The sequence below is a fragment of the Streptomyces sp. NPDC007905 genome, from assembly GCF_042959345.1.
Classification (GTDB): Bacteria; Actinomycetota; Actinomycetes; order Streptomycetales; family Streptomycetaceae; genus Streptomyces.
The window spans coordinates 1-54,499 of the sequence record NZ_JBIBKS010000034.1 but is presented as its reverse complement, the minus strand read 5'-3'; the positions used below and the strand labels follow the sequence as shown (position 1 = coordinate 54,499).

At 67.2% G+C, this 54,499-nt stretch carries 55 protein-coding genes and 5 pseudogenes (1 of these 60 cut by a window edge); 29 read left to right on the top strand and 31 right to left on the bottom strand.

The features are described 5' to 3' along the window. The 3 genes and pseudogenes from ACFZDC_RS37805 to ACFZDC_RS37795 form a co-directional block, all read left to right on the top strand. Window positions 1–1,377 carry the 3' portion of a hypothetical protein gene (locus tag ACFZDC_RS37805; protein ID WP_391331070.1) on the top strand. It extends 99 nt beyond the left edge of the window, so only the last 1,377 of its 1,476 coding nucleotides appear in the window; the start codon falls outside the window, past its left edge; it ends in the stop codon at window positions 1,375–1,377. A gap of 27 nt (window positions 1,378–1,404) precedes the next feature. Beyond that, window positions 1,405–2,171: pseudogene (locus ACFZDC_RS37800) on the top strand (SDR family NAD(P)-dependent oxidoreductase). 26 nt (window positions 2,172–2,197) lie between these two features. Then, window positions 2,198–2,569, top strand: coding sequence for a MerR family transcriptional regulator (locus tag ACFZDC_RS37795; RefSeq protein ID WP_391331068.1), 372 nt, complete (start codon window positions 2,198–2,200; stop codon window positions 2,567–2,569). A gap of 469 nt (window positions 2,570–3,038) precedes the next feature. Here ACFZDC_RS37795 and ACFZDC_RS37790 read toward each other — a convergent pair whose 3' ends face one another. Beyond that, window positions 3,039–3,347, bottom strand: a complete 309-nt coding sequence (locus ACFZDC_RS37790; RefSeq protein WP_391331065.1) for a transposase — start codon at window positions 3,345–3,347, stop codon at window positions 3,039–3,041. Between the two features lie 966 nt (window positions 3,348–4,313). Further along, on the bottom strand, window positions 4,314–4,610 hold the full coding sequence (locus ACFZDC_RS37785; protein ID WP_391331063.1) for a hypothetical protein: 297 nt from the start codon (window positions 4,608–4,610) through the stop codon (window positions 4,314–4,316). Window positions 4,611–4,833: 223 nt separating this feature from the next. Here ACFZDC_RS37785 and ACFZDC_RS37780 point away from each other — a divergent pair. Next, window positions 4,834–5,060, top strand: a pseudogene (locus ACFZDC_RS37780) (AAA family ATPase); the annotation flags it as partial. 302 nt (window positions 5,061–5,362) lie between these two features. Here the strand turns inward: ACFZDC_RS37780 and ACFZDC_RS37775 are convergent. The 4 genes from ACFZDC_RS37775 to ACFZDC_RS37760 all read right to left on the bottom strand — a co-directional run bounded on the left by ACFZDC_RS37775 (window position 5,363) and on the right by ACFZDC_RS37760 (window position 11,584). Further along, window positions 5,363–5,752 carry an XRE family transcriptional regulator gene (locus tag ACFZDC_RS37775; RefSeq protein ID WP_391331061.1) on the bottom strand — a complete coding sequence of 130 codons (390 nt, stop codon included), beginning with the start codon at window positions 5,750–5,752 and terminating at the stop codon, window positions 5,363–5,365. Window positions 5,753–6,247: 495 nt separating this feature from the next. Further along, window positions 6,248–6,928: an RES domain-containing protein gene (locus tag ACFZDC_RS37770; protein WP_391331059.1), complete on the bottom strand. Its 681-nt coding sequence runs from the start codon at window positions 6,926–6,928 to the stop codon at window positions 6,248–6,250. A 269-nt stretch (window positions 6,929–7,197) separates the two neighbouring features. Then, window positions 7,198–9,477 carry a WD40 repeat domain-containing protein gene (locus ACFZDC_RS37765; protein ID WP_391331057.1) on the bottom strand — a complete coding sequence of 760 codons (2,280 nt, stop codon included), beginning with the start codon at window positions 9,475–9,477 and terminating at the stop codon, window positions 7,198–7,200. After that, window positions 9,470–11,584, bottom strand: a complete 2,115-nt coding sequence (locus tag ACFZDC_RS37760) for an AAA family ATPase (protein WP_391331055.1) — start codon at window positions 11,582–11,584, stop codon at window positions 9,470–9,472. Before ACFZDC_RS37760 ends, ACFZDC_RS37765 begins: the two co-directional genes overlap by 8 nt. Before the next feature lie 18 nt (window positions 11,585–11,602). Here ACFZDC_RS37760 and ACFZDC_RS37755 point away from each other — a divergent pair, with 18 nt between their 5' ends. Then, entirely contained in the window at window positions 11,603–13,087 is a 1,485-nt protein-coding gene (locus ACFZDC_RS37755) for an esterase/lipase family protein (RefSeq protein WP_391331053.1), read from the top strand. Between the two features lie 116 nt (window positions 13,088–13,203). Here the strand turns inward: ACFZDC_RS37755 and ACFZDC_RS37750 are convergent, their stop codons facing one another. From ACFZDC_RS37750 to ACFZDC_RS37740, 3 genes are all read right to left on the bottom strand, one after another. Beyond that, complete coding sequence (locus tag ACFZDC_RS37750) at window positions 13,204–13,581, bottom strand: hypothetical protein (protein WP_391331051.1); 378 nt, start codon at window positions 13,579–13,581, stop codon at window positions 13,204–13,206. 414 nt (window positions 13,582–13,995) lie between these two features. Further along, window positions 13,996–15,252, bottom strand: a complete 1,257-nt coding sequence (locus tag ACFZDC_RS37745; protein ID WP_391331049.1) for an MFS transporter — start codon at window positions 15,250–15,252, stop codon at window positions 13,996–13,998. After that, window positions 15,243–15,743, bottom strand: a complete 501-nt coding sequence (locus tag ACFZDC_RS37740; protein ID WP_391331047.1) for a MarR family winged helix-turn-helix transcriptional regulator — start codon at window positions 15,741–15,743, stop codon at window positions 15,243–15,245. The genes ACFZDC_RS37745 and ACFZDC_RS37740 overlap by 10 nt, the downstream gene beginning before the upstream one ends. A 332-nt stretch (window positions 15,744–16,075) precedes the next feature. On the opposite strand from ACFZDC_RS37740, the gene ACFZDC_RS37735 reads away from it, so the two are divergent. Beyond that, window positions 16,076–16,444, top strand: coding sequence for a DCC1-like thiol-disulfide oxidoreductase family protein (locus ACFZDC_RS37735; protein WP_391331045.1), 369 nt, complete (start codon window positions 16,076–16,078; stop codon window positions 16,442–16,444). Next, window positions 16,432–17,625: a peptidoglycan DD-metalloendopeptidase family protein gene (locus ACFZDC_RS37730; RefSeq protein WP_391331043.1), complete on the top strand. Its 1,194-nt coding sequence runs from the start codon at window positions 16,432–16,434 to the stop codon at window positions 17,623–17,625. The genes ACFZDC_RS37735 and ACFZDC_RS37730 overlap by 13 nt, the downstream gene beginning before the upstream one ends. A gap of 431 nt (window positions 17,626–18,056) precedes the next feature. Here ACFZDC_RS37730 and ACFZDC_RS37725 read toward each other — a convergent pair whose 3' ends face one another. From ACFZDC_RS37725 to ACFZDC_RS37715, 3 genes are all read right to left on the bottom strand, one after another. Next, window positions 18,057–18,425 (bottom strand): hypothetical protein, encoded by a 369-nt coding sequence (locus tag ACFZDC_RS37725; protein WP_391331102.1) that lies wholly within the window; start codon window positions 18,423–18,425, stop codon window positions 18,057–18,059. An 8-nt stretch (window positions 18,426–18,433) separates the two neighbouring features. Beyond that, on the bottom strand, window positions 18,434–18,691 hold the full coding sequence (locus ACFZDC_RS37720) for a hypothetical protein (RefSeq protein ID WP_391331041.1): 258 nt from the start codon (window positions 18,689–18,691) through the stop codon (window positions 18,434–18,436). Window positions 18,692–18,939: 248 nt separating this feature from the next. Beyond that, on the bottom strand, window positions 18,940–19,506 hold the full coding sequence (locus tag ACFZDC_RS37715) for a TIGR02391 family protein (protein ID WP_391331039.1): 567 nt from the start codon (window positions 19,504–19,506) through the stop codon (window positions 18,940–18,942). Here ACFZDC_RS37715 and ACFZDC_RS37710 point away from each other — a divergent pair. Next, complete coding sequence (locus ACFZDC_RS37710) at window positions 19,403–19,897, top strand: helix-turn-helix domain-containing protein (protein WP_391331037.1); 495 nt, start codon at window positions 19,403–19,405, stop codon at window positions 19,895–19,897. The genes ACFZDC_RS37715 and ACFZDC_RS37710 overlap by 104 nt on opposite strands. Here ACFZDC_RS37710 and ACFZDC_RS37705 read toward each other — a convergent pair. Further along, window positions 19,825–20,220 carry a hypothetical protein gene (locus ACFZDC_RS37705; RefSeq protein ID WP_391331108.1) on the bottom strand — a complete coding sequence of 132 codons (396 nt, stop codon included), beginning with the start codon at window positions 20,218–20,220 and terminating at the stop codon, window positions 19,825–19,827. The two genes, ACFZDC_RS37710 and ACFZDC_RS37705, sit on opposite strands and share 73 nt — an antisense overlap. Before the next feature lie 294 nt (window positions 20,221–20,514). Between ACFZDC_RS37705 and ACFZDC_RS37700 the strand changes: the two genes are divergently transcribed. Together ACFZDC_RS37700 and ACFZDC_RS37695 are read left to right on the top strand one after the other, a co-directional pair. Then, window positions 20,515–21,354, top strand: coding sequence for a hypothetical protein (locus tag ACFZDC_RS37700; protein ID WP_391331035.1), 840 nt, complete (start codon window positions 20,515–20,517; stop codon window positions 21,352–21,354). Then, on the top strand, window positions 21,333–22,694 hold the full coding sequence (locus tag ACFZDC_RS37695; RefSeq protein ID WP_391331033.1) for a hypothetical protein: 1,362 nt from the start codon (window positions 21,333–21,335) through the stop codon (window positions 22,692–22,694). Before ACFZDC_RS37700 ends, ACFZDC_RS37695 begins: the two co-directional genes overlap by 22 nt. On the opposite strand, the gene ACFZDC_RS37690 is transcribed toward ACFZDC_RS37695, so the two are convergent. The 6 genes from ACFZDC_RS37690 to ACFZDC_RS37665 all read right to left on the bottom strand — a co-directional run bounded on the left by ACFZDC_RS37690 (window position 22,611) and on the right by ACFZDC_RS37665 (window position 27,018). Further along, on the bottom strand, window positions 22,611–23,531 hold the full coding sequence (locus ACFZDC_RS37690) for an IS3 family transposase (RefSeq protein ID WP_391331031.1): 921 nt from the start codon (window positions 23,529–23,531) through the stop codon (window positions 22,611–22,613). The genes ACFZDC_RS37695 and ACFZDC_RS37690 overlap by 84 nt on opposite strands. Then, window positions 23,519–23,806 carry a transposase gene (locus ACFZDC_RS37685; protein WP_365335795.1) on the bottom strand — a complete coding sequence of 96 codons (288 nt, stop codon included), beginning with the start codon at window positions 23,804–23,806 and terminating at the stop codon, window positions 23,519–23,521. Before ACFZDC_RS37685 ends, ACFZDC_RS37690 begins: the two co-directional genes overlap by 13 nt. 189 nt (window positions 23,807–23,995) lie before the next feature. Beyond that, on the bottom strand, window positions 23,996–24,556 hold the full coding sequence (locus ACFZDC_RS37680) for a flavoprotein (RefSeq protein ID WP_391331030.1): 561 nt from the start codon (window positions 24,554–24,556) through the stop codon (window positions 23,996–23,998). Next, the gene (locus tag ACFZDC_RS37675) at window positions 24,553–25,347 is read right to left on the bottom strand and encodes a WbqC family protein (protein ID WP_391331028.1); all 795 of its coding nucleotides are present in this window, start codon (window positions 25,345–25,347) and stop codon (window positions 24,553–24,555) included. The genes ACFZDC_RS37680 and ACFZDC_RS37675 overlap by 4 nt, the downstream gene beginning before the upstream one ends. After that, window positions 25,289–25,978, bottom strand: a complete 690-nt coding sequence (locus tag ACFZDC_RS37670; RefSeq protein WP_391331026.1) for an ElyC/SanA/YdcF family protein — start codon at window positions 25,976–25,978, stop codon at window positions 25,289–25,291. The genes ACFZDC_RS37675 and ACFZDC_RS37670 overlap by 59 nt, the downstream gene beginning before the upstream one ends. Further along, the gene (locus ACFZDC_RS37665) at window positions 25,975–27,018 is read right to left on the bottom strand and encodes a helix-turn-helix domain-containing protein (RefSeq protein WP_391331024.1); all 1,044 of its coding nucleotides are present in this window, start codon (window positions 27,016–27,018) and stop codon (window positions 25,975–25,977) included. The genes ACFZDC_RS37670 and ACFZDC_RS37665 overlap by 4 nt, the downstream gene beginning before the upstream one ends. Before the next feature lie 119 nt (window positions 27,019–27,137). On the opposite strand from ACFZDC_RS37665, the gene ACFZDC_RS37660 reads away from it, so the two are divergent. The 8 genes from ACFZDC_RS37660 (at window position 27,138) to ACFZDC_RS37625 (ending at window position 31,119) form a co-directional block, all read left to right on the top strand. Then, window positions 27,138–27,554: a hypothetical protein gene (locus ACFZDC_RS37660; RefSeq protein WP_391331022.1), complete on the top strand. Its 417-nt coding sequence runs from the start codon at window positions 27,138–27,140 to the stop codon at window positions 27,552–27,554. Beyond that, on the top strand, window positions 27,551–27,982 hold the full coding sequence (locus ACFZDC_RS37655; protein WP_391331020.1) for a hypothetical protein: 432 nt from the start codon (window positions 27,551–27,553) through the stop codon (window positions 27,980–27,982). The genes ACFZDC_RS37660 and ACFZDC_RS37655 overlap by 4 nt, the downstream gene beginning before the upstream one ends. A gap of 55 nt (window positions 27,983–28,037) precedes the next feature. Continuing rightward, entirely contained in the window at window positions 28,038–29,159 is a 1,122-nt protein-coding gene (locus ACFZDC_RS37650; protein WP_391331100.1) for a hypothetical protein, read from the top strand. Continuing rightward, window positions 29,156–29,509, top strand: a complete 354-nt coding sequence (locus tag ACFZDC_RS37645) for an ASCH domain-containing protein (protein WP_391331018.1) — start codon at window positions 29,156–29,158, stop codon at window positions 29,507–29,509. Before ACFZDC_RS37650 ends, ACFZDC_RS37645 begins: the two co-directional genes overlap by 4 nt. 219 nt (window positions 29,510–29,728) lie before the next feature. Further along, window positions 29,729–29,929 (top strand): hypothetical protein, encoded by a 201-nt coding sequence (locus tag ACFZDC_RS37640; protein WP_391331016.1) that lies wholly within the window; start codon window positions 29,729–29,731, stop codon window positions 29,927–29,929. Window positions 29,930–30,111: 182 nt separating this feature from the next. Next, window positions 30,112–30,438 carry a helix-turn-helix transcriptional regulator gene (locus ACFZDC_RS37635; protein ID WP_391331014.1) on the top strand — a complete coding sequence of 109 codons (327 nt, stop codon included), beginning with the start codon at window positions 30,112–30,114 and terminating at the stop codon, window positions 30,436–30,438. Then, complete coding sequence (locus ACFZDC_RS37630; RefSeq protein WP_391331012.1) at window positions 30,435–30,791, top strand: DUF1048 domain-containing protein; 357 nt, start codon at window positions 30,435–30,437, stop codon at window positions 30,789–30,791. The genes ACFZDC_RS37635 and ACFZDC_RS37630 overlap by 4 nt, the downstream gene beginning before the upstream one ends. 1 nt (window position 30,792) lies before the next feature. Further along, window positions 30,793–31,119 (top strand): DUF1048 domain-containing protein, encoded by a 327-nt coding sequence (locus ACFZDC_RS37625; protein ID WP_391331011.1) that lies wholly within the window; start codon window positions 30,793–30,795, stop codon window positions 31,117–31,119. On the opposite strand, the gene ACFZDC_RS37620 is transcribed toward ACFZDC_RS37625, so the two are convergent. The 6 genes and pseudogenes from ACFZDC_RS37620 to ACFZDC_RS37595 all read right to left on the bottom strand — a co-directional run bounded on the left by ACFZDC_RS37620 (window position 31,088) and on the right by ACFZDC_RS37595 (window position 38,349). Continuing rightward, window positions 31,088–31,402 carry a hypothetical protein gene (locus tag ACFZDC_RS37620; protein WP_391331009.1) on the bottom strand — a complete coding sequence of 105 codons (315 nt, stop codon included), beginning with the start codon at window positions 31,400–31,402 and terminating at the stop codon, window positions 31,088–31,090. The two genes, ACFZDC_RS37625 and ACFZDC_RS37620, sit on opposite strands and share 32 nt — an antisense overlap. Window positions 31,403–31,407: 5 nt before the next feature. Continuing rightward, window positions 31,408–31,536: pseudogene (locus ACFZDC_RS37615) on the bottom strand (IS256 family transposase); the annotation flags it as partial. Window positions 31,537–32,372: 836 nt separating this feature from the next. Further along, window positions 32,373–32,654, bottom strand: coding sequence for a hypothetical protein (locus tag ACFZDC_RS37610; RefSeq protein WP_391331007.1), 282 nt, complete (start codon window positions 32,652–32,654; stop codon window positions 32,373–32,375). After that, window positions 32,654–37,363, bottom strand: coding sequence for a putative T7SS-secreted protein (locus ACFZDC_RS37605; RefSeq protein WP_391331005.1), 4,710 nt, complete (start codon window positions 37,361–37,363; stop codon window positions 32,654–32,656). Before ACFZDC_RS37605 ends, ACFZDC_RS37610 begins: the two co-directional genes overlap by 1 nt. Further along, window positions 37,363–38,040 (bottom strand): hypothetical protein, encoded by a 678-nt coding sequence (locus ACFZDC_RS37600; RefSeq protein ID WP_391331003.1) that lies wholly within the window; start codon window positions 38,038–38,040, stop codon window positions 37,363–37,365. The genes ACFZDC_RS37605 and ACFZDC_RS37600 overlap by 1 nt, the downstream gene beginning before the upstream one ends. After that, complete coding sequence (locus tag ACFZDC_RS37595) at window positions 38,041–38,349, bottom strand: hypothetical protein (RefSeq protein WP_391331001.1); 309 nt, start codon at window positions 38,347–38,349, stop codon at window positions 38,041–38,043. A gap of 1,527 nt (window positions 38,350–39,876) precedes the next feature. Between ACFZDC_RS37595 and ACFZDC_RS37590 the strand changes: the two genes are divergently transcribed. The 4 genes and pseudogenes from ACFZDC_RS37590 to ACFZDC_RS37575 all read left to right on the top strand — a co-directional run. Beyond that, the gene (locus ACFZDC_RS37590) at window positions 39,877–40,137 is read left to right on the top strand and encodes a hypothetical protein (RefSeq protein ID WP_391330999.1); all 261 of its coding nucleotides are present in this window, start codon (window positions 39,877–39,879) and stop codon (window positions 40,135–40,137) included. Between the two features lie 328 nt (window positions 40,138–40,465). Continuing rightward, entirely contained in the window at window positions 40,466–41,542 is a 1,077-nt protein-coding gene (locus tag ACFZDC_RS37585; protein ID WP_391330997.1) for a hypothetical protein, read from the top strand. A gap of 25 nt (window positions 41,543–41,567) precedes the next feature. Next, window positions 41,568–41,834 (top strand): hypothetical protein, encoded by a 267-nt coding sequence (locus ACFZDC_RS37580; RefSeq protein ID WP_391330995.1) that lies wholly within the window; start codon window positions 41,568–41,570, stop codon window positions 41,832–41,834. A gap of 323 nt (window positions 41,835–42,157) precedes the next feature. Further along, window positions 42,158–42,307 (top strand): annotated as a pseudogene (locus tag ACFZDC_RS37575) (AAA family ATPase); the annotation flags it as partial. 155 nt (window positions 42,308–42,462) lie between these two features. Here the strand turns inward: ACFZDC_RS37575 and ACFZDC_RS37570 are convergent. Next, a complete protein-coding gene (locus ACFZDC_RS37570) occupies window positions 42,463–44,067 on the bottom strand; it encodes a CocE/NonD family hydrolase (RefSeq protein ID WP_391330993.1) in 1,605 nt (534 codons plus the stop codon). A 181-nt stretch (window positions 44,068–44,248) separates the two neighbouring features. Here ACFZDC_RS37570 and ACFZDC_RS37565 point away from each other — a divergent pair, with 181 nt between their 5' ends. Beyond that, window positions 44,249–44,965: a TetR/AcrR family transcriptional regulator C-terminal domain-containing protein gene (locus ACFZDC_RS37565; protein WP_391330991.1), complete on the top strand. Its 717-nt coding sequence runs from the start codon at window positions 44,249–44,251 to the stop codon at window positions 44,963–44,965. 120 nt (window positions 44,966–45,085) lie between these two features. On the opposite strand, the gene ACFZDC_RS37560 is transcribed toward ACFZDC_RS37565, so the two are convergent. The 3 genes from ACFZDC_RS37560 to ACFZDC_RS37550 form a co-directional block, all read right to left on the bottom strand. Then, a complete protein-coding gene (locus tag ACFZDC_RS37560) occupies window positions 45,086–45,502 on the bottom strand; it encodes a hypothetical protein (protein WP_391330989.1) in 417 nt (138 codons plus the stop codon). Further along, complete coding sequence (locus tag ACFZDC_RS37555; protein WP_391330987.1) at window positions 45,499–45,777, bottom strand: hypothetical protein; 279 nt, start codon at window positions 45,775–45,777, stop codon at window positions 45,499–45,501. Before ACFZDC_RS37555 ends, ACFZDC_RS37560 begins: the two co-directional genes overlap by 4 nt. Before the next feature lie 247 nt (window positions 45,778–46,024). Further along, window positions 46,025–46,240 (bottom strand): hypothetical protein, encoded by a 216-nt coding sequence (locus ACFZDC_RS37550; protein WP_391330985.1) that lies wholly within the window; start codon window positions 46,238–46,240, stop codon window positions 46,025–46,027. Between the two features lie 107 nt (window positions 46,241–46,347). On the opposite strand from ACFZDC_RS37550, the gene ACFZDC_RS37545 reads away from it, so the two are divergent. Both ACFZDC_RS37545 and ACFZDC_RS37540 read left to right on the top strand, forming a co-directional pair. Continuing rightward, the gene (locus ACFZDC_RS37545) at window positions 46,348–46,968 is read left to right on the top strand and encodes a hypothetical protein (protein ID WP_391331097.1); all 621 of its coding nucleotides are present in this window, start codon (window positions 46,348–46,350) and stop codon (window positions 46,966–46,968) included. After that, complete coding sequence (locus tag ACFZDC_RS37540; RefSeq protein ID WP_391330983.1) at window positions 46,965–47,618, top strand: hypothetical protein; 654 nt, start codon at window positions 46,965–46,967, stop codon at window positions 47,616–47,618. The genes ACFZDC_RS37545 and ACFZDC_RS37540 overlap by 4 nt, the downstream gene beginning before the upstream one ends. 83 nt (window positions 47,619–47,701) lie before the next feature. On the opposite strand, the gene ACFZDC_RS37535 is transcribed toward ACFZDC_RS37540, so the two are convergent. Beyond that, complete coding sequence (locus tag ACFZDC_RS37535) at window positions 47,702–48,427, bottom strand: MerR family transcriptional regulator (protein WP_391330981.1); 726 nt, start codon at window positions 48,425–48,427, stop codon at window positions 47,702–47,704. Window positions 48,428–48,632: 205 nt separating this feature from the next. Between ACFZDC_RS37535 and ACFZDC_RS37530 the strand changes: the two genes are divergently transcribed. The 4 genes and pseudogenes from ACFZDC_RS37530 to ACFZDC_RS37515 all read left to right on the top strand — a co-directional run. Further along, window positions 48,633–49,430, top strand: coding sequence for a hypothetical protein (locus ACFZDC_RS37530; protein ID WP_391330979.1), 798 nt, complete (start codon window positions 48,633–48,635; stop codon window positions 49,428–49,430). A gap of 242 nt (window positions 49,431–49,672) precedes the next feature. Continuing rightward, window positions 49,673–50,182, top strand: a complete 510-nt coding sequence (locus tag ACFZDC_RS37525; RefSeq protein ID WP_391330977.1) for a hypothetical protein — start codon at window positions 49,673–49,675, stop codon at window positions 50,180–50,182. Window positions 50,183–50,952: 770 nt separating this feature from the next. Then, on the top strand, window positions 50,953–52,197 hold the full coding sequence (locus tag ACFZDC_RS37520) for an RNA-guided endonuclease TnpB family protein (RefSeq protein WP_391331095.1): 1,245 nt from the start codon (window positions 50,953–50,955) through the stop codon (window positions 52,195–52,197). Between the two features lie 30 nt (window positions 52,198–52,227). Then, window positions 52,228–52,611: pseudogene (locus ACFZDC_RS37515) on the top strand (sigma-70 family RNA polymerase sigma factor); the annotation flags it as partial. 480 nt (window positions 52,612–53,091) lie between these two features. Here ACFZDC_RS37515 and ACFZDC_RS37510 read toward each other — a convergent pair. After that, complete coding sequence (locus ACFZDC_RS37510; protein WP_391330975.1) at window positions 53,092–54,369, bottom strand: ankyrin repeat domain-containing protein; 1,278 nt, start codon at window positions 54,367–54,369, stop codon at window positions 53,092–53,094. Window positions 54,370–54,499: the final 130 nt, after the last annotated feature.

The following is a 54,499-nucleotide window of genomic DNA, read 5'->3' as shown; positions in this document are numbered from 1 at the left end:
GCAGGCTGTTTCACCCGTGCCCTGGAGACCTACGGAACTTGCACCGGCTGCGGAGTTGAGCAGCTCACCCCGGGCCTCGCGTCAGACGGCGGCAAGCTCTGCACCGACTGCGTCGGCGGCCTCGGCGACTTCACCTGCGAACGGTGCGGACGGGAAGCCAGGCGCTACCGGCGCGGGGTCTGCGGCCAGTGCGTCCTGACCGAACGCCTCCGCGAACTCCTCGACGACGGCACCGGCTCCGTCCGCACCGAACTGCTCCCGCTCTTGGACGCCCTGCGGCAGATCCGCCGCCCCTGGGGCGCCCTGACCTGGACCAGCAAGCCCCACGTCCAGTGCAACCTGCGGGCCCTGGCTCGCGGCGAAGTCCCGCTCACCCACGACGGCCTGAGCCAGCTCACCCCCTGGCGGTCGGTCGCCTACCTGCGCGACCTGCTCATCCAGGCCGGGGTCCTGCCACCCGCCGACCGGCAACTGCTGCTGTTCCAGCGATGGCTCGGCGAGAAACTGGCCGCCGCCGACGAGGCCGGGCACCGCAAGCTGCTGGAGCTCTTCGCCACGTGGCACGTCCAGCGCCGCCTGAACGCCCTTGCCGACCGCAGCCCGCTCACCAGCAAACAGATCCAGCAGGCCCGCAACGAGATCCACCTCGCGACCGCCTTCCTCGGTCACCTCGCCGAGCGCGGACGGACGCTGGCCGACTGCACCCAGGCCGATGTCGATGCCTGGTATGCAGGCGGCTACACCGCCCGGCGCCTCACCCATGCCTTCCTGCGCTGGGCGATGAGATCCAAGCACATGCCCAAGGTCACCGTCCTGCACCGCTCCACGAGCAACCCCGCCCCGCTCGCCCAGCACCAGCGGCTCACCTTGCTGCGGCAGATCGTCAACCGCGACGACATCCTGCTCCAGGACCGCGTGGTCGCCGTGCTCGTCCTCCTCCACGCGCAACCGCTCACCCGGATCGCCAGGCTCACCACCGACGATGTCCTTCAGGAGAACGGCGAGGTCCTGATCCGGCTCGGCGAGCCGCCCTCGCCCGTTCCCGAGCCCTTCGCCGGGATGCTGCTGGCCCATCTCGACCAGCGGCCGAACACCATGACCGCCACCAACCCCAAGGCTCGGTGGCTCTTCCCCGGCCGACGAGCCGGACAGCCCATTACCTCACACACCCTCGAACTCCGGCTCCGCCACCTGGGCTTCCCTACCCAGCGGGGACGCACGGCAGCAATCCGCCACCTCGTGCTCCAGGCCCCCGCACCCGTGGTCGCCCGCATGCTCGGCTACCACGACGACACCACCGCCCAGTTTGCCGCCGAGGCCGGAGGAACCTGGCGCCGCTACGCTCCCGGCGACCACCGCCCGCCAGGCGCTGCTTGACCTTGCCGCTGGCGGCAGGGTTGAACGATGACCGGCATGAACAGCACCGCACCGCAGACCAGCAGGATCGTCGCCGTCACCGGAGCCGGCACCGGGATCGGCCGGGCCACCGCCCGCGCCTTCGCCGCCGAGGGCGCCCACGTGGTCGCGATCGGGCGGCGGGCCGAGCCGCTCAAGGAGACCGCTGCCGGGCACGACCGGATATCGCCGCTGGCCGCCGACATCACCGCCGAGGGCGAGCCCGAACGGATCCTCCAGGCCGTGCTGGAGACACACAGCCGACTGGACGTGCTGGTCAACAACGCCGGCATCGTGCGCAGCGGCTCCCTCGGCACTCTGACACCGGAGGTGATCACGTCTCAGCTGGCCACCAACCTCGTCGCGCCCATCCTGCTGGCCCAAGCCGCGCTGCCACTCCTGGAGACGTCGGGCGGGGTGATCGTCAATGTCAGCACGTCGGTGGGGCAGCGGGCCTGGCCCGGCAGCTCGGTCTACGCGGCGACCAAGACCGCCCTGGAACTGCTGACCCGCAGCTGGGCGGTCGAGCTGGCACCCCGCGGGATCCGGGTGGTGGCGGTCGCCCCCGGAGCGATCGACACCCCCATCGGCGAGCACCAGGGCCTGACGCCGAAGCGCATGGCCGCAGTGCGGGAGTGGCAGCTGGCGCACACCCCGCTGGGCCGCATCGGCCGCCCCGAGGAGGTGGCCTGGGCAGTCACCCAGCTTGCGGCACCGGCCGCGCGTTCGTCACCGGAGTGGTACTCCCGGTCGACGGCGGGGCGGTCGTGGCGTGATAGGAGTGGCCCGGGAGGTGGAATGGGTGCGGATAGGTGAGCTGGCCAGGGCGACCGGGACGACTGCTCGTGCGCTGCGGCACTACGAGCAGGCCGGGCTGATCTCCTCCGAGCGGGCCCCCAACGGCTACCGCATCTATGACGAGTGGGCGGTGGTGCGGGTCCGCAACATCCGCTACATGCTGGCCGCCGGACTCACCCTGGACGACGTGCGCGTGTTCCTGCCATGCCTGGACGGCGACGTGGCTGCCGCACCTCCCTCCGGCAAGGGCCTGCGGGTCGCACTGGAGCGGCTGGCGGTCCTCAACGAACGGATCACCGTCCAGACCGAGGCCCGCGACCGGCTGGAGGCCGCGTTGCGACAGGCAACCGGTGGCCGGATCCGCCCAGTGGCCTGACCGCCCGCCTCGTCGCAGAAGCCCAGAGGTACCTGGCGTCGCTACGCTCCCCACGGCCACTCACGGTGACGACGAGCCCCCACCGGCCGGGGAATACGCGACTCATGATTACGCGAGGTTGCCAGTTCGATACCCCAAGTTGCGGCTCACGAGATCGTCGTGCACCGGCGGGCCGGCCTTCTTGCCCCGGCCACGCTTCTTCCCGAAGACACTCCACCAGCGGTTGTCCCGGCATCCGCCACGCGGTGCGCTCGGCCATGGCCGCCCCGGCACCACGCGCTTCATCGGCCAGGAACCGGTAGCCGAACTCCGGGTCGTCGCGGTGGGCGTCGGACAACGCGTTCGCGCGATACGCCTCCTCGCACAGCGTCGGCCACCGGCTTGCCCAGCCAGCGGTAGTAGGGCTGTCTGGCGAGCTTGAGCACCCGGCACGTCACCGTGACGGGCACCCCGTCCGCGGCCAGCTCCTTCACGAGCGGGTAGATCCTTTTCCCGGCAGATGCGCCTGCGACAGATAGGCCGCGGCCCGGCGCAGGACCTCGTTCTCCTGCCCCAGCAGCTTGATCCGCCGACGCGCTTCCCGCAGTTCCGCGCTCTCCTGGCTGGTCACCCCGGGCTTGGACCCGTCGTCGACATCCGCCCGGCGCATCCACTTCCACAACGTCATCGGGTGGACCCCGAAGTCGGTGGTCACCTGCTCCACCGTGACACCCGGGCCGCGGTTCCTCGCGACCCGCACGACATCCTGGCGGAACTCTTCCGGATAAGGCTTGGGCACAGCGACATCCTTCCCACCCGCCCCACAGGGCGAGCCAGTTCAGATGTCACCCGATCGTGCAGCAGACCCGATCCGCCGCTTTAGGGTGGGAAGCTGACGCCATCGGCGTTGGGGGGTAGTTCCCCTTGAGGGACGTCCCTGATCACGCGGTGAGTCAGCGGTGCAAGACTTCCTGTGCTGCTCGTCCGCAGCGGACGTCCCTGAACAGGACGTGGCCCGAGCCCGCTGGCTCCGAGCAGTGCGGACCGTGTAGGTCGAGGTCCTCAAGTTCCGTGGGGAGAACGAAGCGCGGCCCGACATATGCCGGGTCGAAGGTGAAGCTCACCCTCGTGCCGCCGCCTTGTGGTGGAAGAAACGCTTGGGGGGTGATGCGAGGCCGGATGCCGGTGTGGACTTGGCGCAACCCGCGCCCTGCGCACCACATCTCAACAGTCACCCGCCCGGAAAGCGCGGCAGCAGCGGCCAACAGCCACCACTCGGGCCCAAGGAGGGAGCCGCAGTATCCGAGGACGGGAGCACCGGGGTCATGCCAGGCGTGAGGCTGATCCATGGATATCGTGAAGCTGTTGTCGCTGGTGATCTCGAGGAGACCATGCAGTGTGTGCTCCTCGGCAACGCTTGTCGCTGGATGAAGCACATGACGGCCCACCGCGCATAGTTGGCCGGCAGCTTCGGATTTCCAGATCCCACCCCGAAGTACATACCCGGCCTTCTGTGCACGGCGACATCGAAGTCGATCACCTCGATGTCGGCCGCGTCATACGAATGGTCCGTCACGGCCACACGCTATCGCCCTGGCAGGTCCATCTGAAGGTGCACTTGAAGGTGGAAGTGCCTCGGGAGACCTGCAGGTGGGACAGGAGCATCGGCTACTTTGGCGGGTCGGTCCGTTCGCTACACAGACCCCGGCACGGCGACCGCAGTAGCCCTCGCGATTTGGCTCCGTACATGACCGCGCTTTAGGCGTCAGCTCACCGACGCGCCGGGAGCCAGCGCCAAGCCAGAGGCCGCGAGGAAGGCTTCAAGGCTGATGACTCCGCTGCCGGTGCCGTCGTCCCATTCGACCAGGAGTTGCGAGAGGCCCTCGTTCCAGGAGTCTGGTGTGTCGATGTCAGGGCCAGGGTGCCGCTCGACGCAGCCTTCGCCGTGCCGGTACCGGAGGTACAAGTACTGGCCCTCCGCCGTCCAGGCATCCCACTGGGACGGGTGGGCGGAACACGTCTGCACAACCCGCACCGGCATCAGACCCTCAACTTCATCCATTCGGTGATGGTCGCGCGGCAAACGGAATTTTGGCAATCGACTTCAGAGAGGCCGACAGCGACCATGATCGCCCGGACAGCTCCTCGTCGTCGGCGACCATCACGTCGTTGCATGAGTGGCGGCTCACACATCTTCCGCTGGACACCAGGCCCCTGCGGTCGGTGACACCAGTTGCTCCGCTGGCACCCGCCAGTGGTAGCACCCACCGTGGGGGTGAAGCCGAGTGACCCTGCCACGCCAAAGGAACATGACCGAGCAGGCCGCCGACGCCGCCATCGACACCGCCTGTCGTATGCTGCGGTTGGCGACGATCCGGGCTGAGTTGCCCGACATCGCACCTCGGCTGCCAAGGACCAGATGGCCTACCGCGGCTTCCTCGCCGAGCTGCTGATGGCTGAGTGCGACGACCGGGCATGGCGCCGCACCGAATGTGCGTTTTGGGCCGCCGGTGCGGCCTGGGACACGGGGGCTTTCAGGCTGTCCATCGTGCGCTCCGACATCAGGGCCCGCTCGCGTCGGCGTCGAGCATGACCTGTGACTGCCACCCGTATCGCCTTCCGTGGCGATGCGATAGCGGTGGCTCCGGTCAGCTGGAACGATGAAGCGGCGTACGTCCCGCACGGCCCGGCATCTTGGCACCTGGAAGCCACCTTGCACCCTGGTGACGGCTTGACGGGGCGTTCCAGTGAGTGGAGCCGGAGGATGCGGACTCCTGTCAGTGTCGCGCACGCCGCTTGTGAGCAGTATGGAAGCTACAAATCGCCGCGTCGGAAGGAGCGTGCTGCAGCCATGACTTCCTTCAGGTGGCCGCCGGCGATGGCTTCGATGGGCGAGTCGTCGTCGAGTTGAGGGTTCATGCCCATCATCCAGGCCCTGGCGATGTGCTGGTTCTCGTACTCCGCGATGAGGGTGAAGACGTTGAAGGCGGTCCGCAGGCGGAACTCCGAGTCGAACCGTGGGGCGTTCTGGCCCTTGGCCCAGCGGCCGACCTGCTTGGGGTCTTCGACACCGGCGATGAAGGCCGCGACCCGCTGGCTGAACGTGTCCTGCAGGAAGCGGGCGATCTCAGCAATGGTCTGCTCGGCGGTGCTGCGGTGTGCGCGCGCCTCGGCTTCCGCGATGGTCTCTCGCTGGATCTGCATGGTCTCCTCGAATCCTCGCTGGCCGGTCAGACGGCGGCGAAGGGCGGGCGCGTTCAACGCGCTAAGGCTTGGGGTGTGTTCAGGCTCGGCCGGAGGCTTTCGCGGTTGCGATGGGCAGTGCCGCGTTTGCTCGTGTCCGGCTGGCTGCTGGGGGCTGCAGCACACCGCCTCGGCCTTGAGGAGGCGTTCACGGTCGGGGACGTGCTCGTTGCGCCTGGCTGGTATCGCGGTGTCGTTCCGGGTAACCGGCGGCCTGTGAAGGTAGTGGTCAACATGCTTGCTCCTCAATGGTGTTGGCTCCAGGGTACCCGTTTAGGGTCTGCTTACTCCACAGTTTTCCCCCTAAAAAACACCCTGAAATCCCACCGGCTGGTACTGCTATGGGGCTGTGAGCTGCGAGTTCGAAAATGTGCACCAAGTTGCAGAAGCGTGACGTCGGCCGCACGCAACGACCTGATCGGGCGACAGTACGTACGGCTAGACGACCTAATTGGCTCACCTGATGGTCAGGCCGTACTCGAGGGCAACCTCCCGCAGCGCGGGATCTTCCACCTGGATGGGGCGCCATTCGACTTCCTTGAGCTCGGTGTCGCGCAGAATCGCCCAGCATCGGCGGCCGCCGTAGCTGGAGCGGTAGGTGATGCCCTGGACGAGCTGATGGCCGGCTTCGTTGCGCTGGGCGACAGCCCATGCAGCGATCTGCCGTGTGATCCGCCGGTCTTTGCCACGAATGTGTTCGTCCGTCAGCGGGCCCTCGACACCGAAGGCGCGCAGCTCCCCGCGGAGATCCCTGGCCAGTTCGGCGCGGGTCTCCTCGGTTTCGACATCGAGGAAGAGCGCCTCGTACCTCGGAACGAGGCGGACCAGGATCCGCCTGTCGCGCCAGCTGGAGGCGATGTCCCGCAGCGCCATCTGCCCCGGCCCGGATGGGGCGCCGGCCATGAGTTCGCGCACCTTGTCGGAAAGCCGGAAGGGCGCCAGTGCCTCGGCGTAGCACCCGGCGGGGGCGGAGGCGCAGTAGAGCATGCCGTAGGAAAACAGACTGAAGCGCCCTGCCGATGAGCCGTCAAAGGTCTCCGGCTCCAGCTGGTTGTACATGATGGGATCATCCGCCCACCCCAGACGCCACACGCCGTTGTCGGGGGCTGCCGTCAACGTGACTGGTGGAACGGTCATCGGAGCTGCCCCTCCTGCTCGCTGGTCCGGCTCCCTGCGGAGCCTGCGGGGTCCGTCTCCGGCAAGGAACGAACGGGCACTCGGGGCGGGCTGGCTAACGCGACAGTCATAAATCCTCGCTTTGAGCAGTGACAGGACGGCCAGTGACCAGGTGCCGGACCGGCCTGCCTGAAGATTCTCTCGTTACACGCTCCGTGGTGCCCGCCGTCACGAGCCAACTGGTGCGGCGCACGGGCGGAGCGTTGAAGCACGTGGACGGCGCATGCATGTCACAGCCGGTCGTGCTGCAGCCGGAACGCCATGGTTCCTGCCTCGCCAGAGGCGAGCATGATGGAAGACGCCGCATCATGAGGGTCCTGGACGGTCTTCAGGGAGCGGATGGGCGAGCCGGTCACAATCTGCAGCAGCGGGCGGTCGGTTGTGGCGTCCCACAGGTGGATGCTGGTTTTTCCCGCCGCGGCGAGGGCTGTCCGTTCCAGTGGGAGCCGCAGGGCGGTGACAGCTCCGAGTTCACCGTCATTGCATGCCAGTTCCCGCACCGTTCGCGCCGTGGCCACATCCCAGAGCTTCAGGGTGCCGTCCTGTCCGGCCGAGGCGATGAGCAGTCCATCGTGATCCGATGCGACGAACGCGAGATCGTTAATGATGTCCTGGTCGCACTTGATGGTCGGTCCGTACTGCATGAGCGAGTCAGCATCCCAGACCCTGACGTTCCCGTCGCTGCCGCCAGAGGCAAGAAAGTACGAGCCTGCACCCTGGAAGGTGGCCAGGCATCGCACCGTGAACGAGTGATCGCGGAATTCGGCGACGAGGCGGCCCGTGGCCGGCTGCCATACGCAGACCTTGCCGTCGCGCCCGCCGCTGGCCAGTAGTTCGCCTCCTGCCGTCGGCAGGTTCACCAGTGCGCGGACCGGCAGGATGTGACCAGCCAACACGGTGCCAGTGTGCCGCCCGGTGCCAGGGTCGACGCAGATGATCCGGTTGTCGTCCAGGGCAGCGGCCAGCAGGAGCTGTCCCCGTACACGCGGCCAGGCCAGAGCGGTGATCTTGCGGCCTTTCAGGAGCGTGCGCTGTCGGTTGGCCGTCAGGTCCTTCACAATGACCCTGGAGGCCCGGGCCGCAGCAAGCAGATGCGGTGGGGACGCGGACAGGGCGCTGGCTGTAACGAAGTTCCACGCTTTCGGTGGCTGTCCGAACGTCTGCTGGTCGACGTCCCAGCTCCGCACGAGGCGGTCCGCCCCACCCGAAAGAAGCCGGTCCTGTTCGCCGCCGGACACACAGGTCATGGCAGTGACCGGCGCAGTATGCGCCGGCAGGACACCATCGACGGGATTCAATCCGGGAAGCCGCCAAAGACGCAGGGTGCCGTCACCGGCGGCTGACACGAGGGCCGGCTTCCGCTCGTAGGAGGTGCGCAGCAGCGCCGTGACAGGCTCGGCATGATGTCCGAGGGCGCTGACCGCATCCGCCGCGGACAGGTCACAGAGGGAGACAGTGCCACTCTCGTCGGCCACGGCGTACTGACCGGGCCAGGGCATGGCCAGCACGGATCGGATGCGTTTCGCGTGCCGGGAGTGCACGGACGCTGTCTGTCCATCGAAGCAGTACACGGTGTCGTGCTGTGTGAACAGCAGTCGGCAACTTCCGTCAGGCATTTCGATCCCGCACAAAAGGGCCGAGCGGTCCTGCAGTTCCGGCAGCGGTACCGGGTGGAGCATGAACCGGCCGACGTCGAACGCAGAGATGTCACCGTCGCTGAAAGCTGCCAGCAGCAGCGGAAGCTGCCCGGGCGGCTGGTAGGAGGTCAGGGAGCTGACCCACGTCCGTTTACGACGCACGACGACCTCACGGACGAGCTTTCCGTTCACGGCGTTCACCGCGGCCACGCACCCATCAGTGCCCGCAGTGATGACAAGACCGCCCTTCAGCGCCATGAGGTGGCTGATGGCCCCTGAATGTACATTGATCGGCACGTGGGCCAGCCTGCCGTCCAGCCGCAGGATCCGCAGGGTGCCGACGTCGTCGCCGGCCGCGATCGCTGTTGCCTGGCCCTCCGCGTTTTCGACCGTGGCCAGCGACGTCACCTTGCTCGGGCTCGCCGTCCACGCAGGAGTCGGGCGGGCATAGTCGCTCCACAACGGCGTCACCGGTGCCGCGCTGAACGGCGCCGGCGGCGCCGGTTCGGCTCGAGACGGGGACGGCAGGGCTGAGGCGTATCGAGCCAGCCGCAAGCTGGACAGACGCGAGACCGGGTCCACGCCACGGGCGAAGGGCTCCAGCGCAGCCCAGGCATGCAGCCACTGCCTGCGTTCGTGACTCGCACGATCGGCCGCCAGGAGCCGTCGCACCTCGGAACTGCTCTCCCACGCCAAAAGGGCAGGCGGCACATGCTCGTCATCCAGCACATGTCCCTCCGCGGCATGCTCAGCAAGATGCCGCCGAAGGTAGGGGTGCGGCGGAATCGTGGGATCGCCGGGAACCAGGTCGGCCAGCGCAGTGGCGATCTGGCGGTGGATTTCAGCGTGCCGGCCGTCATTCGCTTCAGGCATGCGGACCATCCAAGGTCAGCAAGTTCGCATCGGGGTCGAGAAGCACAGCGGACAGTTCTTCATGCGCCGGCCGATAGACCCGTCTGTCGTCTTCGACAGCATGCGCCAAGTAGCCGCTCAGCCGGCCGCTGAGCAGCTTCTCGATCATTTTGTCCCATTCCTCGGGATCCAGTCGCTCCGGCAAAAGGAAGACCCCGGCAATGGTCGGCCACACCTCCCCCCACGGCACGCCCTGCCCCTTCGCATAGGCAGCGGCCTTCAGTAGCGCCAGGGCAACGTGGGGAGGCAGTGCATCGCCGCGAACCGGCTGCAGATCGCGTTGCAGCAATCCCCGGATCCCCCGCTTGAGGGTGTTCTTGTACCAGTCCTCATCACGGGCCAGTGCCAACGCATCCTTGGCACTGCGTAACTGATCACCAGCCAGCCGAGCGTCGATGAAGGACGGCCACACAGCCTGCACGACCCGCGGCACCACATCCCGCATCGTGGCGCTGTCGATCGCGTCAGCAATCAGCGCTTCGAGGTAGAGCGCCATGTCCTCTTTACTGGTAGCGCTGTCCGTGTGCTCTACCCGGGCCGTCGGGAAAACCTTGCGCAGAGCGGCGAGCAGGCCCAGATGTTCCTCGGATACCTCGCGAGGTGCATCGTCAGCCATCCGGCTGGAGCGCACCCCGATCAGCAGCCGCACGGCAGGGGCCGCCTGGTCGCCGGGCTCATCCTGACGCTGAGCCGGCACCAACGGGCCGCAGAAGGAAACGAGCGGGCCGAGAACATCACCGATGATCCGTGCTTGTTCCTGTGCCTCGTCCAATCCATCGAGAACGATGGTCACCGTCTTGCCGCAGGTCCGCACATACTCCTGGATCTGCTGCGACCACACCGCCACCCTGTCACCGGTACTGGCAACCTCCTTGGCGGGCACCTTCAAGGCGTCCAGCAGGGCGGCCGCCACCTGGGCGGCGTCCAGGTGCCGGGCGAGCACCGCAGCGCTCACCGAGTCCTCCGGAGGAATCGTGTCCTCGGGTGACACGGCCTCGGCTGCCTTGTACAGCGTGTCCTGGCGAAACACCGAATCGCTCAAGATCACTGCCCGCGCCAGGACAGCCGACTTCCCGCTGCCCGCACACCCGGTGACCAGCAGCACGCCCCGCGCCGTATCCGGGCCGAGAAAGGAAGCAACCGCCCGGTTCAGATGCTCACGGCCGCGGAAATACCAGCCCCTGTCACTTTCCTGCGGCCGGCCGGTTGCACGGTCCAGCCAGTAATCCGCCGCCAGCGACGCCTGCCGCTGGACCGCACCGACCAGTTCGGGCATGTGCACATACCCGGGATTGGGCAGGCAGGGGGACGGGCGGAGGTTGCCGCCCTCGATCAGATGGTGGAGCTTGTACTTCTTCTCGTCCTCGTCACGCAACCCGAGCGCGTACTCGGCCATGAAGTCCGGCACGGTCAGGTGCGGAGTGGTGATGCCGGCGGTGCGGCGCAGGCGCTTAAGCGACGCCTGTAACAGGGTGGGAAACCGTAAGACCTCGATCTTGCTCTTGAGCCCGCAGGTGACCAGGACGTCAAGCTGGCACGAGGACTGACGGCTGCCCCGGACCTCCTTGTGAACGGCTGCCAGGTCGGACGCCATGTTGCCCGCGAAGCACGTGTTCACGATCACGAGGACGTTCTCCACATGGGAATCCAGCGCCGCAGCCACGATGTCCGCCGTCCGAACCGCCGTGGCAAGAGGGCGCTTGTCCACCGAAGCCGGCAACCGCAGAAAGTGGGTGTCGGAGGACGCAGAGATGCCGTGACCGCTGATGAACAGCACCAGCGCATGCCCGCACATCTCCCGGACATTCTGCTCACGCAGGAAGTCCTCGACATCATCCCGGTGTCTCAGGGCCGGAGGATCCACCTGACGGAAAGTCGGCAGGGACCCCGGTGTCTGCCACCACTCCTGCACCGCCTCCAGCTGCCGGTCGATGCCTTCAGCGAACTCCTCCGCGTTGTCATCGTCCCCGTAGTCGCGGACCGCCATGGTCAGCAAAACCCGCTGCGTCGACCGCTCGTCACCCGCCGTCGCACGATTCTGCCGGACTTCACCCCCCGTGTGCCCCATCTCACTAGTGTGACAGGCATGAACCAGTCCTGGGGGGGAACCCTTCCGAATCCGTCTCCGCACACCGAACCCGGCCTGACACCAGCCGTCACACACGACGCCGTCGTCATCGTCCCCGGGATCATGGGCAGCGAGCTCTACGACACCACCACCGACAAGGTGATCTGGGGCTTAACAAAGGGCCGTTGGCTCGCCAAAGCCTGGCTGACCCGCGACGGCCTCACCCCGCTGCAGCTCACCCCCAACGAACTCGCCGGCGACTACACCCGCATCCAGGCCCGCCGCCTGCTGCAGATCCCCGCATGGAGCCCCTTCCTGCGCGGCATCGAGCCTTACCACAAACTCATCCGCACCATCGAGAACACCATCGCGCACCCCGACGCGCTGATGACCTTCCCCTACGACTGGCGCCTGCCCGTCGCCGTCAATGGACGCCGCCTCGCCCACGAAGCACGCAACCACCTGCAACGCTGGCTCGCACACCCCGCCCACACTGCGGCCCGGCAACGAGCAGTCGACGAAAAACCCGCCCGTCTCGTCTTCATCGCCCACTCCATGGGCGGCCTGGTCACCTACGCCGCACTCACCCTCGGCGGCGACAACGACCTGCCCGGCCACACCCGCGGCGTCATGACACTCGGCACTCCCTTCAAGGGGTCAGTGGTAGCAGCGAACATCCTCAACGCCATCCAGGGCGCCCCCCTGCCACTCCCCCACACACGCCTCGCCACCGCCGCAGCGACCATGCCCGCCGTCCACGAACTCCTGCCCAGCTTCCTCTGCCTGGAAGACGGGCTCGACATACGCCACCTCACCCCGTCCGACATCGCCGACCTCGGCGGCGACAAAGACCTGGCCAAAGCCTCACAAGACTTCTTCACCACCCTCTACAACCAACAACTGCCCCACCACCGGCCCGTCGTCGGCATCCGCCAGGACACCGTCCAGTCCCTCAAAATCATCAACGGGATCGTCTACCCGTCCGAGTACTGCTTCCGCACTGACACCGACGGCGAAATCAAACGAGACCCCAACGGCGTGCCCCGGCGCTACCGAGTCTGGGGAGACGGCACCGTCCACCGCGAATCAGCCTCGCTCCTCCGCCGGACCATCCCCGTCTTCGCCCAGCACGGCGCCATCGCCAACGGACGGGAAGCACGCCGCATCGTCAGCGACTTCCTCCTCGAAGACGACCACCTCGGTCCCGACCAAGCAGAGGACGGCATCGGACTGAACGTCCCCGACTACGTCACCCCCGACGCAGCGTGGGACTGCCTCGTCAGCGGCACTGACGACCCATCGCAGGTCGAATGCACCATCGCCGCAACCGAAGGAGACTGGCACAAGAACGTCCAGTTCGAAGCCACGGACGACGACCGACTCCGCGCCAAGATCACCCTTCCCGACCAGGGCTTGTACCGGATCACCGCCAAATCCGACTACGGCCCCACCGTCACCCAGCTCGTCTTCTCAGGACCCGGCCAGGAGCACCTGGACGACTAAAGCGGCTGGCATGGCGCGCCGACCATCGGGCTCACCGCCCGATCGGGTGTACCGCTGCCGGACTCCGGGCGAGTGGCAGGCCGGAGCCGTATGACAAGGGATATCAGGGTCTTTCCTCAATAGGGACCACCCCGGAAGTACATGCTCCTGTGCTGTCGGGGACGGTCACCGCGCTCATGCGCGGCGTCGGAGCGATCGGCAGGTGCCGATCGATGGGCCAGCGCTCGCAGCGCCTCCAGACCGGCCAGGACCTCAGAGCGGTTGTCCGACCTCTTCATCCACGATGGCAACCGTGCCAGCATTGCCATCGTCGGCTGCGCCCCGCCACGCTCACGCAACTGGGCCCGGACGTAGACGTACAGCTCGTCGACATGCTCCTCGTTGTAGGCCCACAGGATCTGGCCGACACAACGGGTCTGCAGCCATAGAGGCCGCCGGAAGAACGGATCCTCGCTACCGCCCAGTACAGCGCCGACCAGCCCAGCACCCCGCATCTCGGGTTCCCATTCGGCGACGGCGCCGCATGCTCTGCAAGCCAGCCGGCGTGGCTGGAACAAGAGCTCGCTGTGGTACCTGGGCGCGGGAAGGCCAGGCCGGGGAATCACGAGCGCTCGGCCACCGCATTGCGGGCAGAGCACGAGCATTCGGCCAGCGAACCGGGCCAACAGGGCCCCTCGGTCGTAGTGGCGGGCAGGCTCGGTGTCCGGCTCAAAATCCATAGCGGACACCCTCGCAGGTTCTCGACGCTGGCCGCGACGGGGTTCTCGAACGCGACTGACCTCTCGCAGCGAAGGTTGAGCGTTCTCACCGAAGGTTGAGCGGTTTCGGCTCGGCTGTCTCCTTGAGTGCTTTCAGCTGAGCCGTGACACGTTAGCTGGAACGAGTGACTGCGTGCCTCGGGGCAGGGCTCATGGGCTGGCTGCGGCTGTGTGTGGATGGGGCGGTGCGGAGGAACTGCGCAGGTCTGCCGTGGTGGTGCCCACCACAACGACGGCGCCGAGGCATAGCAGTCCACCGCTGACGAGGGCTGCTGCTCCCGAGGTGGCGTCTGCGACGAGGCCGCCGCGCATGTTGCCGATGTCGGGTCCCGCTTGCCCGACGATCTGTTCGGCAGCGCTGACGCGGCCGAGTAGTTCGTGCGGGGTGTGCATCTGGACGACGGTGCTCCGTGAGACGACGGAGACGGTGTCGGCGGCGCCGGCTATGACGAGGAAGGTCAAGCCGGCCCATGGGTTGGTTGAGAAGCCGAACAGTGCCAGCGCTGCGCCCCAGGTGGCGGAGCCGCCGAGCATGGCCAGGCCGGGGCGGGGGAACCGTGTGAAGGTTCCGGAGAAGAGCGAGGCTGCGACGCCGCCGACGGCGATGGCTGTGAGGAACAGTCCGAGGGTGCGGGGGTTGCCGCCGAACCGTTCGGCGTTGATCAAGGGGAACAGGCTGATGGGCATGGACAGCACGGTGGCGGCCAGATCGGTGAGCAGGGCCCCGCGGATGACGGGGGTGCATGCCAGGAAGGCCAGACCGTCCAGTACTCCGCGCAGGCCGGGCCGTGCGGGCTCGTCTCCGGGGTCCATCTCTGGCAGGCCGAACGCTCCGTAGAGCGCGGCGATGAAGGTCAGGGCGTCGATCAGGTAGCAGGCGCCGACTCCCAGCGCGCCCACGATCAGTCCGCTCAGTGCGGGACCGAGGAGCATGGCGCCCTGGAAGGCGATTCGTCTCAGTGCCAGGCCCGCGGCCAGTTGGTGCTTGGGCAGGAGGTGGGGAATGAAGGTGCGCGAGGCGGGGCCGCTGCCTGCGCCGAAGCAGGACTGGAGTGCGACCAGCCCCAGAACGCCGGCGGTAGGAACGTTCCCGAGGAAGCTCTGGAGTGCGAGGAGGAGCGAACACGCGGCCTGTCCGCTGATCGTGAGCAGGTAGAACTTGCGGCGGTCCACCCGGTCGAGGAGCGAGCCGGCGAACAGTCCGAGCGCGACGAGCGGAACCACCTGGGCCAGCCCGACGGCGCCTGTCCACGTGGTGCTCTTCGTCATCTGCCAGACCTGGAACATGACGGCAACGAGTGTCATCTGGCCGCCAAAACCGGACAGGGTCTGCCCGATCCACAACTGCCGGAACGGCGGTGAGGACCGTAACGGAGTCACGTCGATCAGCGTGCGCTTCAGCGCCATGCGGGATCCTCCGCCAGCTTCTCGGCAATCCGGTCGTGGAAACTCCTGCGCTCCAGAGCCCGCTCGATATCAGCGACGACCTGGGAGAGCGGGTAGGGAATCTCCGCCTCCAGCTCAGCGACCGCAGCCTCGGTGGCCCGCCATTCCGCCGCCAGGCGATCCACGACCCCGCGGGCATTGTCGGTGAGCGTTACCTTCCTGGTGCGCGCGTCGTCGCCCACGACGGTCTGGACCCAGCCGGCCGCGCGCATCGCGGCGACCTTCTGACTGAGTGCCGAATGCGTGCGCTGGACCGACTCGGCCAGTTCCGCGATGGTCATGGGCCCGCAGGCGTGAAGCCGGAGCAGCTCCATCACATAGCTGGGCTTGAGCCCGTCGATCTGTTGCTCGGAGTAGACCTGGGCAATGTCGGCGTCCATGGACGCCTGGAGCAGGCGCAGGGGCCGCCAGCGGCTCTGCCGCGTCGGGTCGAGCGCATGAGGGTCGGCCATGAGAGGCATCGTAACAGTGCTTATATAAGTGCTGTTGCTTTAGAAGGCGACCACGGAAGCCGCAGGCCCGAGATGTTCGGAACTGGTTCCAAAATGAATGGCAATGCGCCAAACGTCGTGCGAAGCCTGACTAGATGGTTCCAGCAGGCGTGTCCCAAAAGGTCAAGACCGCCAGGTCACCTCGCCGCATCGGTTCCAGCTGCCGTATCCCGGCTCATCAGCTCCTGCTTCCGACGTCGCCGGTATCCCCATGATCGACACGCGTCCGAGCACCAGAGGTAGGGAAGCCCGTGCCGATCTGGGACCATCTTTTCGAAAGGGGGCTCATGACCATGTCTGAGCCTGTGGTCGTCTTCGACGGCGCCTGCGGTTTCTGTCGCGCCGCCGTAACGCGCCTTTCACGCAGCCACCGTCTGCGCTTAGCGGGACGCTTATTGCCATACCAGGGTGTGGACCTCGCCTTGTACGGGTTGACCGAGCCAGATGCACAGGAGCGCATGTGGCTGGTGCACAGCGGCCACGTCCAGGGAGGAGCGCAGGCGTTCGCCGCATGGTTCACGACGGGCAGCCACGCCGCCCGGCTGATCGGTCGAATGCTCACCTGGCCCGGCGTGCGGCATGCGGCCGAGGGGGTCTACCGGCTGATCGCCCGCAACAGGCACCGCATCCCCGGGCCGTGGGAGGGTACGTGCGCAATCTGAGGCCAGAGCCGCAGCTCCCGGGCCACCTGCTGGAAGCCCGAGCCCTCTCGCAGTTCCTCACCGCGGCCCCTGACGAGTGGCCCCGCATCGCCCCCGGCGTCACGGAAGAGGTCGGCGCGGACACCCTGGAACGGATCGTCCGCGCCACCACCGCGCGCATCGGAGAACTGACCACCGTAACGGACACTCCGGATGGGCTGATCGTGTCCGGCAACAAGGGTCAGGTACGCGCCTGGGCACAGGTGTCCCCCCAGGGCGAACTCACGGCACTGCGCATCGAGGGCGCCCGTTACAAGGCACCCCGGCGCCGTCGGCGCCTGCCCGCGTCGCTGACCTGGACGGCGTATCTGACCCTGGTCACCCTCTGGAACGTCCTGACTGTCTGGACAGCCAACGACCGCACCGCCTGGCTGGGAGACATGGCGACTCTCGCCGCCTTCTATGCGGTTGTCGAGGGATGCGGTACCCCGGCCCAGCAGCCTCGGCCCCTACGCCGCACGGTCGAAGCAGGCGCCGTCGTAGCCCTCGCCTCCGCGTGGCGACTGCGCGATCTTCCGACAGGGCACGGCGTCCTCCGCCTCGCCGGCGGCATCGCGCTCCTCGTGGGGACCGTGTGGCTGGTCGCCGCCGCACGGCTGCACCGCTGGAAGGCACCACTGTCCCAGCCGCTGCTGTTCCCGCTCGAAGGCACCTGGTATGTCATCCAGGGGGGCGGCCGGATACTGAACCACCATGCCCAGCTACCGGAGCAGCGCGGTGCCCTCGATCTGGTCGCGCTCGGCCCGTACGGCACGCGTACCCGGCCTGGCCATGACTTGCCTGCCCATGGCGCCTACGGGCGCCCCGTCCGCTCTCCCTGCGATGGCCGGGTGATCTCCGCGGCCAATGCGGTTGAGGACCAGAAGCCGGGCGAGATCCGCTATCAACCGCCCTACGGGAACCACGTGTTCATCGACACCGGCCGGGAAATCGTCAAGCTCGCCCACCTACGCCCCGGCTCGGTGACGGTGGCCAAGGGCGATTTGGTCCATGCCGGCCAGCTCCTCGGCGAGGTCGGCAACACCGGCAACACCACGGAACCCCATCTGCACATCCATGCCGAACGCGACGGAGTGGGCCTCGACCTGGAGTTCACCGGCGTACACGGACGACTGCATCGCGGGCGAAAGATCCGCACCTGACCCAACGGGCATCCCCCAATGCTCCCCGGTGCGGCACAGGCTCACCCAAAAGACTGTCGCGCCGACCAGTTCGGATAGCGGCGGCCCGCCGCTCATTTCGCGCCCCTCGCGGGGAAGTTGCGAGTGGCAGCACTCTTTCACGTCTACGCTGGCCATCAGGCCCGGATGCCACATCCCCCCGTGTGTGGCATCCGGGCCATCAGCGTGCGCAGCGCAGCAGACGCGGTCAGGCCGACGGAGCAGGTCGCAGAGCGGCGCGAGCGGCCTCTCCGAAGGTTTGCCAGGGCCTGCACGTAGCGGGCCGGCTCATCGATGGCGCTGGCGGCCGCCGTGAGGCTCTGTTCACCACCCGGCGGGATCACCTGCGCGCTCCTCGGTGACGTACCTGTGGCCCCGCCGGATGGCGGGGCCACAGGTGGTTTCTGCTGCGTTCAGGGCGTGAGGTCCAGCACGCGGACCGGCTCACCTGCCCACCGATGTGGGGCGGTGGTGGCGATGATCGCGCCGTCGGGACGGTCCGGGGTGGGCTGGGCCGCGTACTGGCTGTGTGCGGCGGCCCAGGTCTCCTGGCGCGCGACCGCCAGGGCGGCAGCCAGATCCAGATCGAGGACGGTGATACCGGGCATGGAGGCCAGATGCTCGGCCGTGCCGGGCCGGGCACGGTCGGCTTCCACTAATGCGCACGCTGGGGCGTACAGGAACCAGCCCGATTCGACGTGAGCGCGGTGGATCAGGCGGGAAGCAAGGACGTTGCCCTGGCCGGCTGCTGCCATCGCGGTGTCGTCCAGGACGATATGCATGACGTCGCTCACCGGGCGGTCACCTGGGCCAGGCGACGGTCCAGCTCGCTGTCCAGGTCCTGCTCCTGGGCAGCGGTCGGGGCGTAGCCGTTCCACTCCTTCAACGCCGCCCGCGCCTTCTCCGCCCGCTCGGCCCGCTCCGCCGGAGTCAGCAGCGTTTCAGCGAGACGGGCCAGATACGCGCGCAGCGACAGCCCCTCAGCGGCAGCTATAGCGGCCAGCCGGTCCCTGGCTTCCTCAGGGATACGGACATTGGCATCAGACATGTCGTTGCTCCTTCCCACGCCCAAGGGTACGGGTACGTACCCGTACCCGTCACGCAGTCTATTTCAGCTATTCCCTGGCCGAATCCAGTGCCATCCTGTGACCGCGGTGATCCTCTTCATCCCCCAGGCGGAGGCCCCCGCCCTCCTGGCCCCGTCCGTGTGCTGTCACCTGGGCGGGGCCGCGCCGTCCCTCCTGGTCTCCTCACGGGAGGGCCGACGCTGCGCAGACCCCGCACCGTGTGCGCCCTCTACGCGCTTGCCTCGCCGATGCGGCGTTTGGCCCGCTCGACCTGGCGCAGCAGCAGGTCCGCGAACTGGATGATCTCTGCTGCCTCGATCGGGTCGTCGAAATCGACGGTGCGGTGGCTGGCGGGGTTCTTGTAGGCGCCCATGGCGCCGGCGAACAGGTTGGCGGTGGCCGCCTGCTCCCCGCCCTCGGCTTCAGCGTCGGCCAGCGCGCCGCCGGCCTTACCGTTGTCATAAGGCCGGAACGCCTCCCGCATCAGCTTCACTCCGACCAGGGAGTTGTCGAGTCCGGAGGCGTCGCGGACCGCAACCTCGACCGCCTTCATCGCGGCGAAGCACGCCGTCTCGTAATCCCCCAGGTCGAAGTTGGTGCGCACCGTCTCTTCCAGGGCCGGGTGAAGCGGACCGGACAGCCGCTCGCGGGCCTCGAACCGCGTGATGCCCTGCGGGTCCTTCACCAAGTCCATGCCGTCACGCGAGCTGCGGCGGAACGCATCAGACTGGCTGGGTTCCCGGGACAGCAGCGCCTGCGCCTCCAGCCAGCACCAGGCATCGGACAGCCGATTCACGAGCGCGTCCGCATCCGGCTCTCCTGGAACGCCTGCCGCGCCGAACTCATCGTGCCTGCGCGGGAGGACTTCAGTGGAGGACGAACTCTGGCTGACGGCCCGCGAGGCCGCCGATCTGACGGGCGTCTCCGTCGTGACGATCTACTCGCGGGTCCGCCGAGGCCACCTGAAAGTCGAAGGCCTCGATCACCGAGGCCAGAAGCTCTTCCGTCATCTCGACGTCGCCCAGGCCGAGAAGGCCACACGGGCGAAGGCCAAGCGCCTACTGGTCCCTGCTGCCCTGAGTCCCATCCCGCACACGCCGTCCCGCTCGCCCCGCTACTCGCTAGTGAGAGCCGCAAGCTCCTCCTCGCAGGCGGCCAAGTACTCCTGGCTCTGCTCAGCGGTGTAGAAGCGAATAAACCCCACTCCGTTCTCCGCCACACCACAGGCGAAGTCTGGCGAGCCGCTGTTGATCGACACGTCCCCACCTCTGGTGTGGTTCCGGAATATCCACTGGGCGTCAGACTTCCCCTTCTCGGCAGCTGTCATGTTGTCGGCACTGTCCGTCGACGCCGTGCTCCTGCCGAAGGCGAAGCCCACCAAGAACGAGGCGACAGCAACAGCCACGGCACATCCCATCATGGCCCTCGGCTGCTTCCACCAAAGCCGTATCGGCGCGGGCATCGGCGGCGGTGACATCGGGTACGGGGGCACATCTTGCTGGTTCTCCACGGCAGACTCCTCAAAGCCCTGACCGGCAACGACACGTGCACGAAGAGTCGGGCGGCACAGAGTATGCACGACACATACATGGGATCTACACGTACGTCCGAGTCGTGATCTAGCCGTGAACTGCTGACGGCCGTCAGCGCACCAGACCCGCGAGCCCACGGAGGATGGCCATGGCCACGCATTTGGACGGCAACGCTGGCCCTGCTCAACGGTGTACCTGAGACGCGGCACCGAGAGCGAAGGCTGACCCTGTGGGGGGTTGCGCTTCTTGGCGCAGGCCTATGTGTGGTAGCTGTGCTGTTCCGTCTGAGCGGGGACGCCACGTGGGGCGCTCTGGCATTCCCGGCGATCATGCTGCTGGGTTCGTTCTGGAGCCTTTGCCTGCCAAAGAAATGGAAGAACCCGGGGGTGGAGTCGACCCCCGTTCCCCCGCCTGCCGTGCGGGAGCGGATCAGGACCACGGGGCGCGCACTGGCCGTGGTGCCGCTTGTCATCGCCGGCTTGGGTCTCACACGCCCCTACGCCCGGCCCCTTCTGCTAGGGCCGCAGATCGGAGCGAACGACGACCTCCACGTCTTTCGACAGGTCGAGATGTGGTTCGCGTTCGGTGTCGTGGCTGTGGCGTGCGTCGGACCCGCGGTCATTGGGCTGATCCGCCGCGGACAAGACCGCTGGCTTGACCATCCGGACGTGCCGGAGCAGGCTCCGTCACCCCTTTGGCATGACCGTCGCAGGTGGGTGCCTACGGCCGTCGGCGTGGTACTGCTCCTGGCGGCCGTCGTCATGGGCATCCTGCTCGCACTGGAACCGCCGCGACTGCGCACCCTGGGCGTGCTCGTCTTGTTCCTGGCGACCGTTGCGCTGATCGCGGGCGGGTTTGCACGATACGCCGAGTATCACCTCCCGCTTCCCGTCCTGCGCTACCTGCATTTCCAGCTCACTCCCCTCTGGCTGCTCGTCGCAGGAGCACTGGTACTGGAGGCCAAACTCGATACCACCGGCGGTTACCACGAGGTGAGGCTCAAACCCAGGCAGGCGCTGGCCAGCGCCCCTGCACACCCTTCGACGCTCAGACGTACTTCGACGGATGGCTCGCGGCAGCGAATCGCTGCATGGACGGCGACGCGAAACTGAAGAAGGCTAACGCCGTACCCATGCTCTTCGTCGCCGCGCCCGGCGGCGGGATCCGTGCGGCCTACTGGACGGGGTCGGCCATAGACGAGGTGACGAAGTCTCCCTGCGCCCGGGACATGGTCTTCAGCGCCAGCGGAGTCTCCGGAGGAAGCCTGGGCCTCGTTGGCGACGCCCTCGGCCCGAGACCCGGCTCGTCCACCGCAGGCAGCGGCCGAGCGTTCGCCGCAAGCCTGTCGCGAGAGGACACGCTTGCGGCTGACATGGCAGCCATGTTCTACCGGGACCTGCCGCGTGCCCTGCACGGCATCAACAGGCTCGGAGAGATGCGTCCCGGTGACCGTGCCACCGTATTCGAACGCTCCTGGGAGCAGATCGACTCCCGCCTGAAGGCCGAGTTCATCCAGGCCCCTCGCCATCCCGACAGACGCGCCCCCTGGCGTCCGCTCATGCTGCTGAACGGCACCGACGTGGGTTCCGGCTGCCGTGTGGTGGTGTCCCCCGTATGGTCCGTAGGCGGCCCGAGGGACGATGCCGCGCCTGCGTTGAACTGCCGTCGCGCGGTGGTGGCCGGGCGCGGAGACGTCGGCGATGGGGCCACGGAAACGGCCGGTTTTGCCGCCGGAGCCATCGACGCGGCGGCCTATACGGATGACCGCGACTGTAAGCAGAAGGGCCGTAACCAAGGGCTTCGGCTCTCCACCGCAGTTCATTTGTCGGCCCGTTTTCCCTACATCTCGCCTTCCGGGCGGATGCACCGTTGCCTCATCGGCAACGAGCCCCAGACCGTGGGCGACCTCGACGGTGGGCTGCTCGAATCGAGCGGTCTCGCGATCCTGCTCGAACTGTGGGAGGAGTTGGAACCACAGGTTGCCGCAAACAACAAGGCCATCGTGACCGACGGCGAGGGGCGCTTCATCCTTCCGCTCATCGCGGTTCTCGACAACCACTACCAGTCGTTGGGAGCGGCCCCCCGCGTCCAACGGCAGATGGAGCTCGTCGCTCCGTTGGTCGCCAACGGGGCCCCGAAAGCCGCCCTGAGTGCAACAGCGCTTGGGCAGGTTGCGTTGTACCGCTTCTCGGGAGCACTGCCCGGGACCACCGTCCCGGGGATGCTCTGGCCACCGTGCTCGCCGAGGCAGAGGCCGCAGGTCACAACGTGTCCATGCTCCTCGACCAGGCACTCGGCCAACGCACGTTGGACGACGCCCGCAGTCCCGCTCGCGCCTTGTCAATCCCCTCCGAACGTGGAGACCTTCCTATGCAGCCAGCTCCGTGGTGAGGCCGGCTCGGTGGTCGTGTTCGTAGTCGTTCGGGCTCTTGAAGCCGCACACGCTGTGTAGTCGCCGGACGTTGTAGAAGTCGGTGATCCAGGTGGCGATCCTGATCCGGGCCTCGACGCGGGTGGCGAAGGTGTGCCGGTGGACGTATTCGACCTTGAGCACGCTGTTGAACGCCTCGCTGACGGCATTATCGAAGCACGATCCGACGCGGCCCATGGACGGGAAGACGCCCAGCCTGCGGCAGGCCCGCCGAAACCTGCGGGAGCCGTACTCGCTTCCGCGATCACTATGAAAAATGACGCCGCGCACGTCACCGCCGCGGGTGGCCGCGGCCATGTTGAGGGCGGCGACGACCAGGCCGGCGTCGTGACGCTCTCCCATTGCATAGCCGAGCAGGCGGCGGGAGAACAGGTCGATGACCGTGGCCAGATACAACTTGCCCTCGCCGGTCTCGATCTCCGTCATGTCCCCGCACCAGACGAGATCGGGCCCCTCTGCGGTGAAGTCCCGCTTCACGTGGTCCGGTGCGGCGGGCCGTTTGCCCGGCCGGGTCAGCCCCCTGCGTCTGCGGACCTTCCGGGCGACCAGGCCGTGTTCGGCCATGAGTTTGGCGATGGTGTTGACCGACACCCGCCAGCCCTGCCGCATCAGCGTGATCCAGATCTTCGGCGAGCCGTAGGTGCCGCCGGACTGGGTAAACACCTCTTTCACCGCCTCGGCCAGCTGCTGCCGGCGGACCTCCCGGCCGGTGGGCCGGCGGTTGCGGTGCTTGTAGAACCACGACTCGCTCACGCCCAGGGCGCGGCAGGAGACGCGGTGCGGGATGCCGTGCATGGTCCTTTGGTCGCCGATCGCCCCGACGACGGACGCCGGGTCCGCCACGGCTACTTCACCCACAGGACCATGCAGCGTTTGAGGACATCACGCTCCATCGCGAGTTCCTTGTTGTCCCGTTTGAGCTGGGCGTTCTCCCGCCGCAGCCGCTCCAGCTCGTCATTCCCGCCGCCCGGCGCGGTGCCCGCGCGACGGGCCCGCGATACCCAACTGGCCAGCGTGGTCTCGTTGATCCCCAGATCCTTCGCGACCTCGGCGACGGTCTTGCCGGTCTCGGTGACGATCCGTACGGCCCCCTCGCGGAACTCCGCGTCGAACTTCCGTCGCTTCTCTGCCATGACTCCCAACTTCCCCTGCAGTCACGGTCTCTACGCTACGAGGGGAGGGACACCTTGACCTGGCGGATCCGCCGCCTCGGCGAGCGCCACGCACCCGGCCTCCAGGCCCAGGCAGCCAACGCCCGGCAAGCCGCGCAACGCCCGACCACGCTTCCACGCACCGCGGAGACCAGGGGACAACAGCGCTGATCACGTCACTACCTGAACCACAGGGGCGAGGAGCTCCAATGCCTCCTCCCATCGGAATCGATCCGCGCCACCGCCGGCCTTGGGCCGGTGCGGCTCGTACGAGCCGATCAGTACGTCCATCTCGCGCAGGTGCTCCAGGCTCCGGCGGTACGCGGGGTGGGCGGCCTGGGCCGAGGTCAGGTACGGCAGGACAGCGGTCGGGATGCCCATCCCGTATGCCTCGCACAGGACGCCCAAGGCGAGGGTGTCGGAGATGCCGGCGGCCCACTTGTTGACCGTGTTGAAGGTGGCCGGCGCAACCGCGATCGCGTCCGCGGGCGGCAGCGGCCGTGCCTCACCGGGGGTGCGCCAGGCCGACCGGATCGGATATCCGGTCTGGGCCTCGATCGCCTCGGTGTCGAGGAAGCCCAGCCCCTGCGGGGTGGCGACGACCCCGACGTCCCAGTTCCGTTCCTGCGCGGCGGTGATCAGCTTGCCGACGTCACCGGCGATGCCGCACGCGCAGACGACGACGTACAAGAAGGGCTTCTTGTCCGGTTCCTTGGTGGTGGGCTCGGTCACGCGTGCGCTCCAGGATGGTGGGCTTCTCGTTGGGCGGCCAGCCGGTCGGCCAACGCATCGGGCCCGATCTTGCTCAAGGCCCACAGGCTGCTGGATCGACGAGCCCACCGCCAGAGCGGGTCATCCACAGGGGTGTGGAAGGGCAGCACAGGAATGCCATGGGTGTCGAAGGGAGCGGCGTCGAGGTAACGCAGACCACCGGTGCCGCACAGATAGTGGGTGCTGCCGGTGGCTGCCACAAGGTCGGCGAGGCGCTCGGAGCGGCCTTGCCGGGTCGGGATCCCGCTGCTGTCCTGCGCCTGCCCCGACCAGCCAAGAGCGCTGAGCAGGGCAATCGTCGATGCCCTCGCGAGGTCGGCCACACAGTCCGAGTCGTCGAGCGCGTCCAGCACCTCGGACACCGCACCATAGTAGGGGCTGCGGCCGTAGTACTGGCGGACGAGAAGTTGGACCGTCCGGCGCGAGCGACGCGGATCAACGAGCCGCGCTTGGCTGATCAGCGTCGGGCGCCCGTGGGGAAGATGCGTCGGAAGCGTGAGCCACTGCTGTCGGGATGGATCGTCCAGGGCGGCGAGACGGGCGCGGTGCTGGTAGTCGCGCCGAGCGAACTGCACGTCGTCCAGAACGATCCAGCGGTCGGCGGAGAACAGCTTCGCCAGCGTGGACAGCCTGGGAAACAGGTTGGGTTGGTGGATCGCGCACAGCCCGCCCGACGCATCGGCGCTGGGCGGCTCAGGTACTGATGAGGCGGCTGTCGAAGCCGGCGCCCAGGAGGCGCTCGTAAGCGTCATGCACATCCCCCGGTACGTCTTGCTCGACGGCGAACCCGAGCTTCGGGTACTCGATCACCCGCTGCAGGTCGCCGACGAGCATGTCGACGACGAGCTTCTCGTCGCCGATGGACTTGATGTAGTCGTCCAGTTCGAGTGGCTCGGAGGCACACACGACCTCGACTTCGGGCCACAGCTTGCGGCAGGTCGCGTAGGAACGGCGCTCCATGTACGGCTTGGAGATCAGCAGCAGTGAGTCGACCGTGATGCCGGCCTCGGTCAGCAGCTCACGGGAGAAGGTGATGTTCTGGCCGGTGTTCGCTGCCTTCGACTCGACCAGGATCGCCTCGTCCGGCACGCCCAGGCTCAGGGCGTGCTCGCGGTAGTGAACGGCCTCGCCGCGCGGGAAGCGGGCGCGGGTGGTGGGGCTGTTGCCGCCGCTGAACACCACGACGGGGAAGAGGCCGGCGCGGTAGAGGTCGGCGGAGGCGGTGGCGACACCGAGGTCGTGGCTGCCGAGGCCGATCGCCGCCGAGCAGGGCCGCTGCTCGTGCCCCATCTGGTGGTAGTTCCAGATCAGCGTCGCGTCGTGGAACTGCTCGTCGGTGATCTGGCGCTGCTCGTGCTCCGGCACTGGCACTCCCTGGCTCATCCCTGCTGGCCCTTTCGGATGCCCTCGATGCTGCGCAGCTGGTGACTCAGCCCGTACTGGCGCGCCACCTGTGCCGCCTCGTCGAGGACGGACAGCCCATCATTCCGGGTCGCCGCATCCGACAGAAGGATGTGCCCGTACGCGGTGTCCAACCGCACCCGCTGCATGGGGGAGTCGACCGTGCCGGTGGTGCGTGCGATGTCGATGTAGTGCAGGGCCTGGGTCAGGTTGCCGGCACCGCGATGGGCCAGGGCCAGCTTCTGGTGGGCGACCGACCAGTCCTCTGGCTCGCCCAGTTCCTCGAACTCGCGGGTGGCGGTTGCCATGACCGTGGTGGCGTAGGCGTTGTTGCCCTCCTTGCTCAGGGCCGTGCCGATCCACAAGCGCGCCCGGGCCCGGTCACGCCTGCTGAGGCGCTCGTCTGCGGCGAGCTGCTCGTACCGGCGGGCGGACGCGTCGAGCTGGCCCGACATCTCCTGTACGACGGCGAGGGACAGCTCGATCTGGGCCAGACGGCGTGGGATGTCGAGTTCGGTGAACATGCCGCGCGCGGACAGGTAGGACTGGCGTGCGGACAGGGGACCGAGGATCGCCCCTTGGTCTCGCTGCACATCACCGAGCAGCACGAGGGAACGGCCGTACAGGTACAGGCCCTTTTCGTCGAGCTCGTGCGGGTCGTGGCCGCCCAGCCAGCGGTTCAGCAGGGTCGAGGCGAAGGGGAAGTCCTGGCGGCTGACGCAGACCACGGCGCGCTCTATGTCCTCGGTCCAGGTTTCGTAGTCCGCCGGCCGCGCGGCCTTCCGCTCAGGGAACAGCAGCGCCTCGAACCGAGCATGGGCGGCGGTGTCCGCTCGGCACAGCGCGGTGTCCAGAATGGCCTGCGTATCCGGCCGGGGCTGGGTCTCTGTGCCGAGACTTTCCCACTTGGCCACGGTGCGCAGCGCGACACCGAGGTGCCCGGCGAAGGCGCGGGTACTCATGCGCAGGGCGGCGCGCAAGGCACTCGCCTCCCGACCTGTCCACTGCTGAACGCTGACCACGGACGACCTCCCTCTGTCACGTATGGAAGCACTCTCAGTGACGACATGGGGCGCGAAGTGCAACGGAAGTGCAACAGCAGGTCATTTCGAGGCCGTTCACGGCAGCCGACGCTTTGGTCATGGACGACGAACTCATCACGGAACGCCGCCCCGTCGCCTTCCCGCAGGTCTTTGGCTACCTGCGGCACATCACCGGTGGTCTCGCCCGTCATGCGGCACTCGTCGAGTGCCTCACCGAATACTGCAGCCGGCACGAACTGAACCTCGGCGGCGTCTTCACCGACCGCGACGCCACGGTGGCCATCCGGTCAGCCGCTTTCGTTGGGCTGGTCGATGCCCTGCAAGTGCCCGACACCTACGGTGTGGTGGTCCCCGCCCTCAGTCACCTCGGCCCCAAGGGCATCGGTGCCCAGCGAAGGCGGCAGCTAACAGCAACAAGCACCCGCCTGCTCGTTGTCCGTTCCTTCACACCGACAAGGGGTACCGAACCGTCCGCGGACATAAGTGCCGGCCTCCGGCCACAGGGGGAGACATGACGTCCGTTCGTGAGGCACTGCGACGTGCGCCTATGGTCGAAGACGCGCCCGGACTGCGTCTGCTGAAGGTCGGCGACGGCTGGGACCTGGTACGAACCTCCGCCGAGATCGGCCTCCTGGTCCTCGCCCACCTGCGGGCGACCGGCGCCCCGATCGGTCCGGTGCTCTACGACAGGACCAACGGCCGCCTGTACTACGCCATCGCTACCGGCACCGCCGGTCACTGGCACGAACTGCCGGTACGGCACCTCTCTGCCAACTCCTGGCTCGTCGCGCCCGGTCTGGAGATCCTCGACGGTTGGTTCGGCGGCTGGTGCGAGCTCCCCGACGACGACACCCTGACCGACGCCGCCGCCCTCCGCACCGCACTCCGGCACCCGTACGTCATCGCCGCCGCCGAAGAGGAACACTCCGGTGCCTTCCACTAGCGGCCGGCACCCGGCAGCACCCCCGGCCTTCCACCTCGACAGCGAGGGGACACCTGTGACGACCCACCCCGTTTCACCGAACACCGTCCTCGCCAACGCCCTTCTCCGCACCGAGGACGTCCTGACCCCACGCATCCTGGCCAGTCCACCCACGCGGATCGTGCTGGTCGTCGGCACCCAGATCAACGGCACCCCGCACATCGGCACATCACTGGTCCAGTCACTCACCTTCGCCATGGCAGCACGGCTGCGCGACCGCTTCGGCATCCCCGTCGAGGTCGTCTTCAGCGTCCTCGACAACGCCCCGTACGAGCTGGCCGCGGACCCGGCCAGCGGCCACGCCTACCAGCGTGCCTACGCCCAGACCCTCGGTGCGGAGGCGCGCACCGACCTCGTGGCCGCCCTCTACCAACCCCTGTTCACCGCCCTGTCCCGGCGCCTGGGTATCCCGCATCGAGTGGTGACCTACAGCCAACAGCAGGCCGGAGAGCACTTCCGCCGTACCTGGCTGCGCCTGCTCCCCCGCCTCGACGCGGCCCGCTGGTGGCTCTCCCCGTCCACCGGCACCCCACACTTACGGATTCCCTGCCCGCATCCCGGCTGCGGCTGGGCCGAGAAGCACGCCGAACGAACCCGCGTGCACCTCATCGACCGCGAGGCGGCCGACATCGAGGCTGTCTGCCTTCATCACGGCCCCTACCGCACGACCATCACACCCATCACCGGTGGCTACCTCGACCTGGCCACCCTCTACCGCAACCTCGTCAAAGAACTCGCCCTCACTAGCGCACCGGCCGACGGAACCCTGCACGTCATGGTCAAAGGCGGCGACTGGGCCTTCGGCTCCCTCCTCGTCGACGAGGCGCTCCAGGCTGTCGGCCTCACCCGCGCCCAGCTCCCCGCCCGTCTGTTCTGCCCCCAGGTCGTCACCGACACCGGCGCGAAACTCTCCAAGTCCCTCATCCGCGAAGGCCGTGCCCCCTTGCCCGAGGGCGCCGCCGACTGGATGCTCGACACCCGGCAATGGCCCGGCACCGTCGCCGAATACGCCGACCAACTGCTGGCTACTGCCGACACCCTGCTGTCCGACCCCCGACACTTCTTCCGCTCGTACTCCGCAGCCGAGATCGGCCGCCTGATCACCGCACCAGCACCCAGGAGCATTCCCGCCCCATGACCGACGCCGCCAGCCGCATCCACGAACTCAACCTCTACCGCCAGTACTTCGCCCTCGTCGCCGCAGGCACCAAGACCATCGAGGTGCGGGTCAAATACCCCCATCTCGCCGACCTCGCCGTCGGTGACTGCATCCGGTTCCGCATCAAGGGCACCGACGAGACCTGCGAGGTCAAGGTCAAGCGGGTCACGGAGTACCCCGACTTCGAGGCCCTGCTCGACGGCGAGGGACCTACCAACGTGAACCCCACAGCCAGCCGCGACGAGCAGCTCGCCAACATCCGGGCCATCTACCCGTCGGAGAAGGAAGCCCTCGGCGCCTTGGCCATCCGGATCGGGCTCATCAGCTGACAACTGACGCCCTACCCATCCCCTGGGCGGACGGGTCTGGGACGAGTTCCCGCGCCCACGTGCCGAGGCTGGTGCTGTCGGCGCCTGACCAAAAAAACTGCCGGGAAGACGTCCGGGCGGGGTTCTGCTCGACGGGACAGCAAGAGGTTCCCACCGCGGTAGGCGCCCTTAGCCGCCAACTCGGCGAGCACCGCGCACAGTTCGTCTTCGGGTTCACCGGTGAGGTCGACCTGGGTCGCATACGGGAAGTCGGGGCGGGCCGGGGCGGGCAGCCCCTCCATCCTCGTCCTCATCGGCCCGGCCGGCTCGGGCAAGTCCACCCTGGCCAGCATCTGGGGGCCCACCCAGATCCTCAGCCTTAACCACTACAGGGCCCTGGTCTCGGATTCCTTCTCTGCCAAGTTCAGCATGTTGACGTGAAACGACGCACCCATCAGCTCAAACCGATGACCGGGCTGCAGCGTTCGACAGAACCCGGTCCCTCGCCGAACGATCGGTCCCGGGGTTGTGTCCACCGGAGACGTTGCCGTTCCACTACTCGGTGATACCGTGTAGCGGTACTCGGTAGCACGTAGTACCGACAGGGCTGAGGAGCACCCGGGATGGACGACCTGACGGAGATGTTGAAGGGCACGCTCGAAGGGTGCGTGCTCGAAATCATCGGCAGCGAGGAAACCTACGGGTACGCCATCACCCGCCAGCTGAACGAGCTCGGCTTCGCCGACGTCATCGAGGGCACGGTGTACACCATCTTGCTGCGGCTGGAGAGGAACGGGCTCGTCCAGGTGACGAAACGACCATCCGGGGTCGGTCCGCCGCGCAAGTTCTACGCGCTCAACGACGCCGGACGCGAGGAACTCGCGAAGTTCTGGGCGAAATGGCAGTACCTCTCATCACGCATCGACAGGCTCAAGGAGGGCTGGAGATGAACTTCTGGGAGAAGGTCACAGGCAGCGATCTCACCAGGGAATGGAAGGCGTTCGAAGCCCGGGCCGAGGACCTGCCGGACGACTACCGGGAGGCGTGGGGACAGATCATCTCCCACCTCTTCCCCTTCGGGGACTTCACCGGCCGCAACCTGACACCGATCCTCGACTCCGCCCTGGGGCTGCTCGAAGTGTCGGCAGCGGACGGGCAAAGCGCCCACGAGGTGCTCGGCGACGACATCCGGGGCTTCTGCACCGCGCTGGCCGGCGGAGTAGGGGCTCGGACGTATCGCGACCGGTGGCGCGAGCAGTTGAACAGGAACGTCGCGAGGAAATTGAGCCGGCTGGGAGGCTGACGTGAGCATCCAGGACATCATCGAAGGCAAGAAACAGTGGCGGGCGCACGTGACCCGGGTCAAGGCACTCCCGCCGGACTACCAGATCGTTTACAAGGAGATGCAGAAGTACCTGTTCAAGGTCGGACCGGTCAGCCTGCCCGACGGGCCCCTCCTCCCTGGAATCGTCGACTTCTTCGAGGAGGGCGTCGCCGCGGGCAAGGGAGTTTTGGAACTCATCGGCACCGACGTCGCCGCCTTCTGCGACGACCTGATCAAGGAGTCTCCCACCTACGCGGATGCCTACCAGGAATCCATTAGCGGGGAACCCGGCGCGGCCAGGAAGTGACGGTCGTCGGACCGGTTCGCGATACTGCCGGTTCCACCACGGCGGGATTCATGGCCTCGTCTGCGTCGGCAGCACGCGCACACGAGTGCCGTCCCAGGCGCAGCGCCAGGCTGGAGGCCCATGCGACGAAGGCCTCGATGCGCGAGCGCAGCCCCGAAAGCGCAGGGAGGCCGTGCTGGGCATGGGCCGGCAGCCCGATCCTCGGCACGATCTGCTTGGCGCGGATCGGCCCCGGTGCATCGGCCACCACTTCCAAGATGTCGCGGTGCACCGACGGCAGCACGTGTCGCGCTCCATGAACGCGGCGTGGTCGGACTGCCACTGCTGTGTGAGCCGGGTGACCGTCGCCGGGGAGAGCGCGGCCGTGCTCCCCAGGAACTGCTCCAGGGCGGCCACGAAGTCGCCGGAGGACAGACCGCGCTACGCGTTGACTTCGGCCTCCAACGCGGCAGCAAAGCATCCGCCGGGCACCACCACGGACGATCTCATCGATCAGGGAGGAGCTGTTGGCGACGGTGCCATCGTCGGTGACTACGCTGAGCACGGCGTGCCTTCCCGACCGGTGCTGCGAACACCGGCCTACTCGATGACCATCAGTCGATCACGCGGGAAGGTACGCCCTTCGCATGCTCCCCAGGCTGGATCCACAGATCTCGAGCATGGTTCCAGCAGGACACGGCCCAGGCGCGCGCAACGACGTCACAGCATGTCGTGGTCCGAGGTCACCTTCGATCCTCTCTACAGCGAGTGGAGGGCCTGGGGCCGACGGCCAACCTGACCACCACAGGCCTTCCAACTTCCCGGTACGCGCAGGGCATGTCCAGAACGGGTATTCGGGAGCGGTGCTCATGCACGCGAGTCCTGCACAAGGGCCTCTCACCGCCGCCGGTCACCTGCTGCTTGGCCCTGCTGCCGACATACCCGCACCACCCCACCTGCGACGTGCAGGAGGACACTGTGGCCCGAGTACGCCAACAGTTACACCGCCCTGGCCCGCGAGGGGGCGGCACGCCACCAGGCACAACGTCGGCACTGCATTGTGCACAGGTTCGGCAACGCGGCGGACCGGCCGGGCCGCGCCCACGTGCTGTGTCTCCGACATGACGGAGGCTGCGTGGCAGGTCAACGAACCCAGTGGGCGGGGATGCTCCGAGCCCAGGCGTGGGCGAGGGATAGCCGGGTATCACCTACCGGATGTGTGCGGGCGGAAGTTCGGCACGTGAGGGCTGCGGCTACGACGTGTTCTCGGTGAGTCAGCGCGCCTTGAAAGGCTGCAAGGCCAGAACCTCATGAATGTCAAGGAATCGGGATTCACCGGTCTCGCTGTGCACCGAAATGCAGTTGGGTCCGTAGTTGAAATACTTCTCATCCCGGGTTTCGATGTACTTCACGGACTGGAAACCGAAATAGAACAGATCGCCAATTTTCGTCGCAAATTCGCCGTTGCCGAAAAGCGCGACCTGGTCGCTCCACTCGCCGAACTTCTGGCGCAGAGCCTCCGCAGCCAGCCGCTCTGCCTGGTCCATCGTATACATCAGTTGGTCCTCATCAGCTTGAACGTCTTGTAAACCATAGGGTCGACGAACCCGGTCTGCACATCACAGAAAAGCACACGACCCTGGTGGTTCACGATGCTGAACACGTGGCCCGCCGGGCCCTCTTCTGGCAACGCAGCCACCAGGCCCCGAGCCCCGTGGCCGGAATTTCGGATATGGTCGACCATGTCCCAGAACCCGGTGTCCTTGAAGTCCCGTCCATACACGCTCTCGAGTCGATCAAGGGATTGGAACGGAATATCTCCGGGAGTGGCCTTGATGCCCTCACCGGCAAGGTATCGGTCGAATGCCTCGCCGAGGTAGGTGCAGTTGCTCATTCCTCCCTCCGGGTTGAAATACTTTACCAAGTGGGAAAGATCGGGTGTCTCGTACGGCTTGGGCGGGAGCAGGGTCTTCTGCGGGGCGAGGCCGAGGGGATCACAGCTCACCGACGGCCGGTCCACGTAGGTGGCGGGATTGGCCGCCGGAGCCAGCCCGAGGGGGTCCAGGCTGACGTACCGGCCCACTTCGGGGTCGTAGTACCTCAAATAGTTGTAGTTCAGGCCCGTCTCGGCGTCGAAATACTGCCCCGGGAAACGCAGCGGTGTGTAGGCATGGCTCCGCACGGACCACGACCGTTTTCCCCAGTTAGTGGTCCGGGACTGCCAGGCGATCTCTCCGGCCTCGTCGACCAGTTCACAGGGAGATCCCGAGAGGTCGGCCACGATGGCGAAGAACCGGGCGTCTATCTCTTTCTGCGAGGCCGCGGCCGTGGTCCTGCGTTCGCTCTGAGCAACCGCTTCTGCGCCGTTGAGATGCCACGTCAGGGTCACCGAGTCGGCCGAGGAACCCCAACTCGTCGTCTGTTCGCACAGCGTGACGCCGTCCCAGCTGAAGTCCACCTGCTCCAGTACGTCCACACCGTTCTCGGCCATGCGTTGTTTGCCTACGCGCCGCCCGAGAGCGTCGTACTCGTACCGCCATACCGTCCCGTCCGGGGTGGTGACCTGGGTGAGCCGGTCTTCCGCATCCCAGCTGTAGCGCCATGTGTCCGGTTTGCGGGAGAGCCGGGTCTTCTGGCGCAGTACGACACGTCCGGCGGCGTCGTGCTGGTAGCGGATCCGGCCGGCGCGTAGGAGATCGGCACCCTGGTAGACGCGTTCCCCGCATCCGTCGTCTCCGAATGGGTGTGCGGACCACTCAGCCGACACCTGGTTACCGAGCGCGTCGTAGGAGTAGGCCTCCGTCCATCCCTCGCCGCTGACCCGTGTGGTCCTGCCCGTCAGGTCCAGTTCGAACAGTTGATCGCCGTTCAGTTGGTCATGGATCTTCGTCAGGCTGCCGTCGGCGCGGTACTCGTAGGCACGTGTCTGGACACGTCCAAGAGGGCCGTCTACCGCCTGGGACGCCAGTCGGCCAATTGCGTCGAAGGAGCGGGAAATACTCAGGGACCCGGCGAACCGGCGATTGACTTCGCGCCCGACCTGGTCGTACTCCAGCGTGATGACACGCCCGTCCGTCAGGAGCCGGCAGGGCTGCCCGGCGGCGTCGAACTGCCAGACGGTCTCGGCGCCTGACGGCGTCGTGCGTGCCTCCAGTCTGCCGAACTCGTCGTATCGATATGCGACCTCCCGGCCGTTCACGCGCTCGGAGATCAGACGTCCGTGTCGGTCACGAAGAAGGCTTAGATCTGTATGGTCGTTGCTGGCCTGGGCGATCCGGCCGGTGAAGTCGTAGGCGTACGTTGTCACCTCGCCGTCGGCGGTCTTACGAATGACCTGTCCGAGTTCGTTGTGCTCGAAGGTGACGACCTGCCCGAGTGCGTTCACGCGGGAGATCAGGTCACCGCTCGCGTTGTAGGAGTACCGGGTGACCCGGCCGCCGAAGTCGGTTTCGCAGGTCAGCCGCCCGACCAGGTCGTACTCGTAGGTCCAGGTCTGCCCATGGGGGTTGGTCACTGCGGTGAGGCGGAGTTCGTTGTCGTACTGGAACTCGTACCGTGAGCCGTCGGGCTGGACGCGAGTCGTCAGCAGGTCGAACTGGGCGTATTCGAAACGGGTGACGCCGCCGATGGTGTTCGTGTGAGTGAGACAGTTCCCCTCACCGTCGTACGTCCATGTTTCCTCTGTTCCGTCCGGGTTCAGTCGGCGCGTGATTCTGCCCTCGACGGTCCATTCCATCCGGCCGGTCGCGCCCAGAGGGTCGGTGATGGATATGACCCGTCCGAGCGCGTCCCGCCGGTAGTGCATGACGGCGCCCTGGTGATCACGCACCTCCACGGGCAGACCGGCAGCGTCACAGCGTATTTCGGTTACCCGGCCGTACCGATCGCGCAGTGCGGTCAGATGTCCGGAGGCGTCGTAGGTGAAGGAGGTCGTACCGCCCGCCGAATCGGTCACCGATGTCCGGTTCCCGCGGTTGTCGAACTCCTGGCGGACGGTGCTGCCGTCGGGGCGCACCACGCGGCAGAGCAGGCCCCGGTCGTCGTAGAAGAACATGGTGCGCTGACCGTCCGGGCGGATGATCTGCGTGGGGTTCCCCATGTCGTCGTACCGGTAGGACGTCGTACGGCCGACGGCGTCGGTCTCGGACAGCAGACGGTTGAAGCGGTCGCGGGTGAAGCGCCTGGTGTTCCCCGCGGGGTCGGTGATGGCGACGATCTGGTGCAGGTCGTTGACGAAGTACTGACGTATCGCGCCCTCTCCGTTGACCGCCGTCGTGGTGTGCAGTCCAGTTTCCGGGTCTTTCTCGCCGTAGGACAGCCGGAGGCTCATGTGGCCTTGGGTGCCGCCCTGTGCGATGCACCGGTTTCTGTCGTCGTACGCGTACTCGTACGCATGCCCGTTGGTGTCCGTCCACGACGTGATGCGCAGCGCCTCGTCGTAGGTGAACGTGAGTGGCTTCCCGGACGAATTACTGACTTCGGTCAGGTTTCCCAGGGTGTAGCCGTATCGGATCAAGGCGAGGTCGGACCCGTCGTCGCCCCCGCCGACCAGGTGCAGGCCGGTGACCAACCCCTCGGCGCTGTCGATCCGCAGGCGGTATCCGGAGCTGTGGACGATTCCAGAGGGAACTCCGGCGTTGTTGTACTCGAAGGTGATCCAGTTGCCGTTGTTGTCGTCGATCTGTACCAGCTCGGCGAGTTCTTCGTTCCGGTCGGCGAAGTGCAACACCTGCCGAGTCTGTGGGTCGGTGACGGTGTAGCCGTCCGCCTCACGGTTCAAGGGCCAACGCGGGCCGTGTGTCGGCAGGACGGGTAGGCCTGGTGCCGGGTGCGGGTAGAAGAGCCGCATCCCGTCCTCGTGGAGGAAACTGATGCCGGCGGACGTGATGTCCAGTCGCTGATCGACTGTGCTCGCCCATGACGGGCCGAACCAACGACCGTATGTGTAGCCGGACTCCACCCGGCGTTTGAAGGCGAACGGCAGCGCACCAGGGAGCGTCACATCCGTCTGGGAGAGGTACATCTTGCCGGTGGCGAGGTTGATCGGGTCCGTGCCAGCGGACTCGACATCGCCCGGAGCGTGGCTCTCGGCCGCACCTGGTGTCTCGGCGACACCACCTTCTCCCGCGGCCGCCTCCGCGCCGTCGGCTGCGAGCACGCCGTCCTCGGTGAGCTCGGCGGCTCCCGCTCCGTCCGACGCCACGGCAAGGGCAGCCTGGGGCAGCAGTTCGCCGCCGAACTCGTACGGGTCCGACTTGAACGACTTCCAGGCCGATTCAAGGGCGCGATCGGGATGCGTGGCCATGGAGACCACTCCCCCGAGCAGTTGCACCTTGTTCTGCAGGAAGGCGGCCGGATGCGTGAGGTTGTAGGGGTCCATGGGGTCGAGGCTTCGGGCGAAGTTCACGATGCCCGCCGTGCCCTTGACGGCACCGGCGAGGATGTGCGCCGAGTCGACGTACTGGGCTCCCGCGAAATCCAGGCCGTCCAGCTTCAACTGTCGGCCGACCGACGGCTCCTTCGGAGCGTGCTGGAGCGCGGCCTTGAGCTTGGTCTCCGTCTCCCCGGCGATCTTGTTCCGCTGTCGCCGGGCAGCGTCGAGGACATCCTGTGCCTCCTGCATCGTGTGCTCGCCGGGGTCCTTTTCGGAAGGCCGCGGCCCGGGGTCGTCGCTGCCCAGTTCCACCTTGAGCTTGTACGACTCGACCTGCTTGCTGTGCGCGTCCGAGGCGGACTTGCCCTGCTTGTAGAGGCGGATCGCTTCCCGCGCCTGCCCCTGCGCCCATTCGACGGTGTCGGCCAAGCCGTTCAGCGCCGTGGCCGCATCTTGACAGGCTGCGGCGGCCTGCAGCCACTTGGTGGGATGCAGAGCGAACTTCTCACGGAAGGCATCCGCGGCCTTGCCCTTCCAGCCGTCTGAGTCGACGGCCTTCATGCCCACGCCAACCTCCGCGAACGCCGTGGCAAACACGAGCAGGTGCTTGGCCTTCTCACGGATCGTCGACGGCTTGCCGTGGATCAGATCGGACGGCTCGACATCCGGTCCCAATTCCCGCTCATCGACGTGCGCACCGAGATAGGAAGCAACCCGGTCGCCGCCGTGCCGCACCTTCTGTGCCGCGCCGTGCGCGCCGACCTCGTCGAGTGCGTCGCCGGTGAGGTCCGCTCCCTCGTCGATCAGATGCCCGGTGCCACGCTTGGCGTGGTCGTAGAGGTTCTTTCCCCCGCCCAGTATCTCGCCCCCGAGCTTGCCCCACCCCGACATCAGCCCTGCCCCTCCTGCTTCAGGCCGAGCGATTTGTTCACCGCGGCGTTGTAGTCGTCCTGGTTCATGCCGAGCACCGTCGGTACGCCCTCCACGCCAGGAACCACCTCGGAGGTCGCCACATCACGTCCCATTCCCTTGAGGACCTGTTCGGAGGCGGTAGCACTGTCGCGGAACGACTTCGCGCTGTAGTCCGGATGCAGCCACGCCGGCGTGGCCAGCTGACTCCAGCTCTGGCTCTCGATCTGCTGTTCGGAGGCGTACGGATTGCCCTCCAGGGAGTTCAGGCCGACCTTGAAGGAGTCCTTGACGGTCTGGTCCGTCTGGTACATCGTCCCCGCCGAGAGACCGACCGCTGCCGCGAACGAGTTGCCCTCGTCAACCAGGGCTCTCACACCCCATTGCCAACGCTCGCAGAACGAGTGGAAGACAGCTCCGACGGACTCGTCGCCGATCGTCATCCCGTCCATCTCGAGGTCGTCGAAACCGCGCCCCACGCCCGACCAGCCCACCTTGTCGGCGAGGCCCAGACTGCCGAGCTCAGCAAGGGCCTTGTTGATGCCGTCAGCGATAAGTGCGAGCCCGACGACACCCAAATCGGGAGCCCCGCCCGGGCCCGCACCGGAGTGACCGTGCCCCGAGGCGGCACCGCCGCGCGCACTCGGAATGGCCTCCATTTACTCCCCCTTCTCCGTGGCATCGGACGCCGACAGGGCAGATCCCAGCCCGTTCACCGCGACGTCCTCCGGCACCACTCCTGCCACCGGCGGCAGCACCAATCCGTGTTCACCGTCAGCCGCGTTCACCAGCACACCGCACGGCATTCCCGACGCGGCCACTGTCGGTACGGCCTCGTCCAGCAGAGCGGCACCCCACAGGCCCCAGTACCGCCATGTCCGTGCCGCTTCGCCTCGGGCCACCGCATACCGTGCCAGCGCCGCCTCGCCGGTGAACGCGAGGATCCAGCGGACTCCGCCGACATCCACCGTCAGGGGGGGCTTCCCCGCCGCTGCCGCCAGGCAGCGTTCCCAGCGGCACCAGCACCCGTGATTTACGCAACGCGCCCAGCTGGGCGAGGAATTGGCGTCGGCGGGCCTGTACTTGTGCGGCACCCTCGTCAGGGACCGGCTCGGCCGGGGGCTGAGTGGGCTCCCGGTCCGCGAGGCCTTCCACCGAAGCGATGGCTGTGGACGCTTCAGAGCCGTGAGCCACCGCTCGGACCGGGCTGATCCCGAGGACTGCCGCTGGGGGGTCGACGTCCGCCAGCGCGGCGGTGATGACCGTTTGATCGGCGATGTCCCTCAACCGTGAACGACGCGACCCCGGTGCCACTGCACCTGCCGCCGCCTCGTCGGGGTTCTCCTGCCGGTCGGCTCGCTGCTCAGCGTCAGTGCCGCCGCGTGCACCCGGCGTTGTTCCTGACTCGTCCACCTTCAAGTCCCCGTCGCAGGGCGGCCTTTCAGCCCTGACTCATGATCAAACTTGAGTATGTTCACGGCTGGAACCATTCGCCTGCCAAGTGCGGTCAAAGGAATTACCAAGACCGATGGGACCCCCGGCCGACTGCGGGACCCAACTGCGCACGGGGCGGGCTTCGTTGGCCGTCGGTTGAAACGCGGCTCCTCTGCCCGTGCGGGTGGGACAGTCCCTGAATCCCTCTTCCTTCCTGCGGATGGTCGCGTGCTGACCGTTCCTTCCACTCAGCACACCGAGCAGGCCCAACTTGAAGCCGATGTCCTGCTGAGCGCCAGTCAGATGGCGCCCTCTTCGCCGACCCGCGCGGAAATCGTTGCCACGGCCTCGTCCGCCAGCGGGTCAGCCCCGACGGCCGACCCAGGCCCGCCGACGACCTGTTCAGCGCGCCTGCAGTCGGCCCGCTCGAATCGGGCCGCTGCGCGAAAGGATCGTTTTGCTGGCTGTACGGCGCCAGGGTCCGGGACAGGTGGGTGCGCGCTGGCATGGCGTCCCGTCAGTGCAGGCGTGATGTATCCGAAGGCCCGACGGCCGCGTGGAAGCCGTCGATGTAGCCCGCCCGGACCGTTCACCGCTTCGCCGGAGCCAACAGGGGTAAAACGGGCGGAATTTAGGCGGACATTCTCAAAAGGTCAAGCCCAGAAAGGGTCACGGGAGCGCCGTTCGCGACTTCCCTGGTGTGATCGGGTGCGGGTCGCCCTGTTCGGGCGCCAGCGGGCCGCAGGGCGCCTCACGCCTCCCCGCCAGTCCTCCCGATCGAGGTACTGACCGCCGCTTTGGGAAGAATGCCCTATACGGGGTGTGCTTCTCTATGCCCGGTGGCCTACTGCGATCTCTCGGCTCGCCGTCGACCACATCGAGGAGACGAACGGAGCGGTCCGCATCCGCTTCTGTGCCGTCCCGGTGGACCTGCCCGCACCCGTCGCTGAACTGGCCCTCCAGCAGGTCGAGGTTTGGCGCAGCCATGCCGTCCTCGGCGGACAGACTCGCCCTGGCTCTTCCTCGGAGGCCAGATCGGCCGCCCGATCACTGCCTGGGCCATGGGCGAACGGCTCCGCAAGCTCCGCATCCGGCTCGCGGAGACCCGCTCGGCCGCCCTGTTCCAGCTCGCCACCGAGCTGCCGGCCGCGGTCCTCGACAGAACCCTCGGCATCGACATCACCGTCGCCCCCAAGTGGCAGCGGGTCGCCGCTGGAGACTGGGGCGCCTCGCGACCGAGGTCAGCCGCCGAACCACGGCGGCCCAAGCATGATCCACCAACACCCCCAGCGTTCTCATGCTGGCCCGCCGCCTCGGCCTGACCAACACCACCTTCCGCCGCTGTTACCCCGAGATCGCACGAGAGATCGCTGACCACCGAGCCGCCCCCGCCACCCCGCGCAGCGGTCCGAGCGAGCACAACAGGATCGTCGCCCGCAACGCGAAGCTCCGCCGACGGAACCGTGACCTGACCACTCAGCTCGCCCTCGCCGCGGCACAGGTCCAGCACCTCGCCCTCCGCAACGAACGCCGCCAAGGTCACCAACATCCGCAGCAAGCCAAGGAAACGTTGAACCGGAAACAACAGAGCCCTTTCGGTATTTGGCCCCGATGTGAATCGGGCGCAAAGTCTGGTGCGAAGGGCCAACCATGGGCACGATGAAACACATGGGGGTTCAACGCGATGGCGCCAAGGACTATCTCTACTATGCGACCGATTGGATCTGGCCGCGGAACCATGACGCGCACATAAAGTCCCTCCTGTTGTTCTTCGACGGGGTGGCTCTCTCGCTATCAACGGATCTAGCGGCCGACGTACTGGATCGGAGCCCTGATCTCGCCCAGCCTCTGCATGACAAGGGGCTTCTGATCAACCTCGACCCTGCGGCTCACTTGAGTGCCGATGCCGCGAACCGCTTAGCCAGCGGGCTAACCGAGTGGCTCGAGCGGCAGCCCGACCCGCGGTCCTCGCTTCTCCCTCCGCTGACGTGGGATCCAGTTCCGGATGCGATGCCGCGGATGACGGGGACCCTCTTGGACGGGCATTGGGGGGCCGGGGTCCTTGAGGCGGTGAGGTTCGAACGGGCGATGCAACGGCAGGGCCTGGCTGTCCCCATTAGCGGGAAACTCTGGTTGGTAAGCCGCAACCTCCGGAAGGTGATCCTACTGGCCTACTGCCGAGCCCTTCATCGTGAAGTCCAGGCCTCCGACATCACTCTGCAGCCAGTGATGGTTGATCACCGTCAGGCACCCAGTTGGCCCATGCTGCCTGGTGATGAGCAGTTCAGGCGAAGCCAGAACACGCAGCGCGTGATCAAAGCGGACTGGCAACAGATCGGCGCCGATCTGTCTGCGGTTCCACTAGACGAGGTCTTGGACTTCAGGAGCCAGCACGGTTCAGACTTCCGCGCTTACGCGCGGGGATTGCGTGAACTAGTGCGCGCTGGCAACGAGATGTCTGACAGGCAGTTCGCGGCAGCCCCGCTTGACCGAAGCACGCGGATTGAACAAGAGGCCAAAGAACTACGGAAAACGCTCAGAGGAGCCTTCGGACGCAGCAGCGCAGGAGCCGCCCTTACGCTCGCCGGAGCTGCCTGGACGGGCACCCACGGAGACGACCTCCTCGGAGCACTCCTAGCAGCGACAGGCGCAGGTGTCGCTGTCACACGGCCTCAACGGCCCGAGACGGCCTACTCCTACCTCTTCCACATCGGCAAGAGATTCTGAGCGTCCAGCTGGTCAGACTGGGGTGGTGGAGAGGCGACCTGTTTGTGGTCGGTGGTCAATCCTCAACGGTGTCCACAAGCTCGCCGAGAAGGCGAGCAAGGACGGCTACATCAAGCACACCACCGTCGTCCGCAAGGCCGGCGGCGAGGGCACCGAGTACCCCACAGCCGTCCAGGACGTCTCCGGACCCGGCACGGCGCTGATGGAGCTGGACCAGGCAGCCCACCGCGCGATCGGCGTCGCCGCCGCCCTGGTCACCACCTGGATCACCCTGCGCAAGGAACGCCGGTGACCGGCTCTCTCCGCACCCGGTTAGAACGCGTACCCGCCTCCAGCGGCATCGCCCAACTCGCCGTCCAGCAGGTCGAAGACAACCTGAACGCCTGACGATGTCGACCCCCGCGAGCTCGCCGCGACCCTGCGCGAGCTCCAAGAGGACGTCGATGTCCCCGGCGGCCCCTTCCCTGCCCCCTCCCACCAGGCGGAGCAGATCGAGCCCTGCCGCGACGGCAACACTTCCTGCGCCCTGCACGAGGCCGCCGCCCTGATCACCAACCACACCGGGCGGCGCCTGCACTGGACTGCTCGCTCCCTCAACCCGCAAAGAGATGTCGCATGACCTCAGTGCTGTACCCGAACCTGTCCGACAACGGGCTGATCGTGCTGATCGGCGCCTCCGGCGCAGGCAAGTCCACCCTAGCCCGCACCTGGCCGGCCTCCCAGGTTCTCTCCCTCGATGCCCTGCGCGGGGTGCTCAGTGACGACTTCTCTGTCAAGTTCAGCGTGTCGAAATGAATCGTGACCCCAGGGTGGCCGCTGCGTCACCCTGACTTGGTTGGCGTGGACGGCGAAGAGGGCGTGGAGGAGTGAGCCGGGCCGGACGGCCCGGCTCGTCGACTGTTCCCCGGAGGGCTGGCGAATTACGCGAGCCCGGAGCTGCTGGGAAGTACCAGTGTCGAGTGCGTGTGGAGCGTGATGCGCACCGGTGTGAAGGTGGTGGCGTCCACCGGCGACTCACCGGTGCCGGGATTGCGGGCGTAGCGTGGGTGGGCGCCTCCGCTGATCTGCCAGCGTATGCGGTGGCCGACGGGCAAGCGGTGGGCGGTGGAGCTCATCGGCACGGTGACCTGCGAGGGCGCCTGTGCGGCCGTCTGGAGTCGGCTGAATCCGTCGCAGATGTTGACGGAGCGGCCTTGTGGGTCTACGTCGCACAGGCGGGTGAAGACATCGGCGTGTCCGGTGTCCGTGGAGATGCTCAGCCGTGCGGAGACGGGGCCCAGGATGTCCATGGGCTCGGTCAGTGGTGGGCCGGTGAATGTCAGGACGTCGTCTCGGGCCTCCAGAGTGGCGTTGTTCCGGGGACCGGCGGTGCGGGAGAGCAGTGGGCCGCCGAGGGAGGGGGTGGGGTCGGCCGGGTCGTAGCGGAACGCCGTCACGGGTGCGGAGTTTGCGGGTGTCTGCTGGGTGAGATGCCCGCCGGGGATGGGGTACCACGAGGTGGCAGTTGCGGCTGGCGGCCAGTCGTTGAGGTCCCGCCAGGTGTCTTCGCCGCCGATGTGCACGCGCACCGCGGTGGGACGCAGGCCGGAGGGATCGGCGTACAGGTGGGCGCGCAGCCACGCGAGGCTTTCGGCGAATACCTCGGGCCATCCTTGCTGCAGGGCGGAAGTGTGGGTCCAGGGACCGACGAGCAGGGCGGTCTCACATCCGGCCTGGCGCAGCCGGTCGTACTGCTCGAAGGTCTGGTCGACCAGTGCGTCGTGCCATCCGGTGATCAAAGCCGTGGGCACGCGGAGCCGCTCCGCCGACTCGGCCAACGACGCGCCGTGCCAGTAGGCGTCTTTGGCGTCCGGGTGTGTCATCACGTCGTCCAACCAGGGCAGTTCGCTGCCGAAGGCTGACACGTACGCCTTACGCAGGGGCTGCGCGGTGGTGACGTCGCGTAGGCGGCGCTGCAGGCGCAGCGTCGCCTTGAGGAACGGTGCCATGCCCTGGTGTTGGTAGTTCATGCCCACGCCCACGGCGAGGGCGTTCTCCAGGCGCAGCGCACCGTCTGCGTGGAACAGGGCGTAGGGATCGTGCAGCCCTACTTGCACCACCATTGCCTTGAGTTCTGGCGGTGGGTCCAAAGCGAGCCCCCATTGCACGTAGCCCAGGTAGCTGGGGCCGACGGTCCCCAGTGTTCCGTTGAACCAGGGTTGCTCGCGCAGCCAGGACACCGTGGCCTGGCCGTCGGCGGCCTCGTTGCGCCACAGATCGAACGTGCCGCCCGAACCTCCGGTGCCGCGGCAGCTCTGCAGGATCACGTGGAAGCCCTGTTCGGCGAAGAGCAGGCCGTACTGGGGTGACCACGGCAGGCCTCGGCCATAGGGCGAGCGGACCAGGAGGGTGGGGAAGTCGCCCTGGGCGCGCGGGAAGTAGTGGTCAGTGATCAACGGGCTGCCGTCGGCGGCCGGCACCAACAGTCCCGGCTCCCATCCGGCCTCGTGCCGTTTAGCCGGCAGGCCTCGCCAGGTCGCCCTCATCATCCGGGAGGACAGCGGCGGTTTTCCGGCGGGTGGCACCCAGGCTGGTCTGGCTACGCCATCGGGCGTGCGTGATGACATCGTTCCCCTCCTCTATTCTCGTACGATGTACGAGAATAGAGGATGCTTGGATGACCTTGACAAGAGCCGCCTCAACAACCAGGGGAAGGAGTGCGAGGCCGTGTCCAGCGACGGAAAGTCCGGTGCCGAGAGCGTCGATCCCGAACAGCTCTGGCTGCGTCCCACCGAGCCACGCAGGGGCCGCAGGCCCTCCTTCAGCCGGGAGGCGATCACCGCGGCAGCCGTCACTCTGGCGGACGCGGAAGGACTCGACGCGGTCACCATGCGCCGGGTGGCCGCGGAGGTCGGAGCGGGCGTCATGTCGCTCTACAGCTACGCCCCCGACAAGGAGACGCTGCTGGAACTGATGGTCGACCACGTCAGCGGCGAGCTCACGGTCACGAACCCACCCAGTGGCGACTGGCGTGTCGATCTGAAGACCGTGGCCCGACTGCAGCGCGCTCACATGTTGCGCCACCCCTGGCTGCCCGCCGCCTTGTCCACCCGCCGCGTTCCGGGCCCCAACACGCTGAACTTCCTGGAACACGTACTCGCCGTCCTGCGGCCCACCGGGCTGGACGGTGCGGCGAAGCTAGAGGTCTTCGCCCAGATCACCGCGTTCGTGGCCGGGTACGTTGCCCACGAGATCGCGCAGGCCGCAGTCTCACGATCACCGGACCGGGCCGCAGCCGAGGGCCGCTATCTTGCCGCTGTCGCCGCCGACGGCTGCCATCCGGAACTCGCCGAAGCCCTTTCCGCCCCCGGACGTCCCCTCACCCCTGACGCCACCTTCACCCGGTTCCTCAACCGCCTGATCGACGGCCTCGATACTGACTGATGCGCCACAGCTGTGACTGGCGTCCCGCCCGCGGCGCCTCCGAGGAACAGACCGTCGGCTTGTCCACGGCCACGGCCGCTACGAGGGCTGCCGCCAGCTCCGTTTTCGGCGGCAGCCCGGCTATCCACCGAGTGGGGCCTGCGTGGGCAGCGCGCGGATCACAGCATGGCGGTCGGCGAGCTGCTGGCCAAGGTGAAGGTTCTCCATCGTGGCCTGGTGTAGGGCACCGACCAGTGCCTCGGCGTCGGCTTTGAACTGGGCGAGCTCCTCGGCGTCAGCGGCTCGCAGTTCCATCAGCCGGCGGATCTGCTCGCGCAGGCGCCTCTCACTGTCCGGAGTGCCACCCCGGGCGCGGACCTTGTCGTAGAACTCATTCTTCAGGTCGGTATGCCGCTGGGTGAGTGCGTTGCGCGGGACACCGGCTTCGACGGCAAGGGCGACGATCGTCAGGGCGCCGTTGGAGCGTTCGGGTGTGCCGCGCAGGATGCGGTCCATCGCGGCACGGATGCGGTCGCGCTCGTCTGCGACGGGGCTCATGGGGTCGGCTCCTGGGAGCGGATGCGATCGTTGTTGTGGCGGTCGGCGAGATCGCGGAGATGGTCGGCACGTCGGGTGAGCCGGTCGGCGAGCGGGCGGGGCACAGCCTCCGAGGCGGCCTGCTTCTCCAACATCTGTGCGCGCTGCACGAGTTCGTCGGCGTGGCGGTCGGTGCGTGCGATGTTCGCACACGACGGCTGGCAGCGGTCGAGGCTGGGGGCGTCGGTGACATCGAGGCGGTGACACAAGGCGCGGTCGCGGTTGTAGACGCACATCAGGAACGAGTGCGGGTTGTCGTAGACGGTCAGGGCAGGGTTGCCCAGGATGTCCCGGGCCTGGCGGTGCGTGCGGATAGAGCGGCGAAGGCAGGGGCCTGGGCCGCGGCGTGGATCGCTCGCCGGGCGGCCAGCCCTGAGATCCCGGTTCCGGCGGCGAGGTCGTCGTGGAGGGCGGTGAGGGTGTCGGCGGTAGCCCGGGCGGTTTCGATGTCGAGCAGCTCGTGGATGCCGCCGCGGCCGTGGGCTAGCCGGCACTCATTGCGGTGCGCATGTGCCCGTACTGGATAGCCTGGGCCACCAGCCCGCCCGGTCTGCGCGCGATGTGCCAGGCCAGCGACCGGCGGAAGCGCGCCACGCCGAGTGCCCCGAAGGGATCGTCAGGGATGACTTCGTGGGGACGGTTCAGGCCCACCGCGAGGTCGGAGGCCCATTCGATGAAGTCCTCGGTCCGGTTGCGCATCGCCTCGAAGCCGACGACCCGGCCTGGGCCCGCTCCGAGCCCGATGCCGCAGCTGAAAGCCCGTGGCGGTGTAGCAGTGGGTCCGGCATCATCCCCATGTGATTGTGATGCAAGCCGTTCTGGAGATCTCCGTTGCCGACGACTTCGCGCTCTGGCCGGTGGGCGAGCACGAGTCATATGGCTACCTCGTGCTGAACGGGGAGCTGACTCCGGCGGAGGTCGGCACGGCGGTTATGCGGATCGCTGACTGCAACGACTTCGAGCCGGAGGAGGTGCACGGGCCGTGCCCGACCGACCCGCTCGGCACATTCCTGCACGGGTTGCTCACCATGCCTGACTTGTTCGCCGCCGGCGGCTTCCGGGTGACCGACAACGCCACCGACACCGTCTTCGTCGAGCCGGGCTGCTGCAACGGCCTGGAGACCTGGCGGGACTGGCTGGAGGTACTCGACGGCACTGGCTGCTCCTACTTCGGCCACGATCCGTCCTCGATGACCGAACGTCTTGGCGACATTGTCCGGCTGGCGCTCGACGCCCACGGGACGGACGGCAGCCCGGTGATCGAGCTGTCGGTAGACCAGGTACGCAGGCTCGTCGCCGGCGCCCAGCAGGATTTGCAGGACTTCCTCAGCCTTGCCGGGACCTGGGCTGAACAACACCTGCCGGCCCACGCTGCCGCCGTCACTGCCGCCCTGGCACGGACACTGGACCTGGCGCCCACACCATGACCAGCTTCCTGACCCACCGAGCGCACGTGCACGACGCCCGCCCACCCCTCCGCCGCCGGCACAGCGCGTTGCGGACCTGCATCACCCTCTTTGCGCCGTATGGCTTCCGGGCGACGTACCACCACCTCACGCTCAGCGCCGCGATCCCCCGGCGGCTGGAGGCGGACCCGGACGCGCTGGTGCGGGCGGTGGAGGAATTGCATGAGGCGCGGGTGCTGTGGCTCGCGAGGGCGGAGGAGTACGCCGCGCAACGCCGGGCGGAGAAGCGGGCTGGGCGGCGGGCTGTACCAGACCCGCGACCGTGGTGGCTGCGGAGCAGGTGGGACGGCCCGGACCGCGTCTGGTACCAAGACCCGTTTCGCCATCCGTCGCTGCGACTGTCCGAGTACGTCCGGCGGCAGAACGCGATTCTGGACGGTGCCGAGCCGCCCGGCTGCCCGGCTTGCGGGGATGAAGGACCGCGGGTGCTGAGCTCGACCGGGCACGGCTGGGTCGAGCTGTGCCGTGGGTGCGCGTGGGTACTGGCGCCATGTCCGTGCGGGCAGCGGCACCGCTTCGTGCCGGAGACCCCGTTCAACTGGAACGGGATCTGCCAGCGGGCGCACATGAGCGATGACGGCACTCCGAACCCGCATTGGCCTGCGGACTAGCCAGTTAGATGCGGCACGGCGAACGCTCGGAAAATCAGATCCCGCCAGCTTCGCCGGAACCCGTGCGCGGACCGCCGCAGCCATTAGCCGTGGGTGTCGATCCAGCGGGCCAGGACCTGGGCGGTCGGGAGCACGGTGTCCATCGAACCGCGGTGCACGATGGTCGCCGCCTGATTAAGGGACGGCAGGCCGAGGATCCGGAAGGCGCCGTCCTGGAGAGGGGCGGAGACCTGGACGGCGGCGTGGACGCTGATCCTGCCGCCGCCCTCCGGGGCGTCCTCGTAGTAGGCGACACCGGGGCCCGTGGGAGTGATACCTGCCGCCGCCAGGCACCGGAACAGCTCGTCGTAGAGCGGCCCGATGACCGGGCCGATGTCCTCGGGCTCGAAACTCGCGGCGATTGCGGTCAGCTCCGCCACCCGGACGGAAGGGACGCTCTTGATGACGACGTCGTTCGTGGGCATGTGCCCCTCACTCTCGATCGCTCGGAGCCTCGCCTCGACCTGGACCAGCCGTGCTCCCGCGGCAGCCATTGCGGTCTCCAGTTCGGCTCGCCGCAGCCGCAGCATGCCGCGCAGTTCCTCGAGGCTGACCTTCTCATCCACGATGTCCTGGACCTGCGGGAGAGTGAATCCGAGGTCCTTGAGCGCGATGATCCGGTTGAGACGGGAGAGCTGAGTAGCGGTGTAGGAGCCATAGCCGCTGGCGGGGTCGACGTAAGCCGGGCGCAGCAGTCCGGTCGCGTCGTAGTGACGCAGCATCCGGACCGAGACGCGGCCGTGCCGGGCGAAGTCTCCGATAGTGAACATGATGTCTCCGAGCTGACCGCCTGACACGGTGTGAGGGTCAAGAAGCGACTTGGCGGCCGGGGCAGCGAAAACTCGGGGCTCATCGGCCCAGTTGCAGTGCCCACAAGCGAGCCGTCCGTGACGAGACATCGCCACATGAGACATCCGGAAGCCCAGAGCCGTTTCACATTATGTGAAACGCTCCTCGGAAGACAGAATCGGTGGCATGCCACGACGTACCCGCAAGTCGGTTCCGCCCACAAAACCCCTGCTCAGAACGCCCCTTCGGGTCGGCAACCTCGACGCAGCAGCGGTTGTAGGCGAGCTGCGCCAACTACATGAAGATGCCGAGGACCCGTCAATTGACAGGATGCCGGACGATGAAGAGCTCTTCCGGGCTCTCCTCTATCTGGAGAGGCAGGCAGGGGCTGTCAAGGACGACCAGGCGCGGCGCGATGCGGCAATCAAACGCGTGTGTCTTTGGCAGTACGTGCGTGAACAGACGGACATCCACCAGGCCAGGGCTGTCGCCGATGCACGGTCGGCAGGTGCAGAGTGGGGGGACTTGATGCCCGCCCTTGCTGTGAAGACACCGAGCGCGGCGTACAACAAGGCGACCCGACTGCGTGCTGCTGCGCTCGTAGCTCAAGGGGAGCCGGCGGTTCGACGTACGCCTGAAGCTGTCCTTGAGGCCGAGCGCAGGATTGAAGCCCGGGCTATGGCAACGCGTCGGGCTGAGGAAGAAGCGGCCCGACGCCACGAGCTACTTGTGCCAGTGGCTCAGCGACTCCTTGACTGCCGCAACGAACTGGTAGAGGACGAGGACGTGGAGTTCTGGCTGGAGCAGATCGAAGCGGTACTCCCCCACTGCACGACAGCAACACAGATGGTGAGCCTCGGGACCTATGTAGAGGCTCTGGTACGCGTCCTGCGAATGCTTAGTCGCCATAGCCCGCAAGCGGTGTGCGCTACTGATGAAGCGAGGTCGGCTTACGCAGCTGCGGCAGAGTTGCTCCGCCGGTGACTGAAGGCCGTCGTGGTTGGCACTGACCCGACTCGGGTCGCGGCGTCCGGCCGACCAGGTTCCTTCAACTCCCCTATGTCGGGGCTGTTCCGGAAGCCCCAGCGAGTGCCTCGAACCCACCCCTGCTGTGCCAGACAGAGCTGGCGGTTGAAGTCCTGATGTCCATGCCGGAGTCGGCGTCAGGCTGGATCCTGCATCCTCATCGAAGTAGCTTGCTCCAGCTGCCGACGAAGAGGCCCACGATGAACCAGGATGACGCCCTCAAGCAACTCAGCCACATGGCGCGGGAGAGGGCATTCGGTAGACGCGTAGGGTCCGACCGACTGATCCAGGCAGGGCTGGACGCGCTGGTCGCCGGCGTCGACAGTCCTTCGCTCGCCATGCTAGCCGGACTCCTGCGGAGTGAAGAGGCCGAAGCCCCTGGACTCTTCGATCAAGTGCTGAAGGAACTAGGGCTGATCTTCCGCCCGCCGGATGACCCACGAGCCGCAAAATGGGCTATGGCCTACTGGGTAGCTGAACAGATCGCCGATGGATCGCTCGATCCTGCGACCGGGACGCACCTCATCTGGACAGACATAGCATATGACCTTGGGTTTCCCGAAGACCTGGAGCCACTGGTCCACTGCGCGCACAACCTGGACGGCTGGAACGAAACGTGGTGCGTCTCCGTTGAGGAACTCAACAGGGAAGCGATCGAGGCCGCGAAGCAGCTCCTGAGCAAGAGAAAAGCGCACGAGCCCGAGGGCTGACTGTCGGCATGCGGCACCGGGGTGGTTCGTCTTCTACCCCGCATCTGTCGCTCAGCGTGCGTGCATCACAGAAGGTGAGCCCGAACCACGACTCTCGGACATGACCATTCACTGAAGCCGCAAGCAAGAGCGTGATCTTCGAAGGTCTCGGTCAACCGCTCGCAGACCGCCGGACCATGTTCGTCGCCTGCTGCAGCTAGATCTTCCAAGGGCCGCACGCCGACGGGTCCAATGCCGGTGAGCATTGCCCGCCCTTTCACTGACGGACAAGTGATACTGAGGGGCGTTCATGTGAAAGGGTGTCGCTTCTTGCGGGGCGGCCTTGCGTCTTCAGCGGTGACGGTCCCCCGCCATGAAGGTGCCCGCTGGAGGCCTCTACGCGCGGGCAGCGCGGTGGCGCCGACACGCGGCGACCTCCGCGGCCCGGGCCGCGTCTCAGCGTGTGCCTTACGGTCCGCGTTCCACAGCCCGCTGGGGCTGGCGCAAACGGTTCCATAGGGAGGCACAGCCGGTGTCCCGGTGGAAACATCGAGGTGTCAGAGTCACCCCCAAGGGTCTGCTTTGCGACGTCTGGCTATTACGGCGTAATAGCCCGGGTCGTCTCACTCTCCCACTCGGCCAGGGTGTCTTGACTCGGTGCCGTCCTGTCCCGCGGTCTATTACGGCGTAATAGTTGGGGCGTCCCTCGTGCTCGGTGCTTGGCACAAACTGCCCTTGGCAGGGTGACAACGGTGCTCCGCCGCACGATGCGGAGAAGTAGGATCTTGGGTGTGCGGCTCCGCTACAACTACCGGGCCTACCCGGATGCCTCCCAACGCCGTGCTCTGGCACGTGCGTTCGGGTGCGCCCGCGTGGTGTGGAACGACTGCCTGCGCGACCGGAAGGAAGCGCACGCGGCCGGACTGCCGTACGTGAAGTCGGCCGAGTTGTCCCGGCTTCGCATCACCCAGGCCAAGCGCACCGAGGAACGCGCCTGGCTCACCGACGTGTCGGCGGTCGTCCTGCAACAGTCTCTGCGGGACCTGGACACCGCCTACAAAAACTTCTTCGACTCGGCCAGGGGCAAGCGGCAGGGCTGCAAGGTAGGCCCGCCCCGGTACAAATCGAAGAAGGACACCCGGCAGTCGATCCGCCTCAACACCAACGCCTTCTCCCTTCAGGACAACGGCACGGTGTACGTGGCCAAGATCGGCAGTCTCAAGGTGAAGTGGTCGCGTCGGCTTCCGTCCGCTCCCACGTCTTTGACCGTCACCAAGGACAGCTCCGGCCGGTACTTCCTCAGCTTCGTCGTGGACACCGAGCCGGACGTCCTGCCCGAGGTGGAAGCGGAAACCGGTATCGACCTCGGCCTGTCCGCCTTCGCCGTCCTCTCGGACGGCCGAAAGATCGACAGCCCCCGCTTCCTGCGCCGGGCGGAGAAGAAACTCAGACGCCTTCAGCGGGAGCTGTCCCGCAAGGCCAAGGGATCGAAGAACCGGGCCAAGGCCCGTATCAAGGTCGCACGCCAGTACGCCAAGGTGGCGGACCGGCGCCGGGACTGGCATCACAAGGCTTCCACACAGATCATTCGCGACAACCAAGCGGTGTACGTGGAAGACCTCGCGGTGTCCGGCCTCGGCCGCACCCGGCTCGCCAAGTCCGTGCACGACGCGGGATGGTCCGCGTTCGTCGGCATGCTGGAGTACAAGGCAGTCAGGCACGGCCGCACCTTCGTCAAGGTGGACCGCGCTTTCCCGTCCTCACAGGTCTGCTCGGCCTGCGGGTTCCGGGACGGACCCAAGCCCCTGCACATCCGCGAGTGGACGTGCGGCGAGTGCGCCACCGTGCACGACCGCGACCACAACGCAGCACGCAACGTCCTCTTCGAAGGACGCCGTATCGTCGTCGCCGGACGGGCGGAGACGCCAAACGCCTGTGGAGTGCCGGTAAGACGGGCACACGTGCCCGCGCAGCGCGGTGAAGCAGGAAGCCCTCGGAAGAGTCGGACGACCCAGGCCGCAATCCCTGGACTTTAGGCCAGGGAGCACGTCAACCGCGCCCTCCAGCACCTGGACACGTTCACCTGGCGGGGACGGGACTTCGGGGCTTGGCTGGTCACGATCGCCCGCAATCTCGTCGCAGACCACTTCGCCTCAGCCCGCTTCAGGCTCGAAGTGACGTCGGGCAACCTCTTGGACAGCGGCGATACCGAGCGAAGTCCGGAAGACATCGGCATCGACAGCTTGCGCAACGCGGCGCTGGCGGAAGCTGTCGACCGGCTTCCCCACCGCATGCGACATGTGACCTGGCTGTGGGCCCTCGGCACCCCGACCGCCTACATCGCGCAGCAGCTGCGGATCACTCCCAGCACCGTACGGGTCCACCTTCACCAAGCGCGCCAGCGCCTTGCCTGTGACCCTCTCCTGGCGTCCCTCGCCGCCACTCCTTGATCGTCACGAACCAACGTGGGGTGTCTTGCCTCAACCGATCTGAGGGCGCGGCGCTGTGCCTGACCGGGACTGGCGCCTGGCGACTCGGTCATTGTGAGACACGAGGGCTCATCGGCCGGAGTGCCTTCGGTTTGCTGACGGTTGGTGTCTCGTCGGGTCGAGGCAGCTAGGGCAGGCGCCCTGACTCGACTGGGAACGGAGGGGTCATGTGCGCTGAACTACTGTCGTAAGACGGGCAATTACGGCGTAGGGGCCGAGCTGCTCGTCTGTCGGAGGCGTCCCAGCCTATTACGCCGTAATAGCTTCAGCCTGCCGGAACGTGTGCTCCCGGTTGAAGAGGCGGAGGAAGCCTGCCACCACAGACCCACCTCGGCGGCCGTCGGGCTGGTGCGGGAGGACCACAGCCACAGGGGCAGTGGCTCGGCGTCGCCTGGCGGCCTGGCGACCTCCAGGCGGATCAAGGTGCGCAGCGCGAGGGCGTCACTGGCCGCCGCGGCGCCATTCATAGCGCCACGCCGCGCCGAGGTAGCGATCCTCGCCCGGGTAGTCGGGTTGCGGCGGGCCAAGGCGGCGTGCCCCTTCCACGCACCGTTCGTCGTCGTGGAGGGCGAGCCCGTATACGGCGATGGTCTGGACCCGGCGGTCCGCGTCGTCCAGCAGAGCGGCCAGGGCATTGGTGAATACGGGGTCCCGGTCCTTGCCCTCGGCGACCGTGAGGCAGGCGTACTGCCGTACCGCTGCCTCCGGGTCGGTGATCAGCTCCAGCAGCGCCTTGCGGACGGCGTCGGAGAAGACAGGTGGTGAGGACCAGGTGCTGAACCCCTGGGCTACCGCCTGCCGTACTCGGGCGTCGCGGTGGCCGGCGTGTGGCAGGAGCGCTGCCTCCGCGCGGGGGCCGGGGTGTTCTCCGAGCGCGACCAGCACCTCGGTGAGCACGGCGAGATCCGTCTCCTTGGCCGACCAGTCGGTGAAGATGTCCAGGGCCGGGCCGGTGAACGCGTCCTCGTCGCTGCCGTCGAACAGATGGGTCAGTCGTAGGACCTCGGCACCGAACAATCGGCGGAACGGGTCGGGATGTGTGCGCAGTGTCGCGGCAGCCGTCCAGGTCTCCTTGTCGCGTCGGTGGGCCGGCAGGATGGTGGCACTTCCCCACGCGGTGTGGTCCTGGTCGGGGTGGGCCAACGTGCGGTCCATCAGTTCCTCGAAGGAGACGCGGATGCCGAGCAGTTCCTCCAGGCGCGTGAGGATCGCCGCATGCCCGTCCCGTACCGTCATCCCGCCGAGGGAGCACTCGTCGACGCTGTTGAACTCGTCGTCCTGGACCCGGGTACGGCCGACGGCATTTTCGGCCCCTGTGCGACGGCGCAGCTCGACTTCGATCCCCGTCTCGTGCCAGTGACGCGCAGGGTCCCGCATGTCCAGCAGCTCGGACTTGCGGTACCGTCCCCGCACCCTGTCATGCAGGAGCATCTCGACCAACGCTGGCGACCCCCAGTCGACCGCTGCGCGCAACGGGAGCGGACCGTCCGGCCCGCACCGCTCGGGATCGGCGCCGTGCTCGAGCAGCAGTTGGACGATGGGTGCGGAGTAGGTCCGGACGGCCAGCCAGAACACGGGCGTTCCGTGGGCGTCGCGCACGTCGGGGTCGCTGCCCTCCAAAAGAAGCCTTTTCACCAGGTCGGTGTCAGCGACACGAACCGCGGCTATCAAGGGAGACTCGCCGTCTACTGCGCCGCTCGAACTCGTACCCGTACCCATGGCTCTCCCCCGTCGCGTTCCCGCAGCTCGTGAGGTCTAGACGAGTCTTTCCAAATGCCTGCGGGCGCGAGGAGAGGGTGTCCATGATCGTTTGTGACGACGAACCTGGACACCCTCGTGACCGCACTCT

What these genes read in the sequence shown, in the direction of transcription:
- ACFZDC_RS37785 (WP_391331063.1), bottom strand. Translation starts at nt 4,610, where the DNA reads ATGGATGAAGTTGAGGGTCTGATGCCGGTGCGGGTTGTGCAGACGTGT.
- ACFZDC_RS37775 (WP_391331061.1), bottom strand. Translation starts at nt 5,752, where the DNA reads ATGCAGATCCAGCGAGAGACCATCGCGGAAGCCGAGGCGCGCGCACAC.
- ACFZDC_RS37770 (WP_391331059.1), bottom strand. Translation starts at nt 6,928, where the DNA reads ATGACCGTTCCACCAGTCACGTTGACGGCAGCCCCCGACAACGGCGTG.
- ACFZDC_RS37765 (WP_391331057.1), bottom strand. Translation starts at nt 9,477, where the DNA reads ATGCCTGAAGCGAATGACGGCCGGCACGCTGAAATCCACCGCCAGATC.
- ACFZDC_RS37760 (WP_391331055.1), bottom strand. Translation starts at nt 11,584, where the DNA reads ATGGGGCACACGGGGGGTGAAGTCCGGCAGAATCGTGCGACGGCGGGT.
- ACFZDC_RS37755 (WP_391331053.1), top strand. Translation starts at nt 11,603, where the DNA reads ATGAACCAGTCCTGGGGGGGAACCCTTCCGAATCCGTCTCCGCACACC.
- ACFZDC_RS37750 (WP_391331051.1), bottom strand. Translation starts at nt 13,581, where the DNA reads ATGCGGGGTGCTGGGCTGGTCGGCGCTGTACTGGGCGGTAGCGAGGAT.
- ACFZDC_RS37745 (WP_391331049.1), bottom strand. Translation starts at nt 15,252, where the DNA reads ATGGCGCTGAAGCGCACGCTGATCGACGTGACTCCGTTACGGTCCTCA.
- ACFZDC_RS37740 (WP_391331047.1), bottom strand. Translation starts at nt 15,743, where the DNA reads ATGGCCGACCCTCATGCGCTCGACCCGACGCGGCAGAGCCGCTGGCGG.
- ACFZDC_RS37735 (WP_391331045.1), top strand. Translation starts at nt 16,076, where the DNA reads ATGTCTGAGCCTGTGGTCGTCTTCGACGGCGCCTGCGGTTTCTGTCGC.
- ACFZDC_RS37725 (WP_391331102.1), bottom strand. Translation starts at nt 18,425, where the DNA reads ATGCATATCGTCCTGGACGACACCGCGATGGCAGCAGCCGGCCAGGGC.
- ACFZDC_RS37720 (WP_391331041.1), bottom strand. Translation starts at nt 18,691, where the DNA reads ATGTCTGATGCCAATGTCCGTATCCCTGAGGAAGCCAGGGACCGGCTG.
- ACFZDC_RS37710 (WP_391331037.1), top strand. Translation starts at nt 19,403, where the DNA reads ATGCCGTCACGCGAGCTGCGGCGGAACGCATCAGACTGGCTGGGTTCC.
- ACFZDC_RS37695 (WP_391331033.1), top strand. Translation starts at nt 21,333, where the DNA reads ATGGACGGCGACGCGAAACTGAAGAAGGCTAACGCCGTACCCATGCTC.
- ACFZDC_RS37685 (WP_365335795.1), bottom strand. Translation starts at nt 23,806, where the DNA reads ATGGCAGAGAAGCGACGGAAGTTCGACGCGGAGTTCCGCGAGGGGGCC.
- ACFZDC_RS37675 (WP_391331028.1), bottom strand. Translation starts at nt 25,347, where the DNA reads ATGACGCTTACGAGCGCCTCCTGGGCGCCGGCTTCGACAGCCGCCTCA.
- ACFZDC_RS37670 (WP_391331026.1), bottom strand. Translation starts at nt 25,978, where the DNA reads ATGAGCCAGGGAGTGCCAGTGCCGGAGCACGAGCAGCGCCAGATCACC.
- ACFZDC_RS37660 (WP_391331022.1), top strand. Translation starts at nt 27,138, where the DNA reads ATGGACGACGAACTCATCACGGAACGCCGCCCCGTCGCCTTCCCGCAG.
- ACFZDC_RS37655 (WP_391331020.1), top strand. Translation starts at nt 27,551, where the DNA reads ATGACGTCCGTTCGTGAGGCACTGCGACGTGCGCCTATGGTCGAAGAC.
- ACFZDC_RS37645 (WP_391331018.1), top strand. Translation starts at nt 29,156, where the DNA reads ATGACCGACGCCGCCAGCCGCATCCACGAACTCAACCTCTACCGCCAG.
- ACFZDC_RS37635 (WP_391331014.1), top strand. Translation starts at nt 30,112, where the DNA reads ATGGACGACCTGACGGAGATGTTGAAGGGCACGCTCGAAGGGTGCGTG.
- ACFZDC_RS37630 (WP_391331012.1), top strand. Translation starts at nt 30,435, where the DNA reads ATGAACTTCTGGGAGAAGGTCACAGGCAGCGATCTCACCAGGGAATGG.
- ACFZDC_RS37610 (WP_391331007.1), bottom strand. Translation starts at nt 32,654, where the DNA reads ATGTATACGATGGACCAGGCAGAGCGGCTGGCTGCGGAGGCTCTGCGC.
- ACFZDC_RS37605 (WP_391331005.1), bottom strand. Translation starts at nt 37,363, where the DNA reads ATGTCGGGGTGGGGCAAGCTCGGGGGCGAGATACTGGGCGGGGGAAAG.
- ACFZDC_RS37600 (WP_391331003.1), bottom strand. Translation starts at nt 38,040, where the DNA reads ATGGAGGCCATTCCGAGTGCGCGCGGCGGTGCCGCCTCGGGGCACGGT.
- ACFZDC_RS37590 (WP_391330999.1), top strand. Translation starts at nt 39,877, where the DNA reads ATGGGCGAACGGCTCCGCAAGCTCCGCATCCGGCTCGCGGAGACCCGC.
- ACFZDC_RS37585 (WP_391330997.1), top strand. Translation starts at nt 40,466, where the DNA reads ATGGGCACGATGAAACACATGGGGGTTCAACGCGATGGCGCCAAGGAC.
- ACFZDC_RS37570 (WP_391330993.1), bottom strand. Translation starts at nt 44,067, where the DNA reads ATGAGGGCGACCTGGCGAGGCCTGCCGGCTAAACGGCACGAGGCCGGA.
- ACFZDC_RS37560 (WP_391330989.1), bottom strand. Translation starts at nt 45,502, where the DNA reads ATGAGCCCCGTCGCAGACGAGCGCGACCGCATCCGTGCCGCGATGGAC.
- ACFZDC_RS37555 (WP_391330987.1), bottom strand. Translation starts at nt 45,777, where the DNA reads ATGTGCGTCTACAACCGCGACCGCGCCTTGTGTCACCGCCTCGATGTC.
- ACFZDC_RS37550 (WP_391330985.1), bottom strand. Translation starts at nt 46,240, where the DNA reads ATGCGCAACCGGACCGAGGACTTCATCGAATGGGCCTCCGACCTCGCG.
- ACFZDC_RS37545 (WP_391331097.1), top strand. Translation starts at nt 46,348, where the DNA reads ATGCAAGCCGTTCTGGAGATCTCCGTTGCCGACGACTTCGCGCTCTGG.
- ACFZDC_RS37540 (WP_391330983.1), top strand. Translation starts at nt 46,965, where the DNA reads ATGACCAGCTTCCTGACCCACCGAGCGCACGTGCACGACGCCCGCCCA.
- ACFZDC_RS37535 (WP_391330981.1), bottom strand. Translation starts at nt 48,427, where the DNA reads ATGTTCACTATCGGAGACTTCGCCCGGCACGGCCGCGTCTCGGTCCGG.
- ACFZDC_RS37530 (WP_391330979.1), top strand. Translation starts at nt 48,633, where the DNA reads ATGCCACGACGTACCCGCAAGTCGGTTCCGCCCACAAAACCCCTGCTC.
- ACFZDC_RS37525 (WP_391330977.1), top strand. Translation starts at nt 49,673, where the DNA reads ATGAACCAGGATGACGCCCTCAAGCAACTCAGCCACATGGCGCGGGAG.
- ACFZDC_RS37510 (WP_391330975.1), bottom strand. Translation starts at nt 54,369, where the DNA reads ATGGGTACGGGTACGAGTTCGAGCGGCGCAGTAGACGGCGAGTCTCCC.